Source organism: Bacteroides intestinalis DSM 17393 (genome assembly GCF_000172175.1).
In the GTDB taxonomy this organism is placed as follows: Bacteria; Bacteroidota; Bacteroidia; order Bacteroidales; family Bacteroidaceae; genus Bacteroides; species Bacteroides intestinalis.
On record NZ_ABJL02000006.1, the window covers coordinates 519,043 to 574,965 of the forward strand.

The window sequence follows — 55,923 nt, forward strand, 5'->3', positions numbered from 1 at the left end:
ATATACATGGACTTCAAGGCAGGAGGAGAAACCAAGGACACGATGTTGGTGAACCACATGAATGAAATATGTGAAGGGTTACATAAGATATTTCCTGATAAGAGTGCAGCTGAGTTCAAGTCACACTTACAGAAAGGGCGTAAAAAAGGTAGCCGGAACTATCTGATTTATCCGAGACGTATTTCATACATCCAGTACAAAGAAGCCAAGCGTCTGCCTGTTTTCAATCTGAACAAATACAAAGGCGGTTTCCACGAACAGGTATATAATCAGCGTAAAAAGCCGTTTGGCTCCTTGGCAGCCCGTACACTGGGTGACCTCTATGCAGATACTGCACAGGGGGCAAAGAATGGTATCGAACTGGCTTTTGACACTCTGCTGAAAGGACGTGACGGTATCACGCACCGCCAGAAAGTGATGAATAAATACCTGAACATCGTAGATATAGCTCCCGTAGATGGCTGCGACATTATCTCCACTCTCGATGTAGGTATGCAGGATATCTGCGAGAAAGCATTGGTGGATAAGTTGAAAGAAATCAATGCTACTGTAGGTGTAGCCATACTGATGGAAGTGGAAACAGGTGAAGTCAAAGCTATCGTCAACATGATGAAAGCTGGTGACTGCAACTATTATGAAATGCGTAATAATGCCATTAGCGATATGATGGAACCGGGGTCTACATTCAAGACGGCTTCTATCATGGTAGCCCTTGAAGACGGGAAAATTACTCCGGAGACGGAAGTAGATACCGGAAACGGTGTAATGATGATGTACGGTAGTAAGATGAGGGATCATAACTGGCATCGCGGTGGCTACGGGAAGATCAATGTAACCCGTATCCTGGAAGTTTCTTCCAATGTCGGTGTTTCGTACCTAATCGACAAGCACTACAAGGATAATCCTCAAAAGTATGTAGACGGGCTGAAGCGAATGAGCATTGACCAACCACTAAATCTACAAATCTCAGGTGAGGGAAAACCGAATATAAAAGGTCCGAAAGAAAGATATTTCGCCAAGACGACCTTACCATGGATGAGTATCGGTTACGAAACTCAGGTTCCGCCGCTCAACATCCTTACTTTCTATAATGCTATTGCCAATAATGGCACGATGGTGCGTCCTAAGTTTGTAAGAGCCGCTGTAAAAGATGGTGAGGTGATAAAAGAATATCCGACGGAGGTAATCAATCCGAAGATTTGCTCCGACCGCACCTTGACACAAATCCGCGATATTCTGGAAAAAGTGGTATCACAAGGATTGGCGAAACCGGCCGGAAGCAAACAATTCTCCGTAGCTGGGAAAACGGGTACGGCACAGGTATCCCAGGGTTTGGCAGGCTATAAGTCAGGACGGGTGAATTATTTGGTAAGTTTCTGCGGTTACTTTCCGGCAGAAGCACCGAAGTACAGTTGTATTGTTTCTATCCAGAAACCGGGACTTCCTGCCTCAGGTGGTTTGATGGCCGGTAGTGTATTCGGAAAGATTGCCGAAAGAGTGTATGCTAAAAATCTGCGGTTTGATATCCGCAGTGCAATAGATAGCACAAGCAATGTCATTCCTCCGGTAAAAGCAGGAGAAATGAATGAAGCATTGCAGGTGTTGGATGGGCTGAATGTTCCGGTACAAAAGCAGTTCTCTCCCAAGAAAGGGAAAGAAGCATGGGGACATACGCAGGAGTCCCCTAATGCAGTTATTCTGCAGGCCAAGGAGGGAACAAGCTCAAATACAGTTCCCAACGTCATAGGAATGGGAGCGAAAGATGCTGTTTACTTATTGGAAAGCAAAGGACTGAAAGTCAGAATAAGCGGTATAGGAAAGGTAAAGAATCAATCGATACCGGGTGGTAACCGCGTTGTGAAAGGTCAAACCATAGTTTTGACACTTCGTTAAACTATTAAGAATATACATTATATATAATAAGGTATGATATTAAGTGAATTACTGAAAGCAATACAACCGATACAAATTATCGGAAGTACGGAGACGGAAATAACGGGGGTAAATATCGACTCCCGTCTGGTGCAAGCCGGACATCTGTTCATGGCTATGCGCGGTACCCAGACTGACGGGCATGCTTACATTCCCGCTGCCATTGAGAAAGGTGCCGTCGCAGTGCTTTGCGAAGATGTGCCTGAAGAAAAGAAAGAAGGCATCACCTATATCCAGGTGAAAGACAGCGAAGAAGCTGTTGGTAAAATAGCCACTACTTTTTACGACGACCCAACCTCCAAAATGGAATTGGTAGGCGTAACCGGAACAAACGGAAAAACCACCATCGCTACCTTATTATATAATACATTCCGTTATTTCGGTTACAAGGTAGGACTGATCTCTACAGTCTGCAACTATATAGATGATCAGGCAATCCCAACTGAACATACCACCCCCGACCCCATCACCCTAAATCAGTTGCTGGGACAGATGGCAGACTCCGGGTGCAAATATGTCTTTATGGAAGTAAGTTCACATTCCATTGCCCAGAAACGCATCAGTGGTCTACGCTTTGCAGGGGGAATCTTTACCAACCTGACACGTGACCACCTGGACTACCACAAGACTGTGGAAAACTATCTCAAAGCCAAGAAGAAATTTTTCGATGATATGCCGAAAGGTGCTTTCAGTCTGACTAATCTGGATGACAAGAACGGACTCGTCATGACCCAGAACACACGTTCCAAAGTATATACTTATTCCTTGCGTAGCCTCAGCGACTTCAAGGGCAAAATATTGGAATCTCATTTTGAAGGGATGTTGCTCGACTTCAACAACCATGAACTGGCCGTACATTTCATTGGTCGTTTCAATGCTTCAAACTTGCTGGCAGTATTCGGTGCAGCCGTATTGCTTGGAAAGAAGGAAGAAGACGTACTCGTTGCACTCAGTACCCTGCAACCTGTGGCCGGACGCTTCGATGCTGTACGTTCACCCAAAGGTATCACTGCCATTGTGGACTATGCACACACACCGGACGCTCTCATCAATGTTCTGAATGCCATTCACGGCGTACTCGAAGGAAAAGGGAAAATAATTACTGTAGTAGGTGCAGGCGGCAACCGAGACAAAGGTAAACGCCCCATCATGGCAAAAGAGGCGGCCAAAGCAAGCGATCGTGTTATCATCACTTCGGACAACCCCCGCTTTGAAGAGCCGCAAGATATCATCAATGATATGCTTGCCGGATTGGATAAAGACGACATGCAGAAGACCATCAGCATTGCCGACCGGCGCGAAGCTATCAAAACAGCATGTATGCTGGCGCAGCCCGGTGATGTTATTCTTGTAGCCGGAAAGGGCCATGAGAACTATCAGGAAGTCAAAGGAGTTAAACATCATTTTGATGACAAAGAAGAGTTAAAGGCGATAATGTTTTAAAGTGATAAAGTGGTAGAGTGATATTACTTTAACACATTATCACTTTACCACACTATCACACTAAATAGTTGATTTATGTTATACTACTTATTTCAATGGCTGGACAAATATAACATTCCCGGTGCGGGCATGTTTGGCTATACATCATTCCGGGCTCTGATGGCAATCATTCTCGCATTGCTCATCTCAAGTATCTGGGGTGACCGTTTTATAGACTTGCTGAAACGGAAACAAATTACAGAGACCCAACGTGATGCCAGCATCGACCCGTTCGGAGTGAACAAAGTGGGTGTACCAAGTATGGGAGGTGTCATTATTATTGTGGCCATTCTCATTCCATGCCTATTGCTGGGTAAACTGAGCAATGTCTATATGATATTGATGCTGATTACCACAGTATGGTTAGGATCGCTGGGCTTTGCCGATGATTACATCAAAATCTTTAAGAAAGACAAAGAAGGTTTGCACGGGAAATTCAAAATTATCGGCCAGGTAGGTTTGGGACTGATTGTAGGCCTGACACTTTACCTGAGTCCACAGGCAGTTATCCGCGAGAATATTGAAGTAAAGAAACCAGGACAGGAAATGGAGGTCATCCATGCAGGGCAAGACATTAAGTCCACGCAGACTACGATTCCGTTCTTTAAGAGCAATAACCTGGATTACGCAGACTTTGTGGGTTTCTTAGGTGAGCATGCACAAACTGCCGGTTGGGTTTTATTCGTAATCATTACTATATTCGTAGTAACAGCAGTCAGCAATGGCGCCAATCTGAATGACGGAATGGACGGCATGGCAGCGGGAAACTCAGCAATCATAGGCTTGGCATTAGGTATCTTAGCCTATGTATCGAGCCACATTACGTATGCCAGTTACCTTAACATCATGTATATCCCCGGATCGGAGGAACTGGTAATTTTCATTTGTGCCTTTATCGGTGCATTGATCGGTTTCCTGTGGTACAATGCATATCCTGCACAGGTATTCATGGGCGATACGGGCAGTTTGACGATTGGTGGCATCATTGCCGTGTTTGCCATTATCATACACAAAGAGTTACTTATACCTATTCTTTGTGGAGTGTTCCTGGTAGAGAACTTGTCCGTCATCCTGCAACGATTCTATTACAAAGCCGGAAAGAGAAAGGGCGTTAAGCAAAGATTGTTCAAGCGAACTCCCATTCACGACCATTTCCGTACTTCCATGAGTCTGATAGAACCGGGGTGTACAGTGAAGTTCACAACGCCGACCAAGCTGTTCCATGAATCAAAGATAACAGTCCGCTTCTGGATTGTGACGATTGTATTGGCAGCGATAACAATTATAACATTAAAGATAAGATAATAGAGCTGCCAGCCGCGAGCTACAAGCTACAAGTGCTCGCTACTGGTTGCCGATAAATAACAAACTTGTAGCAACTGCCAACTCCAGCCACTTACTGGTAGCTAGTAGCTGGTAGCCTGTAACTTTAAAGAATATATGAGTAGAATTGTAGTATTAGGAGCCGGAGAGAGCGGTGCAGGTGCTGCCGTACTCGCCAAAGTGAAGGGTTTCGACACATTCGTATCCGACATGTCCGCCATCAAAGATAAATATAAGGAAGTGCTGGATAAGTACGGCATTGCCTGGGAAGAAGGACAGCATACGGAAGAATTGATTTTGAGTGCGGATGAAGTGGTGAAGAGCCCCGGTATTCCCAACGACGCTCCGATGATACTGAAACTGAAAGAGCAAGGTACACCCATTATCTCTGAGATAGAGTTTGCGGGACGCTATACCAATGCAAAAATGATATGTATTACCGGTTCAAATGGCAAGACCACTACCACCTCACTTATTTACCACATTTTCAAAAGTGCAGGTCTGAATGTGGGATTGGCCGGTAACATAGGTAAGAGTCTTGCCTTGCAGGTAGCCACAGACCAACATGATTATTATGTGATTGAGCTCAGCTCTTTCCAACTGGATAATATGTATAAGTTCCGTGCCAATATTGCCGTGCTGATGAACATCACACCCGATCATCTGGACCGTTACGACCATTGCATGCAGAATTATGTGGATGCCAAATTCCGCATCACACAGAACCAGACACCAGAAGATGCTTTCATCTTCTGGAACGATGACCCCATCATCAAGCGGGAACTGGACAAGCATGGACTGCGAGCCCATCTTTATCCGTTCTCTGCAGTAAAAGAAGATGGAGCCATAGCTTATGTGGAAGACGGCGAAGTTGAAATCAACGAACCCATCGCCTTCAATATGGAGCAGGAGAAACTGGCCCTGCAGGGTACGCACAATTTATACAATTCTCTCGCCGCAGGTATCTCAGCCAATCTTGCCGGAATAGAGAAAGAATATATTCGTCGGGCATTGTCTGATTTTAAAGGTGTGGAACATCGCCTGGAAAAAGTTGCAACTGTACGTGGCGTGGAGTTTATCAATGACTCTAAAGCCACAAACGTAAATTCCTGTTGGTACGCCCTGCAGAGTATGAAGACGAAGACCGTGCTTATTCTGGGAGGAAAGGATAAAGGTAATGACTATACGGAAATAGAGGATTTAGTACGCGAAAAGTGTTCAGCCTTAGTCTATCTGGGATTGCACAATGAGAAGCTACATGACTTCTTTGATCGCATGGGATTGCCCGTCGCCGATGTACAAACCGGCATGAAGGACGCTGTAGACGCAGCATTCCGTCTGGCCAAAAAGGGTGAAACCGTATTACTCAGTCCTTGCTGTGCCAGTTTCGACCTTTTCAGCAGCTATGAAGACCGGGGCGACCAGTTCAAAAAGTGTGTAAGAGAATTATAGGACACATTACCACATTAAATTTATGGATTTATTAAAAAGCATATTCAAAGGTGATAAGGTAATCTGGATTATATTCCTTTTCCTTTGCCTCATTTCTATCGTAGAAGTGTTCAGCGCTGCGTCTACCCTGACGTATAAAAGCGGTGACCACTGGGGGCCGATTACACAGCACAGCATCATCTTGATGGTGGGTGCCGTAGTAGTGGTGTTTATGCACAATATCCCCTACAAATGGTTTCAGGTATTTCCTGTATTCCTGCTTCCACTATCTGTGGTACTGCTGGCCCTCGTTATGATGATGGAACGCATTAACGGTGCTGCACGCTGGATGACCTTCATGGGGGTTCAGTTTCAGCCTTCGGAAGTAGCCAAAATGGCTGTCATCATCGTTACCGCCTTTATTCTTTCGAAAGGACAGGACGAAGATGGGGCCAGCCCGAAAGCTTTTAAACGTATCATGATTATCACAGGTATTATTTGTCTGCTGATTGCCCCGGAAAACCTCTCGACGGCAGCACTGCTCTTCGGAGTGGTTTATCTGATGATGTTCATCGGGCGAGTGGCAATGAAAAAATTATTAATACTGGCAGGCGGCCTGGCTGGAGTAGCAATTATAGGTGTGACATTCCTTGTACTGACCAAGAATAGCGATTTACCATTCCTGCACCGTTTCGACACATGGCGTGCCCGTATTGAGAAGTTTACAAATGACAATGAGGTACCTGCTGCCAAATTCGATATAGACAAAGATGCTCAGATAGCCCATGCACGTATTGCCGTAGCTACGAGTCACGTTGTAGGCAAAGGACCGGGTAACTCGGTACAGCGCGACTTCCTGAGTCAGGCTTTCTCTGACTTTATCTTTGCTATCATTATCGAAGAATTGGGATTGATAGGTGGAGCTTTCGTCGTATTCCTTTACGTCTGTCTGCTGATACGAGTCGGGCGTATTGCGAAAAAGTGCGAACGAACATTCCCTGCTTTCCTTATAATAGGAATTGCACTACTACTTGTATCGCAAGCTATATTCAACATGATGGTAGCAGTAGGATTGGCCCCGGTAACCGGACAGCCGCTTCCGCTTATCAGTAAAGGTGGTACTTCTACACTTATCAACTGTGCTTATATCGGTATGATACTGAGTGTGAGCCGCTATACCGCCAGACTGGAAGAGCAGAAAGAACACGATGCTTTGATACCCATGCAAGTAGAAGTACCTGCCGAAGAGACAAATAGCGATGCACAAACAGCTGCTGAACCGACGGCAAAGGTATTGAACAGTGATGCTGAATTTGAATAAAAATAAGATATATGGAAACAAAAAATAACGGACCACGCATCATAATCAGTGGTGGAGGTACAGGAGGGCATATATTTCCCGCAGTATCTATCGCCAACGCCATCAAGGAACTGCGCCCAGATGCAGAAATCCTCTTTGTAGGTGCAGAAGGACGAATGGAGATGCAACGCGTGCCCGATGCAGGATATAAAATTATCGGTCTGCCTGTAGCAGGTTTCGACCGTAAGCGCTTATGGAAGAACTTTGCAGTAATTATCAAGTTATTGCGTAGCCAATGGAAAGCACGTCGTATCCTGAAAGAATTTAGCCCGCAGGTAGCAGTAGGTGTAGGCGGATATGCCAGTGGTCCTACATTAAAAGTAGCGGGCATGATGGGAGTCCCTACTTTGATACAAGAGCAGAATTCTTATGCAGGAGTGACAAACAAGTTGCTTGCACAGAAAGCATGTAAAATCTGCGTAGCATATGATGGAATGGAGAAATTCTTCCCCGCAGATAAGATTATCATGACAGGGAATCCTGTACGCCAGAACCTGTTAGCAAATAAACAGAGCCGCGAAGAAGCTGTAAGCTCTTTCGGTTTCAATCCGGAGAAGAAAACAATATTGATACTGGGTGGTAGCTTGGGGGCACGTACCATCAATCAGACCCTCATTGCTGTACTGGATACGATAAAAGTAAACGGCGACATTCAGTTCATCTGGCAAACAGGAAAAATATATATCCAGCAAGTCAAAGATGCTATTACTACCGCAACGGGCGAAGCTATACGTAATCCACGGATTTCTGCCATCCCGAATCTGTATGTAACGGATTTCATCAAAGACATGGCAAGTGCATATGCAGCTGCCGACCTCGTCATTTCCCGTGCAGGTGCCGGTTCTATCTCTGAATTCTGCCTGCTGAACAAGCCGGTCATCCTAGTGCCTTCACCAAATGTGGCAGAAGACCATCAGACTAAAAATGCACTGGCACTGGTAGATAAGAAAGCTGCTATTTATGTGAAAGATGTAGATGCTATGAAGCATCTGATTCCTGTGGCTCTTGAAACTGTCACAGATGCCGAGAAGCTGAAAACATTGAGCGAGAACATCGCTAAATTGGCTTTGCCGGATTCGGCAACCATTATTGCAAAAGAAGTATTAAAACTGATAAATAACGATAAGTGATAAGTGTATTATGAATATAGAAAATATAAAATCCGTATATTTCGTTGGTGCCGGTGGCATCGGTATGAGCGCCCTGATACGCTACTTCTTATCAAAGGGAAAGCTCGTTGCCGGTTACGACCGTACCCCAAGCGAACTAACCGAACACCTGATTGCAGAAGGAGCACAGATACATTACGAAGAGAATGTGGATCTGATTCCTGAAGCCTGCAAGAATATGGAAAGCACTTTGGTAGTGTATACTCCAGCTGTTCCGCAAAAGCATGCCGAGTTAGTATATTTCCGTAACAATGGTTTCGAAATTCAAAAACGGGCACAGGTTTTAGGAACGATCACACATAATAGCAAAGGCTTGTGCGTAGCCGGTACACATGGTAAAACAACTACCAGTACAATGACAGCGCATCTGCTTTACCAATCACACGTAGGTTGCACTGCATTCCTCGGAGGCATCTCCAAGAATTATGATACTAACCTGTTATTATCACAGTCCAGCCCATACACTGTGATTGAGGCAGATGAATTTGACCGCTCATTCCACTGGTTATCACCTTACATGAGCGTAATAACTGCTACAGACCCCGACCATCTGGATATTTATGGCACAGAAGAAGCCTACCTGGAAAGTTTTCGTCATTATACGACGCTTATCCAGTCGGGTGGTGCACTCATTATACACAAGGACATCGCTTTGAAACCTGATGTGCAGGCCGGTGTAAAAGTCTATAGTTACGCCCGTACCGAAGGAGATTTCCACGCAGAGAATATCCGTATCGGAAATGGTGAGATCTTTATCGATTTTATTGCACCCGACACGCGTATTAATGATATCCAACTGGGTGTTCCCGTCAGCATCAATATAGAGAATGGCGTAGCAGCCATGGCACTCGCCCACCTCAACGGTGTGACAGACGAAGAGATCAAGCAAGGTATGGCAAGTTTCCGTGGAGTAGACCGTCGTTTCGATTTCAAGGTCAAGAATGACAAAGTCGTATTCCTGAGCGACTATGCCCATCATCCTGCCGAAATAGCACAGAGTGTGAAATCCATTCGTGATCTGTATCAGGACAAGAAGATTACAGCTATCTTCCAACCACATCTCTATACCCGCACGCGCGATTTCTATAAGGAATTTGCCAACAGTTTGTCGTTACTTGACGAAGTCATTCTCGTAGATATCTACCCGGCACGTGAGCAACCAATTCCCGGTGTCACCAGCCAATTGATATACGATAACCTGCGACCGGGCATTGAGAAATGCATGTGTAAGAAAGAGGATATACTGGAACTCTTATCTCAAAAGCAGATTGAAGTTCTGATAACTTTAGGTGCCGGAAATATAGACAACTACGTCCCTGAAATCACAAAGCAATTGACAATTGATAATTAACAATTGACAGTTAATAGTTGAATAATGATAATTAGATAGTTGATACATGTTTAAAAGAATTCTATTGTCTATCGTCCTACTGCTCGTCATCGCCTATCTGGTGGTAGCTCTCTCGGCTTTCAACCGGAAGCCTGCCGGACAGGTGTGCAATGACATGGAATTGGTTATCAAAGATACCGTCTATGCAGGTTTCATCACCAAAAAGGAAGTGGCTGACATATTGGAGAAGAAAGGGATTTATCCTGTTGGTAAACCAATGGATCGCATCCGTAGTAAAACGCTGGAACGGGAACTTGCCAAACATCCGCTTATCGATGAAGTGGAATGCTACAAGACTCCCAGTGGCAAACTTTGCGTAGAAGTCAGTCAACGTATCCCTATCCTGCGAGTGATGAGTGCGAACGGGGAGAACTACTATCTGGACAATAAAGGTACTGTGATGCCACCCGATGCAAAGTGCGTTGCACACCTTGCCATAGTGACCGGAAGAGTAGAAAAGTCGTTTGCCATGAGGGATTTATATAAGTTTGGTGTATTTTTGCAGAATAATAAGTTCTGGGAAGCACAGATTGAACAGATACATGTGCTGTCGGACAAAGACGTGGAACTGGTGCCTCGCGTAGGCGACCATATTATCTATCTTGGGAAGTTGGATGGTTTTGAGCGTAAACTCGAACGGATGAAAGCTTTTTATGAAAAAGGTTTAAATCAGGTAGGATGGAACAAATATTCCCGCATTAGCGTTGAATTTAGTAACCAGATTATCTGTACAAAGCGAGAGAACTAATGTACGATTTGACGATGTCGGACGTACGATTAATATCAGACGTCCCCATACATTGATTTACAGAGTAATCTTAATCGTAAATAGAAAATTGTAAAATAGGAATATATTTATGGCAACAACAGAATTTATCGCCGCTATCGAGTTGAGTTCTTCCAAGATTTCCGGTATCGCAGGAAAGAAGAACAGTGACGGAAGCATACAAGTGCTGGCTTATGCGCGTGAAGATGCCGCTTCTTTTATCCATAAAGGAGTCATCTACAACATTGATAAGACCGCACAGGCTCTGACTTCCATCATCAACAAGCTGGAAAGCCAGTTGAACAACTCCATTGCCAAAGTATACGTAGGCATTGGCGGACAGTCTTTGCGCACGGTAAAGAATGCGGTAAGCCGTGTGCTGGAAGAGGAAGGGATTATCTCACAAGAGTTGGTAGACGCTATCAGCGACGAAAACCTCGAAGTCCCCCTGATGGACATGAGTGTGCTGGATGTCGCCCCGCAGGAATATAAAATAGATAATAACCTTCAAGCCGACCCGGTAGGTGTGGCAGGCAAGCGTATCACGGGAAACTTCCTGAATATTGTGGCCCGTGCTTCACTTAAGAAGAATCTGGAACACAGCTTTGAACAGGCTAAAATAGAAATAGCCGACCTGCTCATCGCTCCGATAGCATTGGCGAATGCCGTGCTGACGGAAAGTGAGATGCGTTCAGGTTGTGCATTGGTGGATTTCGGTGCAGATACAACGACTGTATCGGTTTATAAAAATAACATGCTCCGCTTCCTCAGTGTATTGCCACTGGGTGGAAACAATATTACCCGTGACATCACTGCCCTGCAAATGGAAGAGGCCGAAGCTGAACAACTGAAAAAGAAGTACGGCGATATGCTCTATGAAGAAGAGGAAACAGAGACACCCGCAGTCTGCACTTTGGAAGACGGTCGCAACATCGAACTTAACGTATTGAATGATATCATCGATGCACGCGCCGAAGAAATCCTTGCCAATGTATGGAACCAGCTTCAATTGTCAGGATACGAGGATAAACTATTATCCGGTATCATTTTCACCGGTGGAGGTGCCAACCTGAAAAACCTGGAAGAAGCATTCCGTAAACGTAGCAAGGTTGAGAAAGTGAAGACCACCAAATTTGTTCATAGCAGCATCCACGGCTTCAATGATGTGCTGAAGAAAGACTGTATGCAGAATACTTTGCTCGGACTGCTTGCTGCCGGAAATGAAAACTGCTGCCTGCAAGAGATGAAACCCGCCGTTACGACTACTGCTACTCCTACACAACCCGTTGATATGTTCGGCGATGACGAAGCCCTGAAAGAACAGGAAGCTGCCGCCCGCGCTGCCAAGGCCCAACGTGAAAAAGAAGAGAAAGAACGCCGTGAACGGGAACGTAAGGAGAAAGAGCGTAAAGAGAAAGAAGAGAAAAAGAAAAAGAAGAAAGAAGGTCCCAGCTGGTTTGAAAAGACCTTCAACAAGCTTTCCAATGAAATTTTCTCGGATGACGATTTGAAATAAACTCAATAAAATAAGGAACTATGGACGATATAGTACAATTCGATTTCCCGACAGACTCACCGAAGATCATCAAAGTGATTGGTGTAGGTGGTGGTGGTGGTAACGCCGTGAACCACATGTACCGGGAAGGCATACACGACGTGACGTTCGTTCTGTGCAACACAGACAACCAAGCGTTGAAAGAGTCTCCCGTCCCCGTAAAATTGCAACTGGGGCGTTCTATCACCGAGGGACTAGGTGCCGGAAACCGTCCCGAACGTGCCCGCGAAGCCGCCGAAGAAAGTAGTGAAGAAATCAAAGCGCTACTGAACGACGGTACAAAAATGGTATTCATCACTGCCGGAATGGGTGGCGGAACAGGTACGGGCGCTGCTCCCGTCATAGCCCGCATAGCCAAAGAAATGGACATCCTTACGGTCGGTATCGTCACCATACCTTTCATCTTCGAAGGTGAAAAGAAGATTATCCAGGCACTGGACGGTGTGGAGCGTATCGCCCAACATGTAGATGCTCTACTGGTTATCAATAACGAACGCTTGCGTGAGATATATTCCGACCTTACGTTCATGAATGCTTTCGGCAAGGCAGATGATACATTGTCTATCGCTGCCAAAAGTATTGCCGAGATTATCACCATGCGCGGAACAGTGAACCTTGACTTTGCAGATGTGAAAACCATCCTCAAAGATGGTGGTGTGGCTATCATGAGTACCGGTTTCGGCGAAGGTGAAAGTCGTGTGACCAAAGCTATCGACGATGCCCTGCACTCTCCGTTACTGAACAACAACGATATCTTCAATGCCAAGAAGGTGATGCTGAACGTATCCTTCTGCGAAAGTTCCGAGCTGATGATGGAAGAAATGAACGAGATTCACGAGTTCATGAGCAAATTCCGCGAAGGCGTAGAGGTGATCTGGGGTGTGGCTATGGACAACACATTGGAAGGCAGAGTTAAGATTACCGTACTTGCCACCGGTTTCGGTGTGGAAGATGTTCCCGGTATGGACAGCGTACTCGAAAAGCGCAGCCAGGAAGAGGAAGAACGCCAGCTTCAACTTGAAGAAGAAAAAGAGAAGAATAAAGAGCGTATCCGCAAAGCCTATGGTGAAAGTGCCAGTGGCATCGGTAGCAAAAATATCCGCAAACGTCGCCATATCTATATCTTCAACCCGGAAGACTTGGACAACGCCGACATTATCAGTATGGTAGAAAGTTCACCGACGTATCTGCGCGATAAGAGTACTTTGAGTTCTATCAAAACCAAAGCCGCCACCGAAGGGCAGATAGCTACGGAAGAAGCACAGGGAAGTGAAGGCCTGGGAGGTGTGATAACCTTCTAAGTTACAAAGCGACTTCAATTATTAAATGTAAATGGTAAAATAACAAATAGCATTATGGATTTATTTGAAAGAGTCAGCGAAGACATTAAAACCGCAATGAAAGCCAAAGACAAAGTGGCTCTCGAAACACTGAGAAATATCAAGAAAGTATTCCTGGAAGCAAAAACGGCTCCGGGAGCTAACGATACTCTGACTGACGACGCTGCATTGAAAATTATGCAGAAGCTCATGAAACAAGGCAAAGATGCAGCTGAAATATACATCCAGCAAGGTCGCCAGGACTTGGCAGACGAAGAGCTGGCACAGGTAAAGGTGATTGAGATCTATCTGCCCAAACAAATGTCAGCTGAAGAACTGGAAGCTGCCTTGAAAGAAATTATTGCTGAAACAGGTGCTACCAGTGGTAAAGATATGGGTAAGGTAATGGGGGTTGCTTCCAAGAAACTTGCCGGACTTGCCGAAGGACGTGCCATTTCTGCCAAAGTAAAAGAATTGCTGGGATAATCTCCTGTTTTGTCCCCGTCATTGCCCGTGTTTTCGGGAGACAGAAGAAGACAAATCAACTTCTATCTCCCAAAAACACGGCTTCTTTTTGCATTTTATTGAGTATCATAATTTTTAATTCAAATACTATCGTTATATTTGCCACGCATTTTAAGGGAATATCCCCGCATAATAATAAAACTAGAATTCTGGCACAATATCATGAAAAGCAATATAAAGATATGGAAATTAATAGTCCTTGTGGGGACAATGTTTTTCTTGTCTGACGTTGCTCATGCAAAGAACCGGGCACAAGATAGTATACCGGGATACAAGCCGGATACAGGTTACTTCGCCAAACGCTTTATTCACAGACTGGGAGTAGAATACCGCCCGGGATACATTTTCCAGACCAGTTCTTTTCTGGCAGGAGATAACTCACAATGGAAGCCTTACGAATGGGGTTATTCAGCCCACTTGAAATATTCATTCCAATTTAAGCCCAATACTTGCGCCGACCGGATTTATGGTAGCGCCTATCAAGGTATAGGCTTAGGCTATTACGATTTCGGAAACAAAGAAGAATTAGGAAATCCGATTGCCATTTACCTCTATCAGGGAGCACGTATTGCCCGTATTACTTCGCGACTATCACTCAATTACGAATGGAACTTCGGCTTATCTTTAGGATGGAAACCGTACGACGAATACACCAATCCTCACAATAGTGTCATCGGTTCGAAGGCAAATGCCTATATCAATGCGGGCATACAATTCAACTGGATGGTTTCACGGGAAATCGACCTGGTTGCCGGAATTACGGGTACCCATTTCTCCAATGGCAATACTAAATTTCCCAATGCCGGCCTCAATACAATGGGCTTAAAAGTAGGGGTTATCTACAACTTCAACAGACCTAAAGATGCGCTCACCAAGCCTCTATACCAAGCTCCCATTCCAAAGTTCTCACGATACCTCAGCTACGACTTAACCCTGTTCGGCTCATGGAGACGGAAAGGCGTATGGGTAGGAGAAGGGCAAATTGCTTCACCGGATGCTTATACCGTACTTGGTTTCAATTTCGCCCCCATGTATAACATCGGATATAAATTCCGCACAGGTGTATCATTGGATGGTGTATATGATGCCAGTTCCAATGTCTACACCATCCCCGGGAACGGCAATGAATGCTACAAACCTTCATTGGAAAAACAGTTAGCTTTAGGTATTTCCGGACGCGCAGAATATGTAATGCCCTACTTCACAGTAGGTGTGGGCATAGGAGCCAATGTACTGCACGGTGGCGGTGACCATAAAGGTATCTACCAGGTATTGACACTCAAAGTGGAGATGACCCGCAGTTCTTATCTGCACATCGGGTATAACCTGAAGAACTTCAGTGACCCGAATTATCTGATGATGGGTATCGGCTTCCGCTTCAATAACAAGTATCCTACCTTTCACAGAAGATAAAACGCACCATGTCCAAAGGGCTTCCCCACATCCCCAACACATCTCTTGCACATTCCTGCTTAATCTCACGCAAAAGATAGCATCTTTTACATCAAAAGGTGGCATGTTATGCTACAAAAGATGGCATCTTTTACAGCGAAAGATGGTATCTTTTGCATCACAGGTCAGTAAAATATGCAGGAAAGGGTTTATTGTTCCGCGTCAAAGAGCTCCTTCAACACCTCAAGAGACTTTAATACGGGAAAGTCAGGCAAGTGGAGGCGATAATATTCATTCATTATTGTAAGGCAGCGAGTACGTTCGGCGCGGTTCATGGCAAAGAGATGCATTGTTTCATAATTCATGCGCATCAGCATTATCAACCGTGAGGCTTCCTCCGGAAGTATATAAGAAGAATGGAGTTGCGGTCGCAAAGGAGTAAAACAAGCATTCAGCATATCAAAATAATCGCCTTTTTGATAATCTTCCAGATTAGGATATAATCCCAGGAAGCGGGATAAGCGCATCAGAAATACCAAATGGAAGTTGGCAAAATTATCACGGCACTCATCCAGCCAAATAATAGAATGCTGCAAATAAGCAAACAACGGACGGTTTTCAGCCTCCTCACGCACTGCCCGATAAAGAAATTCCGCCAGGAAAAGTGCAATGGAAGACTTATACGGATCATAAGGAATAGAAGAAAACGGATAGAAAGACTTCGCTTCCGTTATCTTATATATACTGGCATTCGGACGGAAATCAGCTTCCAGTTCCACTAAAGCCAATGGTTGGAACAATACCGGTTTCACCGCCGCCTTTCGCGAACGGGGAATCTTTACGATGAACGAAGCACGCCCGACCACCTCTGTATAAATGTCTGCAATAAGGGAAGTATCGTTATATTTCAGGGTATGCAGCACAATCCCCAGCGTTTTCTGTAACATCCGCACTTACTATTTTGGTTTCAATCCGGTAACAAAACTACGAAAAAAGACGGAAACAGCAGGGATAAAACACGGATAAATAAAAAAATGCAGGCAGACAAGTAAAAAAATGAAAGTTTTTATCCTACTGATATTCAGGTAATAAGCCGCAAATATTAGAATAACCCCGACATATTCCTTTGTTTTTTTCTCATGATTATTTTGCCAATTCAAAAATAGTCCCTACATTTGCAACCGCAAACGAGAGATAATCTCTCTGCAAGAGCAGAAATGCTCACCAAAGGATGGCCCGTTCGTCTATCGGTTAGGACGCAAGATTTTCATTCTTGAAAGGGGGGTTCGATTCCCCCACGGGCTACAACTAAAAAAATAAACGAATTAAAAAAGATTAGTCGAGATGGCAAATCACAAATCATCACTGAAAAGAATCAGACAAGAAGAAACTAGAAGACTTCACAACAGATATTATGGTAAGACCATGAGAAATGCTGTTAGAAAGCTTCGTTCTACAACCGACAAGGCAGAAGCTACTGCAATGTATCCGGGTATAACTAAGATGTTGGACAAATTGGCTAAAACCAATGTGATCCACAAGAACAAAGCAAGCAACTTGAAGTCTAAGTTGGCTCTTTACATTAATAAGCTAGGATAAGCTAATTAATATTACACAAAAGAAATATTGGAAGGTTGGACTTTTAAGTCCGACCTTTTCTGCGTATGGCATATTTATATCCCCTATTCCAAACACCTTCCGGAAGAAGCTAAAAAGCTGTAAACGAATGAAATTTATCACGCAGTTTAGTTTCGCATCTTACGAATTTTCACTATATTTGCTCTGTTATTTGAATAAGGAAATTAGATTATGACTGAAGAACAGATTAACTCCAATAGCGGGAACTATTCAGCCGAAAACATCCAGGTTCTGGAAGGTTTGGAAGCCGTTAGAAAGCGCCCCGCAATGTATATTGGTGACATTAGTACGAAAGGACTTCACCACCTGGTTTATGAAGTTGTGGACAACTCTATCGACGAAGCTCTCGCCGGCTATTGCGACCACATTGAAGTAACCATCAACGAAGACAACTCTATCACCGTACAAGACAACGGACGTGGTATTCCGGTTGACTTCCACGAAAAGGAACAGAAGTCAGCCCTGGAAGTAGTTATGACCGTACTGCATGCCGGTGGTAAATTCGATAAGGGTTCTTACAAAGTATCAGGCGGTTTGCACGGTGTAGGTGTATCCTGTGTAAACGCTCTGTCTACCCACATGACTACACAGGTTTTCCGCAATGGAAAGATCTACCAACAGGAATATGAATGCGGCCATCCGTTGTATCCGGTGAAAGAAATTGGCACAAGTGATATTACAGGTACGCGTCAGCAATTCTGGCCGGATAACACAATCTTTACTGATACCGTTTATAATTACGAAATCCTTGCCACCCGTATGCGTGAACTGGCTTACTTGAATGCAGGCATCAAGATCACGCTGACCGACCTTCGCGTAAAAGATGAAGAAAACAATGCCAAAATGGAAATTTTCTATTCGGAAGAAGGTTTGAAGGAATTCGTTCGCTACATCGACTCTTCCCGCGAACACTTGGTGAATGATGTTATCTACATCAACACTGAGAAACAAGGCACACCGGTGGAAGTGGCTATCATGTACAATACTTCTTATAACGAAAACATCCACTCATACGTAAACAATATCAATACCATTGAAGGTGGTACGCACCTTGCAGGTTTCCGTCGTGCACTAACCCGTACGCTGAAGAAATATGCCGACGATAACAAGATGTTGGAGAAAGCTAAAGTGGAAATTGCAGGTGATGACTTCCGTGAAGGTCTGACGGCTGTAATCTCCATCAAAGTGGCAGAACCTCAGTTTGAAGGGCAGACCAAAACAAAGCTCGGAAACAGCGAAGTGATGGGAGCCGTAGACCAAGCTGTAGGTGAAGCTCTGAACTACTACCTGGAAGAGCATCCGAAAGAAGCGAAAATGGTGGTAGACAAAGTGATTCTAGCTGCCCAGGCACGTGTTGCCGCACGTAAGGCGCGTGAGTCCGTGCAACGTAAATCACCGATGTCCGGTGGCGGTATGCCGGGTAAGCTGGCCGACTGTTCAAGCAAGGATCCCGAGGAATGTGAATTGTTCCTTGTCGAGGGTGACTCGGCAGGCGGTTCGGCAAAGCAAGGTCGTGATCGCAGATTCCAAGCTATTCTGCCGCTTCGCGGTAAGATTCTGAATGTGGAAAAGGCCATGTGGCATAAAGCGTTCGAGAGTGATGAAGTCAACAATATTATTCAGGCTCTCGGCATCCGTTTTGGCGTAAATACTGAGGACAGCAAGGAAGCAAATATCGATAAATTGAGATATAAGAAAGTGATTATCATGACCGATGCCGACGTCGATGGTTCTCATATCGACACACTGATCATGACGCTCTTCTTCCGCTACTTCCCGCAGGTAATCCGCAACGGGTACTTGTATATTGCCACTCCGCCACTCTATCTCTGCAAAAAAGGCAAAGTGGAGGAATATTGCTGGACAGACCAACAACGTCAAAAATTTATCGACACTTATGGTGGTGGTTCAGAAAGTGCCGTACACACACAACGATACAAAGGTTTGGGTGAAATGAACCCGGAACAGTTGTGGAGCACGACCATGAACCCCGAAAACCGTATGTTGAAACAGATAAGCATTGAGAATGCTGCTGAAGTAGACTACATCTTCTCCATGCTGATGGGCGAAGATGTTGGTCCACGCCGTGAATTCATTGAAAAGAACGCAACGTATGCAAATATAGATGCGTAAGAAAAAAACAGTGACTAATGATTAACAATTAGTGATTAGTCACTGAATAACACGTTTTATTAACCAACCTCACATCTTACAACGAAGAAACGCCGGACGGACAGGAAAATCCTGTTGCCCGGCGTTTTTCTTTTCACCCCACGAGATAGAAAAATCCGCCTCATTCCACACTATCTTAAAGCATATTCTGCTTCTTCATTTCTTCTGCCACCAATTCCAGTTCTGCATACCAGTCTTCACCGAATTTGCGTATCAACGGCTCTTTCAGGAACTTATATACCGGCAGATTCTTCTTCCGTCCTAACAATACAGCGGCTTTGCATACATCCCAACGGTTATAGTTCACCGCCTTATACCCCCCATAGTTCCCTACCCTAATTGGATACAGATGGCAGGATACAGGTTTATAAAAATCTGTCTTGCCTTCCCTATAAGCCTTCTCAATAGCACAATAACAACATCCTTTCTCATCATAGCAAGTAAAGACACAATCTTTATTATTAACAATAGAGGTTACCAGATCACCTTCGCAATCGGTATAAACAACCCCTTGCTTCTCTAATATGACATGCGCTTCGGGCGAGAGTTCATCCCAAATTACCGGAAGTACTTCTTCCAGTTTTTCAATCTCATCCAATTCGACGGGAGCACCGGCATCGCCTTCAACGCAACAGGCACCCTTACAAGCATTCAGATCACAAAGGAACTTCTCACGCAGCACATCAAAACTCACCACTACATCACCTATCTGTATCATCTTCAATCTAAGATTAGAAAAGATAAAGGCGGAGTACACCCCCGCCTTTACTTATATAATTATAACTATTTACTTAATCAAGTCTTTTCCTGTCATTTCAGCCGGCTGTGCCATACCCAGAATGTGAAGGATAGAAGGAGCAACATCTGCCAAAACACCATTCTCTACTTTAGCATTCTTATTCTCCGTTACATATACAAAAGGAACCGGATTCAAAGAGTGAGCCGTATTCGGAGTACCATCTTCGTTCAGTGCATGATCTGCATTGCCGTGGTCAGCAATGATGATAACTTCATAATCGTTAGCTTTAGCTGCTTCTACTGTATCTTTCACACATTCATCGATAGCTTTCACTGCTTTTTCAATGGCGTCATAGATACCAGTATGTCCTACCATATCACCATTCGCATAGTTCACAACGATGAAATCAAACTTCTGAGTGTTGATAGCTTCCACTAATTTATCCTTTACTTCATACGCACTCATTTCCGGCTTCAAGTCGTAAGTGGCTACTTTCGGAGACGGAACCAGGATGCGTTCTTCAGCATCGTACGGAGTTTCACGACCACCGTTAAAGAAGAAAGTTACGTGAGCGTACTTCTCTGTTTCAGCAATGTGCAATTGAGTTTTGCCTTGAGCTGCCAAATATTCGCCCAATGTATTCTGAACATTTTCTTTATCGAAAAGGATATGTACACCCTTGAATGATGCATCATACGGAGTCATGCAATAATATTGCAAGCCCGGAATAGCATGCATACCCTGTTCAGGCATATCCTGTTGAGTCAGCACTACTGTCAACTCTTTTGCACGGTCGTTACGATAGTTGAAGAAGATAACTACATCACCTTCTTTAATAGTTCCATCGAAGTTACCATTTACAATCGGCTTGATGAATTCATCCGTTACACCTTCGTCATAAGACTCCTGCATAGCCTGAACCATATCAGTGGCAACTTTACCTTCACCGTTTACCAGCAAATCATAAGCTACCTTCACACGTTCCCAACGTTTATCACGGTCCATTGCATAGAAACGGCCTACAATAGAAGCAATCTTACCTGCCGACTTTTCACAATGTGCAGTCAGTTGCTCAATAAAGCCCTTGCCGCTCTTCGGGTCAGTATCACGACCATCCATGAAACAATGAACGAATGTATTGTCAACACCATATTCTTTAGCAATATCGCAAAGTTTGAATAAGTGGTCGAATGAGCTGTGAACACCACCATTGGAAGTCAATCCCATAAAGTGAATATTCTTACCGTTTTCTTTAGCATAAGAGAAAGCAGAAACGATTCCCGGATTCTTCATAATGCTATTGTCGGCACATGCGCGGTTAATCTTCACCAGGTCCTGATATACGATACGTCCTGCACCGATATTGAGGTGTCCGACTTCCGAGTTACCCATCTGACCATCAGGCAAACCAACATTCTCACCGCTTGCCTGAAGCTGTGAATGAGGATACGTAGCCAGCAGACTGTCCCAGTACGGAGTAGGTGTATTGAAAATCACATCGTCTTTACCCTGATCGCCGACACCCCAGCCATCAAGAATCATTAAAAGGGCTTTCTTACTCATAATATTAATTGATTTTAAATGTACAATCTTTAACCTCTGCAAAAACGTTCTTTGAAGAAAGAGCGATTTTTCCGGCTGCAAAGGTACAAAAAAGCATGGTTAAAGCGTACTGTTTCAAATGATTTATGTACTTTTGCCACGCTTTAAAAAAATAAAAAACAAGAAATATGGACGATTCAAACCCACGAACGTGCAACAGTATTTATAATTAAAGCGAACGGAGACGTTGCTCGCAATGCCTCGGTTCGTCCCTAAAGAAAGGAGGCTATTACGATGAGAACGTATCTTTACTCTGAAGCCGGCTTTATAGAAAAGCCACAATGGATGCCCAATAGCTGGGTAAATGTTGAATGCCCTGATGACAATGACTTTGACTTTCTCACACAGGAACTGAAAGTTCCCGAATCATTTTTAGAAGATATCGCTGATGCGGACGAACGTCCGCGTACAGAAACAGAAGGTAATTGGTTACTGACTATTCTGCGCATCCCGATGCAGAGCAGCCAGCATGGTATTCCTTTTATCACTGTGCCCATAGGCATCATTACCAATAATGAAATTATCGTATCGGTATGTTATCATAAGACCGAACTTATCTCTGATTTCATCCAGCATACACGTCGCAAAGGTATCGTAGTCAACAATAAACTGGATTTAATCCTACGGATGATTTACTCTTCCGCAGTTTGGTTTTTGAAGTACCTGAAGCAAATTAATAATGACGTTGCCAATGCGGAAAAAGAACTGGAAAAGAGTATCCGCAATGAAGACTTGCTTCGCCTGATGAAGTTACAGAAGACTCTTGTCTACTTCAATACCTCCATCCGTGGTAATGAAGTGATGATCGGTCGCCTGAAGAATATCTTTCAGGACACCGATTATCTGGATATGGAACTATTGGAAGATGTAATCATCGAATTAAAACAGGCATACAATACTGTAAATATCTATAGTGATATCCTTACAGGAACAATGGATGCTTTTGCTTCTATTATTTCCAATAATGTCAACGCCATCATGAAACGTATGACGAGTCTCTCCATCACGCTTATGATACCCACACTGATAGCCAGTTTCTATGGTATGAATGTGGATATTCATCTGGATGGTTTCCCGTATGCTTTCATATTCATTATCTTAATCTCTGTAATCCTATCGGCAGGTACATTTATCTGGTTCAGAAAGATCAAGTGGTTCTAACAATCCATCCAAGTATTTTCATCTCTTTCGGTCATTTTTCGCAAATAATACGTATGTTTGCGAAAAATAAACCAATGAACATGAAAACACACAGGATTTTAACGCTTGCATGCCTGATTCTCATGGCATCAATATCTTATGCGCAATCCGAAACCGTCATTGTAGGAAAGAAGACAGGCGGAACAGACCTGAAAGCACAGTGCTACACATTTCCTCAACGAGTGGAAACTTTTTCAATAAGCGATAAAGGAGATTACCTCTGTATCAGCTTCCGGGAAACGACTAAAAGCGGTAAGTACCTGAAGAATAAAGGAGAAATAGGCTTTTATGACACCAAGAGTAGCCAACTTCTATGGAAACAACCCATTGATTTCAGTAAATCAAGAGTAACCTGCCTTTCGGAAGGGGTCTTAATATCTGAAATTGGCAGCAAAATATCATTGCTAAGTAAGGAAACAGGAGCAAAGAAATGGGAAGCTGATTTATTTCCGGTATATGTGGATGATTCACTTGGGTTAGTCTTAGGATATAATTCTCCTACATCCAACAAACTCCGCGCTGTTAGCCTAAAATTCGGTAACTATTTGTGGGAAAACAAAATACCTCACCAATACGGTTGGAACGAAGTTCTCGATCTGGAACAAAATAAACGTCTGATTGTAGCGGATGCATTGCATAAGCTGGATTTCATGACCGGAGAATTACTGACCTATCCGGGAAAACCGGGAGCTCATGATACAAAGGCGGCATTGTTACAGGGATTAGCCGCTGTAGCAGTCGGAGTAGCTGGTGGCGTGGCAACCGGTGGCGCCTATTATTACAGTTATGTTCCCATTGCCAATAATACAATCACCGGATTAACCTCCAATATACTGTCTCAGGATTCACTTTATTACTGGGCAGACCGTCAACATATCTCCTGTATGGACACAGCTTTCAATGTAGTGTGGCAAACAGAGTTTCCTGATGTGAAGGCTTCCCGCTCCCAACTTTTCGTGCAAGATGGCAAGTTATTCATGCTAAATTACGGTTACGGATTACGCGAAGGAGCAAGTCGCAAGAAATATGGACGCCCATTTATAGCCTGTTACAACCTGCTAAACGGAGAAGAAATCTTCTTCAATCAACTAAGCGTAAAGAAAGATATGATTGAAGACGCCCTGCGGACCGAGGACGCACTCTATATGCTGTTCGATGATGGAATGGCTTATCAGGAGCTGATGGACTCCGTCGTAAATATTGTACCTTGGGATACCAAACAACGCGGAAAGCTGGAAGCAATACTGCCCGGTACATTTTATGCAGCCAACAAAGATACAACAGCTTTCCAGTCGCTCGCCTACAATGGGGAACATTGCCTGGTATATAATGATCAGGGAGTTATCTACGAGGTAGACAAGAACTTGAATATTAGTAAGACCTACGAACGGGAACGTATCTACAGCCCCAGTATCCAACTAAAAGATTATTTATGTATCGGCAATCGTGGAGACTATTGGTTCATTCATGAAATGGGAATGCCTGTAGCCCATCTTCAAACAGATTTCAAGAAAGGACAAGTGATTGGTAATAAGTTGCTGCTACTTAATTATGAAAACCAATTCCTGTTTATCGATCTGGATGAAGCGATAGAATAATTACTTGAAATCAAGTGCTAACTGCCCGTCGCCCAGCAGATTGAATGTCATGCGGTGATAGGGAGTAGTTCCACGTTCGGCAATGGTAGCACGGTGCTTCTTGGTGGGATAGCCTTTGTTATGGTTCCAGTCATAATAAGGGTATTCTTCGTGCAGGCGGTTCATATAGTCGTCACGGTAGGTTTTGGCAAGAATGGAGGCGGCAGCGATAGACAGATATTTGCCGTCACCCTTGACTACCGTTGTATGCGGCAGGTCCTGATATTTCTTGAAGCGGTTGCCGTCAATCAGAAGATGCTGCGGACGCATCTTCAACTGGTCCACCGCACGATGCATGGCAAGGAACGAGGCGTTCAGGATATTTATCTTGTCAATCTCTTCGGGAGATACGATGCCGACAGCCCAAGCAAGCGCTTCTTTCTCAATCACTTCACGCAAAGCATAACGCTGGTGCTCCGTCAGTTGCTTGGAGTCATTCAGTAATTCGTTCTTGAAATCTTTGGGAAGAATCACGGCAGCGGCATACACAGCTCCTGCCAGACAACCACGGCCAGCCTCATCACAACCGGCTTCTATCAAATCTTTATTCAAATAAGGCAATAGCATACAGCATTAATTTAGAGGCACAAAGATAAATCTTTTTGAAAGCAAACCGGACTTTTTAAAGGAAAATAATTACATTTGCAAAAATAAGACTATACCATGAAGAAAGCTCTGTATCTAATACTTGCAGTTCTCCCGCTAACTGTAACTCCTTTACAAGCCCAAGATATAAACCAAGCCAAGACTTTAGTTGAACAAGCTCAAAATGCTCTGTTCAGTAATCCTAAACAGGCTTCTTACTATGCGGCACAAGCTGCCGCTCTATTTCCCGAAGACCAGCCTAATGAGATTTGTACACAAGCCATGATTCTTCACAGTCAGGCAGAACAGCTACTGGGTAACTTCGACTTAAGTATCAAAAATTTATATGATGCACAGAGATATATCAACCCTGCAAACAAAAGGCAAACAGCTCAACTCTATTCCCTCATGGGACGCGTATACAGCAAGTTGGGCGATTATAACAAAGGCATCGAACTAAATGACAAAGCCACTTCCATTTTCAAATCCTTAGGGGATTCGGCTTCGGTGGCCGGATGCTATAATGAGCGCGGAGTCATGCATTATCTACTTGATGAATTTGTGGTAGCTGAAAAATTTCTTCAACGGGCACTGACAATCAACCGTGCCCAACGAAACTTAAAGGAAATAGCTACCAATCTGAATAATCTATGCCTATATCAGGGAGATACGGAAAAGAAACTCTCCCTTATTCAAGAAGCAATTGCCATCAACAAGAATCTGGATGCCCAATGGTCACTGGGTGAAAACTATAACAATATGGGCAAACAGTATTATTTCGGCGAACAATACTCCAAAGCCCTGGAAGCTTTGCAGAAAGCCTATGAATACGCCCATAACATCGGTGCCAAAGAGCTGATTTGTGATAATTATGAATATTCATCGTGGGTATATGCCGCCATAGGTGACTATAAACAGGCTTACACCCGCCTCAGCCAGATGTATGCTTTGAGTAAAGAGCTGCAAAGCAGCAACAAGCTGCGCAACATTGAGCAGGAAATCTCTTATAAAAGATATCAAGACCAGAAATATGCTACTGAGATGCAGGAGCAAACCTATAAGATTGAACTACTGAAACGTAATTTATGGTTTTTGGGTAGCGTGCTCGTACTTGGATTAGCTTTCAGCATCTTCTTATATAAATGGTATAAGCGCAGAAAAGGCCTTCAACTGATAGAGGCCCGCTACCAACTGGAGTTGTCGCAACGCGAGTTATCCGAACTGAAACTGCACCAACAAGAGTTGGAACTACAGAATATACAGAATGCACTGGACAGTAGCCAGCAAGAAGTAACCAGCTTTGCCGTCTTCCTGAGAAGCCGCAATGAATTGCTGGACAAAATACGCGAAATGATTAAGGAAGGGTACAAAATGGATAATCAAGCACTTATCCCCCACCTGAAAAAAGTGAATGCCTATATCAGTCAATACCAAAGCGGAGACAAGACCAATAATGCGTTACTGTTGAATATCGAAGACAAGAGTAAAGAATTCATTGAAAGGCTCACAAAAGAACATCCCAACTTGACACAAGGAGAAAAATATCTGGCAACCATGCTGCGCGTCAATCTTTCAACGAAAGAAATTTCCATGATTAGCGGGAATAGTCCTAAAACAATTAATATGAATCGCTACAGATTGCGTAAGGCTTTGAACTTACCAACAGAAAAAGACCTGGTGGAATACTTGCAAAACTACTAAAGTTACCATTACAGCAGATGCTATGTTTGTAGATATAGCAGCACTAGATTCACAACTGTATTTCAACCACTTACAATAATCATTGTAGATTAAAAACTCATAGTTTTCACCCTCTTTGTAGATATTTTACAGACCATTCTTCATAGGAATACTCCAAATTATATCTCTTTCTTTGCCATGTGAGAAACAAATGTTATTAACCTTAAAAACTATCACACATGGGTAAAATTAAAAAGTATTCCTTAATACAAAGAGCCGCTTTGTTGGCCTTGCTCTTTGTATGTTTGGTACCGCTAAGCTCTTTAGCACAAACCATCCAATTAACCGGTACAGTAACCGACACCAAAGGAGAAACTCTCATTGGCGCCAGTGTTTTGGAAAAAGGTACAACCAATGGTTGCATTACCGACATCGACGGTAACTTTACACTGACTGTTGCTCCTAATGCGACAATGGTAATCTCTTATGTGGGCTATGTGCCGCAGGAAATTCCTCTGAAAGGACAGAAAACATTAACAGTAACTCTGAAAGATGATACTGAGATGCTGGATGAAGTAGTAGTCGTAGGCTATGGTACAATGAAGAAAAGCGATATGACCGGAGCCATTTCTTCGGTGAAATCGGAAGATTTGATGAAACGTGCCACTACCAGCGCCACCGAAGCACTGCAAGGTAAAATAGCCGGTGTAAGCGTACTTAAATCCGGTGGTAATGCAGGTGCAAGCATCTCCGTAAAAATCCGTGGTATCAAAACGATGGGAGATAACGAACCACTTTATATCATCGACGGTTATCCCGGCGACATCAACACCATCAACCCGCAGGATATCGAATCCATGGAAATCTTGAAAGACGGTGCAGCCGCTGCAATCTATGGTTCGGTAGCAGCCAACGGCGTTGTGATTGTCAGTACAAAGAATGGCAAAGAAGGAGAACTGAAAATCTCATTCAATACATACATGACGGTCAACTCCGTAGCAAAAAAATTCGATATGCTTAATGCAGACGGATATTTGAAAGTACACAATATGATGTACGAAAATGCAGAAAAAGGCAAGCCGGGCTACCTGACTTACAAAAATGGACAGAATCCTACAGGTGCCGACACGGACTGGCAGGACGAGATGCTGCGCACCGGTATTGCACAAAACTACTACGTAAACCTTATCGGCGGTTCGGAAGTTGCCAAATACTCCCTGTCTTATGGCCATGCTGATGAAAAAGGTATCTTCAGAGGTAACTCTTACATTCAAGACAACGCACGCCTGAAGCTGAATGCACATAAATACATCTTTGACTTTGACGCAGGCCTGAACTTCAAAGTTACGCAAAGCAAGCAACCGCAGTATACCCTGAAAGAAATGTACTCCATCTCTCCGCTGATACCTGTTTATGATGAAAACCAAACTTATGGATACGGTCTGACAGACATGTCCGTAGATGGTGTAAAAATGGAATTCCCCACCAACCGTAATGTGATGGCGGACGACCACTATAAAGACAGGAAATATACCGGCTACGACATCACCGGTAACATCGGCCTAACCGTGAAGTTTGCCCCATGGCTTACTTTCAAGACAAGCTATACATACAACGGTTACTACTATAACGACCGTTACCACCGTGCCAAATACGAAGCAAATGCACAGGAACCGAGTCTTTATCCGTATAATTACGAATACAACTCTTACTATCGTAACCAAACTTTCGAGAATGTGCTAACTTTCATGAAAGACTTCGGTAAACATTCTATTACCGCCATGGTGGGTAACTCCATCATTTCCGCCCATCAGGACAAAAGTTCCGTGAGCGTGGAAGGAAAGAAGACCGAATATGATGTAGTGAACGGTGGCTTGACCTCAAGCGAAGTCCCAGGCGGTTTCTTCGACCCCACCTCCCCCACTATCGATGCCGGTATAGGCGGCACATTTACGGGTTCAGGTACTTTCTACGATTACAACCGTGCCTCTTTCTTCGGACGTTTCAACTATTCATACGCCAGCCGCTACCTGCTACAAGTGACATTACGCTCGGATGGTTCTTCCAAGTTCGGTAAGAACAACCGTTGGGGTACATTCCCTTCTGTAGCTGTGGGTTGGAGACTCAGCGAAGAAGACTTCTTCCCGAAGAACACACCTATCAGCAACCTGAAGTTCCGTGCCAGCTGGGGACGCTTGGGTAGCGAAAGTGCACTTGGCAACTACTATGCCCCGACCATGACCAACAGCAATACCCAATGGATGAGTTACATTCAGGGCGGCAATGCCTGGGCAGGTATGTCCAACCTCTATTTGGTAAACGACGATTTACGTTGGGAAACCACCGATACCAAAAACATCGGCTTCGACTTCGGACTGTTCAACAACAAACTGAGCGGTAGCGTCAACTACTATTACAACACCACAGAAGACCTGCTTATCGAAAAAGTCATGGCACCTTCCGCCGGTATCTACAATCCCACAGTCAATGTAGGAAAGATGGTGAACAAAGGTTTTGAACTCGAACTGAATTACGGAAACAGCATAAGCGATTTTGACTATAACATCGGGCTCAACCTCTCCACTATCCACAATGAAATGCTCGAAGCAGACCCGAACCAGGTACTCTACGGTTCGGCATGGAAAGGAAACGGCCATTTCGTAACTCAAACTCTGAAAGGCTACCCGGTAGCCAGCTTCTGGTTATACCAGACAGACGGTATCTTCCAAAGCGATGCAGAAGCTGCCGCTTATGTAAACAGCAAGGGCGAACGCCTCCAACCGGATGCAAAAGCCGGTGATATCCGCTTTAAGGATGTGGACAACAACGGCAGCATCGACTCAGGCGATAAGGTATATTCCGGTTCCGGTATTCCTAAAGTAGAGGCTAACTTGTCATTCAGCGGTTCTTACAAGAACTTCGACCTCTCCTTCCAGTTCGGCAGCGCATGGGGGCACAAGCTTTACAACGTAAACCGCCTGTACTACGAAGGAATGGATGCCGGCAGAAACTACTTCACAAGCACGCTGGACGCATGGACTCCCGGAAATACGGGAGCAGACATCCCAAGAGCCGTGCTGGGTGACCCGAACGAGAATACCCGCGAGTCCGACCGTTTCCTCGAAAATGGAAACTTTGTCCGCCTGCGTCAATTGCAGTTAGGATATACTTTATCCAAAGCAGTGGCAAAGAAGATGTATCTTGAGAAATGCCGCCTCTACGTCAGTGGAGAAAACTTGTTCACGATTACCAAATACTCCGGCATCGACCCAGAATTCTCTTCCAGTATCCTGAATACCGGTGTCGACTCCTTTGTATATCCGTTTACCCGCTCTTTCGTAGTAGGTTTACAAGTTATATTCTAATCACTAATTAATATAAGAAAACAATGAAAAAAATAATATATATAGCATCTTTTTTATGCGCCGCCTTGCTGGCAGGATGCGATGATTTCTTAACGACAGAGTCGCCTGACTTCTCCACAGACAAGTATTGGAGAGACAAAGCTGACGTGGAAGCCGGATTATCTTCCGTTTACGGACAGTTGGATTGCCGTACCAACGCATATACCATTGCAGAGGTAAAGTATGTTCTCGAAACTTTCCGGAGTGACGAAATGACTGTGGGACAAGACGTTTACAACTATCCTGAATGGGCAGCCATGGCCAGTTACAGCTATAATAATGAGAACTCCTGCATCAAAGAGTACTGGATGAACAATTATAACGGCATCAACTATGCCAACAACGTTCTTTTCGGTATCAAGAAAGTGCAGGATACCGGTGAGAAGATGAGTACTGAAGATGAAAACCACCTTACCGGTGAAGCCCTGTTCCTGCGCGCTTATTTTCACTTCAAACTGATAATGAGCTGGGAAAAGGCCATCATCCGCGATAAATACCTGACGGGAGAGGCGCAAACCCACAAAGCCCTTTCTTCCAGAACAGATGTATGGGACTTCATCTGTTCCGAACTGAATAATGCCGGTGGCTTACTCCCGCAAGACCGCCCTTCTTCCGAAACCGGACGTGTGACCAAAGCCGCAGCTTACTCTTACTTGGGGTGGGCCTACCTGACACGTGCCTACGAAGAAACCGCCAAGAAAGACGAATATCTGGGACTGGCAGAAGAAGCCTTCAATAAGGTGACCGGCTACGAACTGGAACCGAATTACGGAAGTATGTTCGACGGAACAAACAAGAACTGCAAAGAGTCCATCTTTGAGTTGCAATTCACCAACAGTACAGTAGATGGAACCTACCATAAGCACGTGCTTCACTTCTGGGTTGCTCCAGGAAGCATGAGAGGATGGGATGAAATCCGCGTCAGCGAGAAGATGTACAATGAGTTCCTAAAAGAAGGACGCATTGCCGAAAATAACCTGTACGACGCCCGCGCCTATGGTTCCATGTTTTTTGATGACCCTTACTACCATGAAGGCGAACATATCTTGGGATACAATTACGATGATGTTTATTATGAAACTTCCGTTACGCAGTACAATTTCCGCAAATACATGCCCGCAACTTGGGATGAGCAGAAACAAAGCGCTGTGGGCACCAACATGCCTCTAATGCGCTATGCCAACGTGCTGTTGATGCAGGCAGAAGTTTACAACGAACAAAAGCATCCGGAGAAGGCTATTCCCCTGATTAACGATGTCCGCCGTATTCACGGTAAACTGCCGGCCATGACGGGAAGCGACTATGAAGCGGTTAAAGCCCAAATCGAACACGAACGTCTGGTAGAGTTTGCATTGGAGAACTCCCGCTTCTACGACCTCCGCCGCTGGGGCAAGCTGGACGAAGCTATGAAAGCGGACGGAAGAACAAACTTCAACTCTTCCACGCACTCATTCCTGCCCATCCCTTTGATGGAAATCCAGACTAACAATGAGATAAACGAGTGATTTTCTCTAACATAACCAAACAAGGATGTGTCAGAAGTGCTGCACAAAGTGATTTTGATGCATCCTTGTTTACCTTTAAAAACCCTATCTTTGCCCCCAAAAACGACATAGATATGTTTACAATCATCGGACTAATGCTCACAGGAATGCTGCTGGGCTACCTCTTACGGAAACGGAATCTGAGCGGAATCCACAAAGTCATTACAGTGCTCATCTGGTTACTCCTCTTCATACTGGGTATTGAAGTGGGAGGAAACGAACAGATTATCAAAGGACTTCATACCATCGGACTCGAAGCCGTCATACTCACCATAGGCGGAACTTTGGGAAGCGTGATTGCTGCTTGGGCATTGTGGAGAGCTTTATACAAACGGAAAGGAGGCCGGGCATGAAAGGGAGTCTCATCATAGTCGGCTTTTTTGTGCTGGGAACACTCTGCGGAGTCTTTCACCTGATACCTATCGATATCGTAATAGATAGTAAAGTCAGCTTTTATGCACTTTGCGCACTGATGTTCAGTGTAGGGCTAAGTGTAGGCAACGACCCGCAAACGTTGAAAAACTTCCGTTCACTCAATCCACGGTTGATATTCCTGCCTATCATGACCATTCTGGGTACGCTGGCAGGTTCTGCCGCAGTCAGCCTGATACTGACACACCGTTCCCTGACGGATTGCCTGGCTGTAGGCTCGGGCTTTGGCTACTACTCACTCTCCAGTATCTTCATCACCGAATATAAAGGAGCCGAATTGGGAACCATCGCACTGCTCGCCAACATCAGTCGCGAGATACTGACACTACTGGCTGCCCCCTTGCTGGTGCGCTGGTTCGGTAACCTCGCCCCCATCTCAGCCGGAGGTGCAACCACGATGGACACCACACTGCCCATCATTACACGAACGGCCGGACAACAATTTGTAGTTGTCTCCATCTTCCACGGGTTCGTGGTCGATTTCAGTGTCCCGTTTCTTGTGACCCTGTTTTGTTCGATATAAACACTTAATCTGATTGATATCATGAAACTTAAATTATATTCTTTCATCTCCGCCTTACTGATTTGCAGTAATATGCTTGCCGACAATGAACCTTGGCAGAACCCGCAAGTCAATGAGATAAACAGAGAGCCAATGCATGCGCACTTCATTCCGTTTACGAATGAGGCCAACGCCCTGAAGCAACACTCCCTGCCTGCGGATGTACGTTTCAACGTAAATCCTGCCACCGAACGCCGCATCTCGCTGGACGGTACTTGGAAGTTCCTGTTCTCAAAGAACAACGAACTTTGTCCCAAAGACTTCCACAAACCGGGATACAACACCCGGAAATGGAGCAAAATACAAGTTCCCGGAAGCTGGGAGTTGCAAGGCTTCGATGCACCTATTTATACGGATACCCGTTATCCATTCCCTGCCAATCCCCCGCATGTGCCAGCCGATTACAATCCGGTGGGAGCATACATCCGCGAATTCACGGTTCCCGGCGGTTGGGAAGGTATGGATATCTTCCTCGACTTTGAGGGAGTGGAATCCGCCTACTACGTATGGGTGAACGGCGAACTTGCCGGATATGCCGAAGACAGCCGCCTGCCGTCTCACTTCAACATCACGAAGCTCTTGAAAAAAGGCAGCAACAAACTTGCCGTCAAGGTATTCCGTTACAGTGACGGCTCTTACCTTGAAGGACAGGATTACTGGAAATACAGCGGCATCGAGCGTGATGTTTATCTCTACGCCCGTCCGCAAAGCCGCGTGCGCGACTTCCGGATGACTGCCGAACTGATAAATGATTATAAAGACGGAGAACTCAACCTGGATGTCATCCTCCATCAGCCGAAAGCGGGAGAAACCGTTGAAGTAAAAGTGCTGGATGCAGGAAAGGTGATTTATAACCAGAAGAAAACCGTCTCTTCTCCTACGGACACTTTATTTAGCCAGCAACAGATTTTCCCGGATGCACGTGCCTGGAATGCCGAAACGCCCAATACCTATACACTGGTAGTCAGCACCTTCGATGCACAAGGAAAGCCGTTGGAGTCTTTCACCCAACTTTTTGGTTTCCGCACGGTGGAGATGCGTAACGGCATGCAGATGATTAACGGAAAAGCGGTGCTCTTTAAGGGAGTGAACCGCCACGAACACGATCCGCACAAAGGACGTACCATCAGCGTAGCTTCCATGATACACGATATTCAGTTGATGAAGCAATTCAATCTGAACGGTGTGCGCAACTGCCACTATCCGAATAATTATGCGTGGTATGAGCTTTGCACGGAATTCGGCCTGTATATGGTGGATGAAGCCAACATCGAAAGCCACGGCATGCAGGATCACAAGGATGGCACGCTGGCCAATTATCCGGATTGGGAACTTCCTTTCATGCAACGCATGAGCCGTATGATTGCACGCGACCGTAACTGCACAGCTATCGTCACCTGGTCTATGGGCAATGAGTCCGGCTATGGTAAGCATTTCGAAACCTTATACGATTACACGAAGAAGGTAGACTCCACCCGCCCGGTACAATATGAGGGTGGCGGTTATGATGCCAAGAGTGACATATACTGCCCGATGTATGCACGCATCTGGTCGTTGCGCCGCCATATCAATCAGCGCGACAAGCGTCCTATGATTATGTGCGAATATGCTCATGCCATGGGCAACAGTGTAGGAAACTTCCAGGATTACTGGGATTTGATTTATAAGTACGACCAGTTGCAAGGCGGCTTCATCTGGGACTGGGTAGACCAGACATTCGCTATCAAAGATAAGGATAACCGCGACATCTGGGCTTTCGGTGGAGACATGGGATTTGTAGGCATCGTCAACGACTCCAACTTCTGCGCCAACGGTCTGGTAGCTGCCGACCGCACTCCGCACCCGCATATCTATGAGGTGAAAAAGGTGCTTCAATATATCCACTTTGAACCGGTTGCTTTCACACCCAATAAAATAAAGGTTACCAACCGGCACGACTTCATCGGTCTGGAAGGATATACCTTGCGTTGGGCAGTGGAATGTGACGGCAAAGCGGTACAAAGCGGTGAAATGGATTTCCCAGCAATCGCACCGGGAAGCTCTGTCAACATCGAACTGCCTCTGAAAGCACTGCCTGCCGATGGCAAAGAGTACTTCCTTACCCTGCGCGCATTCACCAAAAACGAAGCGCCGTTAATCCCGAAAGGACACGAGGCCGCCATCGAACAATGGGCGTTGCCTTCCGTCCCTGCCAGCAAAGCCATTCAGCCGGCTAACGGTAAACTGACCGTAGACCGCAACAATGACGCCATCACTCTGACAGGAAACAACTTCCGGATAGCTTTCTCGGCTCAAAGCGGTGGAATGACAGAGTTGAGTTACAATGGAAAGAATCTGATAAAAGAAGGTCTGCAACCCAACTTCTGGCGTCCGCTGACGGACAATGATATTCCGAACGGACATCTATACCGTTGTCTCACTTGGAAGACTGCCGGACAGGATGCCAGACTGGAGAACCTGGATATAACGGAAAATCAACAGACAGTTACCCTTACCGCTACCTATAAGATGGAAGCGCAAGACTCGAAGCTGCAAACAATATACGATATTCATCCTGACGGAGCAGTCCGCGTGAGCATGCACTTCACTCCCGGCAAACAGGCGTTGAACGAAATGCCTCGTCTGGGTATGCGCATGATACTTCCGGCTGAATATGAAAGGATGTCCTGGCTGGGACGCGGACCACAGGAAAACTATGCAGACCGGAAGACGGGAGCATTGGTAGGACTGTACAGCGCGACGGTTTGGGAACAGTTTCATCCGTATGTGCGTGCTCAGGAAACAGCTAATCATTGCGATGTACGTTGGGTTGCACTGCGCAATGCCGATGGTGACGGTTTGCTCGTTACGGGAGAAGAACCGCTAAGTATCAGTGCCTGGAACTTCCCGATGGAAGATATCGAGTACCGCCCTTCGCAGGTGGAACGCCGCCACGGGGGAAGCATAGTGAAGAAAGATATGGTGTGGCTGAACATCGACCACAAGCAGATGGGCGTAGGTGGTGACAATACGTGGGGGGCACAAGTGCACCCGGAATACACCATCACACCGCACGAATGGAAGTACAGCTTCACGCTGCTGCCACTCGGAGCTAAGGATGATGCAGCGGAACAGGCGCATAAGTGCTGGTTCTAACATTAAATTCATAATAATCAAGGAATATGAAACACAAGTTTATACACATCATTTGCTTTACGCTACTGGTTGCAGGCCTCACCGCCTGCACCTCCGGTAATAAAAAAACTGCGGAGCAAAGGTACACCTTCAATAACATACTGGATATTGCCTACACTCCCGACACCCTGCACCGTTGCTACGGCTGGTTCACAGACGCCGGTTCATGGATGGGCTTCACCCTGCCCGAAAAGGCACAATGGGTGAACGGCTTCTGCGGTCCGTTCAGTCTGGATATGTTCCGCCGCCAATGGATGGCACAGTCCGCCGTCACAGTAGATTTCGCCGGAAACGCTTCTGCCAGCTTCGTTCCCGACTCTACCTGCTATTTTCCCGGCGAGCTCTATATGTCCGCCCACTCCGATGCAGGGAGCATCACGCAACGACTTAACTTTGCAGACGCCTCAACCGCCCTCCTGCGCATAGAGTCCGATAAAGCGGAAGACCTGCTTCTGACAGGCAGTCAATGGGGAAAAGACGTCACCATTGCTGTAGAGCAAAACTCCGTCATTGCCCGCCACCCCAGCGGAGAAAGCGTGACCGTAACATTTACCCCCGACGTGACACTTTCCCGGACGGAAAACAACTACACAGCCCTTGTTCACAATCCCCAATATCCCGTCCATGTAGCCATTTCCTTCTTCACCTCGGAAAAAGAGATGACCGCCGGATTGCAGAATATCCCTACCCTGCTCAACAATCCCGGAAAAGCATTGCAAGCCAATGCCGAACGCTGGGAGGGTTATCTGACCAAGATACTGCGCAAGGACATGAAGCCCGAATACGACCGTATCGCCGTGAAAGCCGTCACCACCCTTATTTCCAACTGGCGCACGCATCGCGGCGGACTGCTTCACGAAGGTATTGTCCCGAGCCACGCCGTAGGCTACTTTGTAGGTTTCTGGGCATGGGATAGTTGGCGTTTCAGTGCCGGAACCGCTAAATTCGACCCTGAACTGGCAAAGAACAACATCCGCGCCATGTTCGATTATCAGCAACCGGACGGCATGGTTATCGACTGCATCTACACCGACCCGTCGGAAAACAATGCCCGCGACAGCAAACCGCCTTTGGTGTGCTGGGCGGTAGACGAAATCTTCACGCATACAGGCGACACCGCTTTCGTTGCCGAAATATACCCGCAACTGCTCTCTTACTACAAATGGTGGTATCAGAAACGCGATCACAACCGTAACGGCATGTGTGAATACGGTGCAACAGACGGCACACTGGAAGCTGCCGCATGGGAAAGCGGCATGGACAATGCCATTCGTTTTGACGATGCCGTGATGTTGAAGAACGACGGAGCCGATGATGCCTGGAGCATGGACCAGGAAAGCGTAGACCTGAATGCTTATCTGGCACTGGAATGTAAACTGCTAAAGAAGTTTGCCGGATTGCTGAACGCGACTTTCGACGGTCCCGATTATAGCGATAAAGTAGCAGATTACTTCTTCGACAAGCAACTCAATTTCTTCTTCGACCGCCGCCTGAAAGATGGCTCTTTCATCGAAGAACCGGGCTGCGAAGCTTATACTCCGCTGTGGACACAGATTGCCACACAATCGCAGGTGGACAGCATGTTGCCCATGCTGCAAGACACCGCGAAGTTCTCCACGTATATCCCCTTCCCCACCATCGCCGCAGACAATCCCAAGTATAACCCGCGCGGCTACTGGCGTGGCCCCATCTGGCTGGACCAGACTTACTTTGCCATTCGCGGACTCCGCAACTATGGTTATCATAAACTGGCCGATGAATATACCTTGCAGGTATTCGACCGCCTAAACGGATTGAAAGAAGGAGCGCCCATCCACGAGAACTACGGTACGCATACCGGAGAACGATTGAAAGCACCGCACTTCAGTTGGAGTTCATCACACTTGTTGATGATGTACGATGACTACGGGAAGTAATTCTTGCGTGAGGGATAGCTTTTCTTGGAAATCTATCCCTCTATGATTTCACAGCTACGCTAATATTGTTTCGGAGAATGTCACTTATGTCTCAGAATGCTGCACCGGCAGTATTTTGTTGTTTTATAATGATGTAGGTAATGGTTGAATGTTCTACATTTGTAAACAGAGTATATGGTTTTCACACCGTATATCATGCATAAACAAGTACTTTATTAATCTATAGAACAGCAACCATGAAGAAAAATTTTCTTTTAGCAGCGAGTTTTCTCTTCATCTTTTGTCTGGAAGCCGGTGCTCAGAAAAGAGATGAAGTAACCTGGGAGAAATTCGAGGACATCACCATCCCCATTCCTCCCTCAACTCACCCCCGACTCTATGTACGTCCCGCCAATTTACCGGATTTAAAGAAACGGATGGATCACCCGCAAGTAAAAGCAAACCTGGCAACCTTGCGCAAACTTGGCATAGACCGCACCGCAGAGGAAGAGGCAAAAGTAACCGACAGAGGCTTCCGCTACTACTTCGAGATGCGGGGAGTAACCAGCCGTGTACAAGTACAAGCTCTCGACTATCTGGTATATGGTGACAAGAAGCAAGCCAGACGCGCCATCACTTCCATGCTCGATTCATTGCAGCATACCAATTTCGGAACCAAACAAGACTTATCGCGCGCCAGCGGAGTCATGCTGATGTGCGGCGCGATGGTATATGACTGGTGCTACGACCAGATGAAAGAATCGGAAAAGAAAGCCTATATAGAATCGTTCATCCGAATCTCCAAGACCATGGAATGCGGTTATCCGCCCAAAAATAACGAACCCATAGCCGGACACTCGTCCGAATGGATGATCTTGCGGGACATGCTTTCAGCCGGTATTGCTATCTACGACGAATATCCGGATATGTACCTCCATGTCATCCGAATGCTGTACAAGGATTACTTGCCGGTAAGAAATTACATCTATTCTGGTCATAATTATCATCAGGGAACAAGCTATGTCAATGTGCGTTTCAGCAATGACCTGTTCTCCTTATGGATTCTGGATCGTATGGGAGCCGGCGCAATCTACAATCCCGCACAACAATTCGTACCGTACGACTTCCTGTACCGCCGTCGTCCGGACGGACAAGTAATGCCCGCAGGCGATACGAATCCTAACAAAAGAAACATTCCTTCTTACTCCCTGCCCGCCATGCTCGCTTCCAGCTTCTATAAAGACAATTATCTGGCTTACGAATACGAACTCAAACCCAAATTAGAAAGCCACTGCCTTATCTTCGAGATACTGTGGAGAGATTTTGATTTGAAAGCCAAGGCTCCTGATGACTTGCCGCTGACCCGATACTCAGGCTCACCTTTCGGGTGGATGATAGCGCGTACGGCATGGGACAAAAACAGCGTGATTGCCGAAATGAAAATCAATGAACAATTCTTTGGTAACCATCAACACATGGACGGTGGTTCGTTCCAACTTTATTATAAGGGCCCGTTAGCAATAGATGCCGGAGCTTACCAAGGAAGTTCCGGCGGATATAACAGCCCGCACAACAAAAATTTCTTCAAACGTACCATTGCCCATAACTCATTGTTAGTATACAACCCGAACGAGAAATTCGCCAGCTGGAATTATGGCGGACAAGATAAAACAGAATTTGCCGATAATGACGGTGGACAACGCATGCCGGGTGACCGCTGGGAGACTTGCCGCTCTTTTAAAGATTTATTAAGCAAGGAATATACTACAGGCAAAGTCCTAGGACATGGTTTTGGCCCCGATGCCAATAAACCTGACTATTCTTATCTGAAAGGTGACATCACGCAAGCCTATACAGACAAAGTAAAAGAAGCGAAACGATCTTTTGTTTTCCTCAACCTGCACGCTACCGAAGTGCCTGCCGCCTTAATCGTGTTTGATAAAGTTGTCTCTTCCGACCCTCAGTTCAAGAAGTTCTGGCTACTGCACAGTATAGAAGAGCCGATAATAGAAAGTAACCGTTTCACCGTCAAACGCACCCAAAACGAAGACACCGGCATGTTACAGAATCAAGTGTTGCTCCCCGAAATTCAAGATGCACGGATAGAGAAAATCGGTGGAAAAGGAAAAGAGTTTTGGGTATTCGGCACCAATTATGCCAACGATGCCATGCCGAGACGTCCCGACGACGCCAACGAAAGAGGCGCATGGCGTGTAGAAATATCACCTGTAACCGCTGCTGCCGAAAATTACTTTCTGAATGTAATGCAAGTAGCCGACAACACCTGTCTGCAAATGAATGAAGTAAAACGCATCGATGCAGATAAAATAGTAGGCGTGCAGATAGCCGACCGCGTCGTCACCTTCAGCAAAGACAGCCAACCACTGCCCGGTAAATTTGATTTCGCGGTAAGTGGCAGCCAAACTATGAAGTTTGTCATTACCGACCTTATTCCGGGAACCTGGCAAATCAAGAAAGACGGTAAGGTATATATTCCCGCGCTGGAAGTTCGTACAGACGATGGTATCCTTTCTTTTGAAGGTACTGCCGGACGGTATGAATTTCTTCGATAAAAAGAAAGCCATCTGTCAATGATTTTTTCCACATTGACAGATGGCTTATTTATTAAGTTTCCTCACCCCTTGTTTTTTCAGGCAACTTTCCTTAGAAGAGGCTCCACGCAACCGTCAGTCCGGCCATCACGATAGCTACCATACTCATCAGCTTGATAAGTATATTCAAACTCGGACCGGAAGTATCTTTGAATGGGTCACCTACCGTATCGCCTACCACAGTAGCTTTATGTACTTCGCTACCCTTACCGCCGAAGTTTCCTTCTTCCACATATTTCTTTGCATTATCCCATGCACCGCCCGCATTCGCCATAAAGATGGCAAGAACGAAACCGCTACTCAACCCACCGATCAGCAATCCCAGCACACCGGGAACACCAAAGATAAGTCCCGTAGCAATCGGAGCTAAAATGGCTATCAGCGAAGGAACTACCATTTCACGTTGCGCCCCCTTTGTGGAGATAGCTACACAACGTTCGTAATCCGGTTCTGTCTCACCGGTAAGTATACCCTTGATTTCACGGAACTGGCGGCGTACCTCATCCACCATGTGACCGGCAGCACGGCCAACAGCGTTCATTGTCAATCCGCAGAAGAGGAATGCCATCATACTACCCAAGAACATACCCGAAAGTACTTTCGGATTCATCAGCGTCACATCATAATGATGCATGAAGTCGAAGAAGGTGGCATCCTGAAGAGCCACGGCATCCCCATGGGGAAGCGCTAATTCCGTGGTTCCCAAACGGGTCAGTCCAATACGGATTTCTTCAATATAAGAGGCTAACAGGGCAAGTCCCGTAAGTGCAGCCGAACCAATAGCAAAGCCCTTTCCGGTAGCGGCAGTAGTATTACCCAAAGAGTCGAGGGCATCCGTACGTTTACGCACTTCCACACCCAGACCGGACATTTCAGCGTTTCCGCCCGCATTATCAGCAATAGGACCGTAAGCATCCGTAGCAAGCGTGATGCCCAGGGTAGAAAGCATACCTACGGCGGCAATACCGATACCGTAAAGTCCCATGCCTACATTATTGAAATCGAACCCCGATGCAAACAGGTAGGAAGCAATGATACCGACTACCACAGCAATCACAGGAATTGCAGTAGACAACATACCCAAACCGATACCGGAAATAATTACCGTAGCCGGGCCAGTCTTTCCGCTTTCGCTCAACTTCTGGGTAGGACGGTAAGATTGTGAGGTATAGTATTCCGTAGAACGTCCGATGATGATGCCGACTACCAGACCGACTATAACGGCACAAGATATCCACATCCAGTTATCAAGTTTCAATAGCCAAAGAATAAAGAACGTAGCCACTACAATCAGTACGGAACTTAGGTTCGTACCGAGAGCCAACGAAGCGAGCAGGTCTTTCATCTTCGCATTCTCCTTGGTACGTACTGCGAAGATACCGATAATAGAAAGAAGAATACCTACGGCTGCAATCAGCATCGGAGCTATAACAGCTTTGAATTGCATGGCCGTATCTCCCGTATGAATAAAGGCAGCGGCACCCAGAGCGGCAGTTGCCAGGATAGAGCCACAATAGCTTTCATAGAGGTCTGCACCCATACCGGCTACATCGCCTACGTTGTCACCTACGTTATCGGCAATCGTTGCAGGGTTACGCGGGTCATCTTCGGGAATACCGGCCTCAACCTTACCTACCAGGTCGGCACCTACATCGGCAGCTTTCGTATAAATACCTCCACCTACACGGGCAAAGAGCGCTTGTGTGGAAGCACCCATTCCGAAAGTCAGCATGGTGGTAGTGATGATGCAGAGTTTATGAGTCGGAGTCAAAACATCTTCCGGTATAACCGCATTCAATAACAGATACCAGAAAGAAATATCGAGCAAGCCCAAGCCCACTACAACCAGTCCCATTACCGCACCGCTACGGAAAGCGACGCGCAATCCCGCATTCAGTGAACTACGGGCAGCATTTGCTGTGCGTGCCGAAGCATACGTTGCCGTCTTCATACCGAGGAATCCGGAGAGTCCGGAGAAGAAACCGCCCGTCAGGAAAGCAATCGGTACCCAACGATTCTGTACATCGAAACCATAAGCCATAATAGCGAAAAGGATCACAAGTCCCAGAAATACCCAGCCAACTATCTTATACTGTTGTTTCAGATAAGACATCGCGCCTTTACGCACAGCGGCGGCAATCTTTATCATTTGCGGAGTACCCTCACTCTCTTTCATCATTTGCTTATGGAAATAGTAAGCAAAGCAGAGAGCTAAAACGGAAGCGGCCGGAATCAGCCAGAAAAGCAAACTGTCCATGGTGTTATTCGTATTAAAAGGTTGATTGAAAGTCTAAAAGTATTGATTTGAAACGAAATAAACAAAAAATAAATAGAATTATTTGCTTTTAAACTATATGATCTACTTTCATCACAGCTCATACAACTCACATAAACTATGCCCCAACCCTATATTTTCATACAAAAGAAGAGTTAGTTACATAAATAACAAAATAATTACTACATTTGCTTGCTATATAAAAAAAGAACCTTATGAACAAAAAATCTATTATACTATGTATCTTCTATGCATGGATGTCTATATTGTGCTACGGACAAACAGGTCGCCTATTTACAGCAGATCAGGAGTTATCGAGCAGCATGATAAATTCTATCTATCAAGACCATAACGGAATTATCTGGATTGCCACAGAAGATGGACTAAACAAATATGACGGTGCCAAATTCTCTATCTACAAAAGCGACAAAAACGATGAACACTCCTTAGCAAACAATTATGTACGTTGTGTCTTTGAAAGCAGCAAGAAGGAGTGTTTTGTAGGAACATTAAGTGGATTACAACACTACAGTGCTGATGCCGACCGCTTTACCGATATCCCACTGATTCTGCAAGATGGTATAATAGTAGAACCTAACGTAGCCGCCATAGAAGAACTGAGTAACGGAGATTTATTAGTGGGTACCGCCGGTCAAGGATTGTTCAAGATTACAAACACCCATAAAGGACTGGTCGGAATTAGCATGGAGAAAAGAATCCCTATCCCCATCGTAAATGCGCTTCACGAAGACCGTAATGGTAACCTATGGATAAGTGCCGGTGAAAATGGAATTTTCAGAATAGACCGGAACCAACAACTACACTGCTATCAGAAAGGGGCAAACGAATCAGAATATACCATTAGTAGTATTTGTGAGACCCCCGACAAACAGATTTACATTGGTTCCTTAGGTAAAGGACTACTTAAATATAATCCAACTCTCGACTTATTTGAACCCATCATCTATGCCAATCACCCTGAATTACCTGTCAAAAGTCTTCTTCTTGCCACGCCGGACGAAATATACATTGGAACTGACGGATACGGTTTGAAAGTATATAACATTCAAAGTCGCACTATCACAGAAAATCAGTTAAACATCACCACTTTCAACCTTGACAAGTCAAAAATTCATTCCATTATGAAAGACCGTTTCGGCAATCTGTGGTTAGGATTCTTCCAAAAAGGGGTATTGCTGATTCCTGCCATTGCCAATGGTTTTCAATATATAGGATACAAATCCGTACGAAACAATATCATCGGTTCCAATTGTATTATGTCTGTCTGTAACGATCATGACGGCACATTATGGATAGGTACAGACAACGATGGTTTATACAAAGTGGAAAAGAATGGTAAACATACCGTCCACTTCCCTCCTACACAGGAAACCGGCTCAGTACCTTCAACCATCATGAGTATCTACGAAGACTCGCGTCAGAATCTTTGGATAGGTTCATACATGCAAAGTATGGCTAAGATTGACAAAGAAACCGGCCATTGCCAATATTTCAAAAGAAAAACCGATGCAGACAGCAAAGAAGGGAAACTGCGTGTATACAGCTTTGCAGAAGACAAACACGACCGACTCTGGATAGACACCATGGGTAACGGACTTTACTACATAGATCTAAACACCGAAACCTTGCATCGCTATGAACAAGAAGACAGTACATACTATGCAACCGGCAACTTCTTGCCCGGTTACTGGATAACCAGCCTGTTACACAGTCATGACGAAAGACTCTATATCGGCACTTATGACGGGCTGGGTTGCCTTGACCTGAAAACCATGCACCTTGCCACCGCTTTCAACACCAATACACTCCTTCCAAATTCCGTCATCCATTCCCTTTATGAAGACAAAGAAGGCACTATATGGATAGGCACATCGGAGGGGCTGAAAGCCATGCATCCCCAAGAATATAAAATACGTGAATACACACAAAAAGACGGACTGCCTGGTGACATCATATGCGCCATCACCCAAGATATCAATGGCGCTTTATGGTTCAGTACCAACCACGGGATAGCACGCTACAACCCACAAAAAGGCAACTTTACCCCTTATTATGCCAATGATGGCCTGCAAGGTAATGAGTTCAGCAAAAGAGCCGTTTGTACCGACAACAACGGACATATTCTGTTCGGTGGAATTAACGGGGTTACCTATTTTAATCCTGCAGAAATAAAAGATATAGCTACCACTCCTTCCGTGCATCTCACCGGTTTCTATATACACAATCAAAGCGTCAACAGTAATACGTTGTCCGAAGGAAGAAGAATCATAGAAACCTCCGTTATGAATGCTCAACAGTTCAATCTGTCGCACAAACATAATTCTTTCAGCATGGAGTTTTCTGTCATGGAATTCTTCAATCCTGAACGCATTACTTATATGTACTCAGTCAACAACGGACAGTGGGTGACTATGCAATCAGGTATTAACCGGATATCTTTTAATGACATGACACCCGGCACTTACAAGTTCAGTATCAAGGCCAAAGATTATACTTTCTATTCCGAACCTAAAAATTTCATTGTCAATATCTCTCCCGCATGGTATGCATCAAATTGGGCCAAAGGAGTGTACCTGCTGATAGCACTGACCATAATTTACATCATTGGCGCACAGATACGCCATCGCTATCAAGTTCACCAAAAATTATTAGAACACATACATGCTGAAGAAATCAACGAGGCCAAGTTACAATTCTTCATCAACATCTCTCACGAAATCCGTACCCCGGTCACCCTTATCCTCAGCCCCCTGCAAAAACTAATGAGCAAGGACAGAAACGAAGAACGCCAAAAAAACTACCAAACCATCTCGCGTAACGCTGGACGTCTCCTCCAATTGGTGAATCAGCTACTGGACATCCGCAAGCTTGACAAAGGCCAGATGCAACTGAAATTTAGAGAAGTAGAAATAGTAGAGTTTATACGTAATCTATCCAGTAGCTTCGAATATCAGGCAAATGCCAAAAAGATTAGCTTGAACTTCCATCCCGATACAGAAGAACTACGTGCCTGGATAGATCCTGAAAATCTTGATAAGGCCATATTCAATGTACTCTCAAATGCATTTAAGTTCACCGAATCAGGAGGAGAAATCAATATCTACCTGCAAACACATGAAGCGTACGAAACAAAACCAGCTTATTTTAAGATTGTAATAGAAGATAGCGGTACGGGTATTGACGAAAAAGAAATAGAACGTATTTTCGACCGTTTTTATCAAGTTGCCAACAGATTAAATAATTCAGGTACCGGAATCGGTCTACATTTGACCAAATCGCTAGTTGAATTACATAAAGGAACAATCCATGCCGAAAATAATAAAGAAAAAGCCGGTTGCCGATTCATCATTCGCCTGCCATTAGGAAAAGAACACTTGAAACCGGAGGAAATAGAAGAAACTAACACTGAAGGACAGATCGCATCTGACAATAATCCGGTGTTACCCATATTCTTACCTGAAAATGAGGAAAAAGAAAGAATACGCACCAAAACCAAATATCGCATACTGATAGCAGATGATAATGAAGAGATACGCAGATACATACGTCAGGAACTAACCCCCGACTACCACATAACTGAATGTAACAATGGACAAGAAGCTTTTGAGCAAATCATAAAGGATGCACCCGACGCCCTTATCAGTGATGTCATGATGCCGGAAATGGATGGAATGACCCTCTGCCGGAAAATAAGACAAAACATTCTTGTCAGCCACATTCCGGTCATCCTGCTGACTGCCAAAATTAATGAAGAAAGTAATCTGGAGGCTTTAGAAGGAGGAGTGGATGCCTATATCACAAAACCGTTCAATATAGACGTTCTGAAAAAAACAATCCGAAATGTCATCTACAGGCACGAACTGATAAAAAACACCTTTAACGGAAGTATGGAACAAACAGATAAGGTACAACCGATTGAGGTTCAATCACCGGATGAAAAGCTAATAGCACGTGTAATGGCCATCATTAACAAGGAAATAGCAAACCCAAATCTCAGCGTGGAAATGATTGCAGCAGAAGCAGGAATCAGTCGTGTACACTTATATCGCAAAATAAAAGAATTCACCAACCAATCACCACGCAACTTTATACGCAATGTCCGGTTGAAACAAGCTGCCCTCCTACTTGCACAGAAACACCATAACATCACGGAAGTGGCAGAGGCGGTAGGTTTTGCCAACACCACTCATTTTTCGACAGCGTTCAAAGAATTATTCGGTGTCTCGCCCACTATCTATATGGAACAGAGTGCCAACAACGCAAAGTCCAATATCGTGGATACCATGGAGAAAAATAAAGTGGAATGAAATAAAGCAGGCTGTCGGGTTTATCAGTATAAGCACAATAGTTTAACAGCAATAGCCTGAAAGTTTACCGGTAATAATAGGTCGCTCAGTTCTATATTCTCTTTTTGAATTTTAGAAAATCCACAATTACCTTTTGATCAAAAAGTAAGAATATCAAACTAAGCGACCTAATTGTTAACCCCTTATAGGTCAATCTTGCATACGTACATTAATAAATTGTCGTAAAAGTCTATACATTCCGGTTCAATCTCTGTATCCCGGATTCTGATAGGCCATCTTTTCTTCTTTGGTCATTTCCATACCGTCCAATTGTCCTTGCGGAATGGGACGAAGATAATGGAACGCTTCGATAGTACGACGGTAAGTTTTCGGGGTATGATCTCCCTTATCGTTTCCACAAATCACATACTCATCAGCATATTCATTCCACTTTTGTGTACGAACAAGGTCGAACCAGCGATAACCCTCACCAAAGAACTCGCGTGAACGTTCATCAAGAATATAGTCGATATCAATGGTAACCGGAGTGGCGGCAACCATTTCCGCACTATGGTCTTCCAATACTTCTGCATTAAGAGCATTACTGAATGTCCATTTACCGGCACGTGCACGAAGAACATTCACCAGTTCGCGCGCATTCTTTCCGCTCTTAGTAGTCGCACCCTCTACTGCAGCCTCAGCAGCCACCAAATAAAGTTCAGAAAACTTAGCTATATTGTAAGGACGAGTACTACCTGCATTCGGCTGGCCTGTACCTGTACCGTTATCCGTACGATACGGACCTAATTTCCACAGTCCAGGAAATATACGACGGCTGATTCCACTGGGATTCATTACCCAATCGGCGCGTCCGGGCAGAGTACCTGCGCCTAAATTACCCAAATTGGAACCATAGGCAACGTTAGGATCCTCTTCAAGCAAGAAAGAGAAAATTGGTTCCCCTTCTTTTACCATCATTCCGTTGGCGTTTTCCACTGCATCCCAATTGGCACCATTGGTTGACCAATTTCCACGATATACTGTCGTGAAAGTTCCATCATAACGAGAGTCATTCACTTTATCAGCGAAAGTGTGAGTAAACACCCCATGAGGAGGAGCCATACGAGTCCAAGGGCGACCATAAGCCTGCTCTGCCACACGAATGACAGGAGCCACAGTGACACCGTTCACTTTAGATTGCGCATCCGTATAATTCCAGTTCATCATCCATCCGGCAAAGTTATCGGGAGCGCCACCACCACCGTATGACAAGCTACCACCATTATAATATTCATCTTCTTGAGTATGGTCAGCATAAAGCAAGATTTCCTTATTGCGATCATTAACTCCTGCATTCACTTTCCAGAAACTTTCTTCCAAACCGAACGGACCAGGATTCTCTATGGCTTCTACAGCGATATTATAAGCTTGCTGGAAATACCAAGCCGCATCATGTCCATCAGGATCGGTCCTCTGACATTCCGGATAAGTAGGAATATTGTTCGGATTCTTCAACCACCATGCATAAGTCAGATAAGCTTTTGACAAATAAAGACGAGCCACTGTTTTAGTCAAACCACCCGTCATACGAGGATTGTCCGGCAAATTCTGAACAGCTGTAACCAAATCAGGGAAAACGACTTTAGTATAAACTTCCGGTACCGTATTACGCACGGACGTGCGTGACGGAGTAATGTTGAAAGCCAACTCACCAGAGCCCAAGTCCAAGGGTACACCACCGAAAGTCTGAGCCAGCAGGAAATAGTACATGGCACGGAAGAAACGCGCTTCGGATATCAAAGATTCTGATATACCCACTTCTCCGCCATTAGCAATCACACCGTTGCAAGTATTGATATTAGTAAATGCCATACCCCATAATGCATCCGCACGGCAAGTAGAAGAGGTCAGGTTTCCTACTCCCGAAAGATCGGCATCCTTAAAGTTGCCGTCGGCGCTTTGTCCGTAAGTAGCCTCGTCCGTACCCGTAAGACAGGAATTGTAGTAATAAGCCTGTCCGTAGATGTCGCGCAAATAAGAATACATGGAAGTAATACCGCCTTCCACACCTTTTTCCGTTTTAAAGAAAGTTGGATCATAGCTGCTACGGGGTTGTTCGTCTAGGATATCGGAACAAGAAGTTGCCAAAAGCAGACCCAAAGCAGCGGTTCCAAGAACTCTTATAGGAGAATATATCGATTTCATCTTCATAATACTTTAGAATGTCAAGTTAATACCAAATAAATAGTTACGCGTAGAGGGTGAGTTCGTACCTACTGTCAGGAAACGTCTCTGAAAACCTACCACTGCTACATTCTCATCACCATAGGAGTTTGTCTCCGGATCAAGCCCGGTTTCCTTATGGAACGGAGAACAGATTACAAACGGGTTCTGGATCGTTACGTATGCACGCAATCCTTGTACTCCCAGTTGTTTCAGCCAACGTTGGTTGTCCATGTTGTAGCCCAATGTAATGGTGCGTACTTTCCAATATGAAGCGTCAAAATATCCCAACGTAGAACCATACTTCGGATTATCACCACTTTGAATGCCACCCGGTTTCGGATATTTAGCATTGGTATTCTCTTCTGTCCAGTAGTCTACATCTACCTGTCCACGACGGCCGCTCAACATATTCAGATAACCGCTGGAATGGTGAAGCGTACTCAACAACTTACCGCCACACTTGAACGCAGTAATCACATTCAGGTCAAAATTCTTATAAGCCACACGCGTACTAAAACCTCCCTGGAATTTAGACTCCAAACTCATGATCTGACGATCTTCCGGTCCGATAGCACGTACAGGAGTACCGTCCGCATTGTAATCGCCGGTATATTTCACCTTGATCATACCTACATTACCACCCGGTTCAAGAATATCGAGATAAGGATCTCCTTCTTGCCACAAGCCGACATATTCATAATCAAAAATAGCGTCAATAGGATAGCCTACAAACCAGCCATTGCCTTCATCACGGTCTTTCTTTGATGCCAACTCAACCAGTTTATTGCGGTTGGCAGAAAGATTCAGACTGGCATCCCATGTCCATCCGTTATGATTGTCAAGAATCGTACCGTTCAATGTCAACTCAAAGCCCTTATTCTCGGTTTTACCCACATTGGCCATGTAGCTACCTACACCTGATGTAGAAGGTAAGTTCACGTTCTGCAACAAATCATGTGTCTTCTGGATGTAGTATTCGAAAGTACCGGACAAGCGACCATTGAACAAAGTGAAATCCAAACCTACGTTCCATGTGGAAGAATATTCCCAGCCCAACATCGCATTGGGCATTTCTGATACGTAGTATCCCGTAGCAAAATTAGTAGGTCCGAAGTTATAAGGACGCGTATTCAGTCTACCCAATGTCTTATAAGGATCTACAGCCTGATTGGAAGTCTCACCATAACCTACACGCAATTTCAATATATCCAGCCACTCTATACCATCCATAAAGGCTTCGTTACGGATATTCCAACCGGCAGATACAGCCGGATAAGTATGCCATTGATGACCTTTTGCCAAACGTGAAGAAGCATCCGAACGAACCGTTGCCATCAACATATAACGATTATCATAAGTGTACATCGCACGCCCCATCCATGACATCAAACCTGTCTTTTGATAATTCCAGTTACTCGGATTTACAGTAATAGTACCTTCAGCACGACCAATATTGTAGTACTGGAAATACTCTGCCGGAATATCCCGACCTGCCACATGAGAACGCGTATAAACAGTTTGTTCGGCTGAATACATTCCAATGATGTTGAATTGGTGTTTTCCGATAGTGCGGTCGTAAGTCAGCAAGTTTTCAACCGCCCAGTTCGTTGTTTCCGAATGTGCCAATGCTGCAGTAGAGGGAGCATCGGGCGCCGTATTGTTAATGCCGTAACCGGTAAACTCACCCTGCTTAGTGGAACGATAGTTTAAACCAAGGTTCATACGATACTTCAATCCTTTTATCCATGGACATTGAACTTCCGCAAAAAGGTTGTTATAAGTACCGAATCCTTTACTTTCGTTCAACCATTTCTCTTCCAAATTCTCTACAACATCGCGAGTCATCACGAATGCCTCATCCTGACTGTTATATTTTACAGTACGCTTCAAAGTACCGTCTTCGTTATACGGATTGGCTATAGGAGAAACAGACAATACGCCATACAGACCGATGTTGTTGCCTTTAGTCACATTGTAATTGCTGTTTGTGGTAAGGCCAAAACGGAAGTATTTACCTACACCTTGATCAAACGAACCACGCAATGAATAACGGGTATAATTCTGTGTAGGAATCACACCTTGATCTTTGTAGTATGCACCACCAAAACTGTAGTTTCCACCTTGCGTACCACCTGAAATATTAACATCATGGCTGGTAACAAAACCATTACGGTACATCAGATCCTGCCAATCGGTATTGACATCATCCGATTCATCCATAGAATTCTCAAATTTACCTGCATATTTACGCATTTCAGCAAACTTTTCACCGTTCATCATAGGATATTTGGAGAATACCTTTTTCAAACCTACATAACCATTATATGATACTTTGGCAGGAGCACCAGTCACACCTTTATGAGTTGTAATAAGGATAACACCATTGGCACCGCGCGAACCATAAATAGCCGTTGAAGAAGCATCTTTTAAAATATCCATACTCTTGATGTCGCTGGGATTGATATCGGTAAGGCTACCCATAAACGGTATTCCATCCAACACAATCAACGGGTCGTTAGTAGCACTCAAAGAACGTGTACCACGAATACGTATCTGCATAGTGGCACCCGGACGAGAAGATGTCTGTGACATATCCACGCCGGCAATACGGTTTTGCAGAGCATAAGATACATCAGCGGCAGGTACTTCACGCAATTTGTCGCCGCCTACAGATGCAATAGATCCCGTTACATCCGACTTGCGTGCCGTACCATAACCGATTACAACAACTTCTTCCAATGCTTTGGAGTCTTCTTTCAGTATAACCTTAAGTTCGGTTTCATTTTCTACCGGAATTTCCTGCGTCACATATCCTATATAAGAAATTACGAGCGTAGCTCCTTTCTGCACTGAAAGCGAGAATTTACCATCCAAATCAGTAATCACTCCGTTTGTAGTACCTTTTTCAGTCACATTAGCTCCGATAATCGATTCACTCGCATTATCATTTACCACACCTTGCACCCGGATACTTTGTGCAAAACCCCACGAGGGTATTACACTAAGTAAGAACAATAGTACCAAAGGTTTAAAATAAGAATTAGTGTTTTTCATAAAAACATTTTTTTGATTTAAATTACCATTAATTAAAAATACAAGTTCACGCATTAAGATTCGTCTTTTATGTCTTCATATACATCAATTTATAGGTTAAACATATTTTACTACTCACAACATAGTTTTTTGCATTAAAAAACTTCTCGAAGGCAAAACTATATAATAAAAAACAAATGCAAGAAAACAAATAATACACATATTTTCCTCCACGTAACATAGTACCAGTAATATGTTACATAATCGTTAATATAGGTTACTCGCAACATGGAAAGTCAGTATTAGCCAGTCATTTAATAGCTATTTTCCCAATTTATCCATCAAAATCCGCCATAATCTTCCGTTTGCTCAATGACGGCTCAATAATTACACTAAATTTACAGTCGAAAACCGTACCCGATTGAGCACCCATGTTGTAGTATAAGTAAAATCAATAAAAACAAAGGAATAATGAAACGCACAGATTTTACTTTTAGAAAGGCATGGATGATATACACAGTATATTTTTTTACTCTTTACCCCAACCGCAAATGCACAGCAAACAGCCAGCCTGGTCAGCCTGGAACTAAAAAACGAAAAGCTGTCTGCCGCACTGAAACAGATAGAGAAGATGGCCGGCAAGAATATCCTTTTTGCCTATGAAGAGACGGAGAATTATCACGTAACAGCAAGTATCCGTAAACAGACGCAAGGCGAAGCCATCCGCACAGTACTGAAAGGAATACCCCAAAGGATGATTCTGTTTACCTCAAATGATAACTCCGTTTACACGCCGAAGTAAAGGTCGTTACATACCGAGGTAAAGAGCGTTACAATAAGGGGTAAAGGTCGTTACATACGGCGGTAATATCTTGTTTCATAAAAAAGACACAAAAAGAGAAGTTTTCGGACAGATGTTCACGGAGCTATATCCCCGTCTGGTGCGCTACGCCACCCAACTATTGGGCGACGGAGAAGAAGCCCGTGATATTGTGGGTAGTGTGATGGAGCAGGCGTGGAAACAATTCGAAAAGCTGGAACCGGAAAACCGGGGAGCCTGGCTTTACACTGCCGCACGTAATGCCTGCCTTAACCGTCTGAAGCATCTGCAAGTAGAAGCCACCAACCTGGAAGCGCTACGCGAAGCCACCCGCATGGATGTAGCGACCGACTACCGGGAACATGAGCGACTACTGCAACAGGCGGAAAGCATCGCCCGCAACCTACCGGAACCAACCTGCACGGTATTGCGGCTCTGTTATTATGAACATAAAACCTATCGGGAAGTAGCCGAACAGCTTGGCATCAGTCCCGACACCGTAAAGAAACATATATCCAAAGCTTTGCGTACCTTGCGCGAAGCAATGACCCTGAAAGGAGGAAACCGATGATGGAAGAGAGAAAAGAAAATAATTTCAAGATGGATACTGAAGACCTCAGATTACTGAATGCCTTCGGAGAATCGCTCGGAGACTTGCCTTCGGAAGAAGAAACCCGCGCGGCATGGAATGCTTTTGCCTCCCGGCAAGACGCCCGAAAGCGCAGACGCATCATACAGATGTGGACTTCCGGCATTGCAGCTTCCATCGTAGTGCTGGCAGTGCTTATCGTGCCCCGCATCACCGGCGAAGATACGATTCAAAATATTGAAATCTTTGCGGCCCTGGATGTCCCCGAAGCAATCATCACCTCGGAGAGCAATGGTAGGATTACTCTTTCAACTCCCCCAGCCACTACCACGCAAATCACTCTGGACGATGGCACACAGGTTACACTCAGTGCCAATTCCCGCCTGGAATATCCTAAACTGTTCCCCACAGAGGGCACCCGTGAAGTCCATCTGACAGGAGAAGCACGCTTCGAAGTGGCAAAGGATGCCGAACGCCCTTTCATCGTCTCATCCGGCAAGATGCAGACACAAGTATTGGGCACGGTATTCGACGTAAATGCCTATCCGGGAAAAGTAGCGGCAGTTACTTTATTTCAGGGGCGCGTCCGCATCAGCGACAAAAAACAAACACGGCAGAAAGACATATTGCCCGGACAGCAAGCTATATTGTCTGAAGATAATGGTTTCACCATAGCCGAAGCACAACTCACCGCAACGGAAGGATGGACCAAAGGAGAGTTCAGCTTCGATGATGCCGAACTGGCGGAGATTATGAAGTCTGTCGGCACATGGTATAATGCCAGTATCATCTTTCATTCGCCCGACTTGCTGAAACAACGCATTCATTTCCGCTTCCCGCGAACAACTTCCTTGGAAGAAGTAGTGCAAGCACTTAATGATCTGGGAATAGCCAAACTGGAACAAAAAAGGGAAAAGTAATCATCAGCGATTATTCTCCCAAACATTGATATACAGGGAGATGTGTCAAAACTAAGGCACATCTCCTTTTTTTATATTTAAATGTTTTTTTTCTCTATGCGACTCTTTTTTCACTAATTTGGTAATACGCGGCTATATTCCTCGTATATTGCGTCATAATTGTTCTGATAAGAATACATATAATGCGTGCAGTCCCTCCCTTTCCTGCTTTTAGTAGTTTAGCACACATTTTTTTGATATTAAAAGCTATAGCAAAGAAAGCAAAGTCCATCGTAACCTTGTCTTCTCCTTTATGTCTGAACCGGCGGTATGCCATGTTGTATTTCATTTGTCCAAACACAGCTTCCGGTTCTATACACCTCCTGCCTCTATGCTTGATACCTTCCTCTGAGAGCAATTTTTCCCGTGCCTGCCGTTTGTATTGGTTTAACCGGTGATTGACTTCTATAATACGATTTCCCTGGGCTTTAAAGCAACTGCCACGCAAAGGACAACCCTCGCAATTTTGTGCTTTATAACGTGCACTTTCGGTGATGTATCCGCTTGCAGTTTTGTCACGTCTGGTCCCTATACGGTTCATGCGCTGCCCCATAGGGCAAACGTAATAATCCTCTTCTGTATTGTAATGGAGACTTTCCGCATGGAACGGATTGGGAGTATAACGGGGACGCTGTTCTTTATGGAAGAAGTTATACTTGACAAAGGCTTCTATCCCGTTCTCCTGCATGAACCGGTAATTTTCTTCTGAGCCGTAACCGGAGTCTGCCACCCCGACAGCGGGTAAGCGGTTATAGCGATGTTGGAAGGAGTGGAAGAAAGGAATGAGCGTCAGTGTATCGGTAGGGTTGGGAAACAGTCGGAAGTCTATGAGAAATTGGTTTTCAGTACCTATTTGCAAATTATATCCGGGCTTGGTCTGCCCGTTCTTCATGGCGTCTTCTTTCATACGCATGAATGTGGCATCAGGATCAGTCTTGGAATAGGAATTACGTTCTCCAAGAGTGTCAAGATGATTGTCGTATTCCATCAGCTTGTCACGATACCCTTTCAGTTCCTTGAGCTGTTTCTTCTTTTCGCGCAGGCTTTCTTTGTTCCTATCCTTTGTCGCAGGCTGTGTCTAGGACTTCTTTAGTCATCACTATGTCAGAGAGCATGGCGGAGTGATGGGCGGGTGTGTCTTTTACGGAGTCTCTTGTGCAATGGCTCGTCCCCCTGTTCCAGAAGGATTCGACC

At 44.9% G+C, this 55,923-nt stretch carries 35 protein-coding genes, 1 tRNA gene and 1 pseudogene (1 of these 37 only partly in view); 29 read left to right on the top strand and 8 right to left on the bottom strand.

The genetic code is table 11. The annotated features are described in order from the left end of the window. The 12 genes from BACINT_RS03980 to BACINT_RS04035 form a co-directional block, all read left to right on the top strand. On the top strand, positions 1-1,893 hold the 3' portion of the coding sequence (locus BACINT_RS03980) for a penicillin-binding protein (RefSeq protein WP_007660747.1). It extends 210 nt beyond the left edge of the window; 1,893 of the gene's 2,103 nt are visible here — the last part of the coding sequence; its start codon lies beyond the left edge, outside the window; the stop codon is at positions 1,891-1,893. Between the two features lie 33 nt (positions 1,894-1,926). Continuing rightward, positions 1,927-3,375: a UDP-N-acetylmuramoyl-L-alanyl-D-glutamate--2,6-diaminopimelate ligase gene (locus tag BACINT_RS03985; protein ID WP_007660748.1), complete on the top strand. Its 1,449-nt coding sequence runs from the start codon at positions 1,927-1,929 to the stop codon at positions 3,373-3,375. A gap of 75 nt (positions 3,376-3,450) precedes the next feature. Further along, the gene (gene mraY, locus BACINT_RS03990; RefSeq protein ID WP_007660749.1) at positions 3,451-4,719 is read left to right on the top strand and encodes a phospho-N-acetylmuramoyl-pentapeptide-transferase; all 1,269 of its coding nucleotides are present in this window, start codon (positions 3,451-3,453) and stop codon (positions 4,717-4,719) included. A gap of 135 nt (positions 4,720-4,854) precedes the next feature. Then, a complete protein-coding gene (gene murD / locus BACINT_RS03995) occupies positions 4,855-6,189 on the top strand; it encodes a UDP-N-acetylmuramoyl-L-alanine--D-glutamate ligase (RefSeq protein ID WP_007660750.1) in 1,335 nt (444 codons plus the stop codon). A 22-nt stretch (positions 6,190-6,211) separates the two neighbouring features. Next, the gene (locus BACINT_RS04000; protein ID WP_007660755.1) at positions 6,212-7,489 is read left to right on the top strand and encodes an FtsW/RodA/SpoVE family cell cycle protein; all 1,278 of its coding nucleotides are present in this window, start codon (positions 6,212-6,214) and stop codon (positions 7,487-7,489) included. Between the two features lie 11 nt (positions 7,490-7,500). Then, positions 7,501-8,658, top strand: coding sequence for an undecaprenyldiphospho-muramoylpentapeptide beta-N-acetylglucosaminyltransferase (murG, locus tag BACINT_RS04005; RefSeq protein WP_007660756.1), 1,158 nt, complete (start codon positions 7,501-7,503; stop codon positions 8,656-8,658). A gap of 10 nt (positions 8,659-8,668) precedes the next feature. Further along, positions 8,669-10,048, top strand: a complete 1,380-nt coding sequence (murC, locus tag BACINT_RS04010; RefSeq protein WP_007660757.1) for a UDP-N-acetylmuramate--L-alanine ligase — start codon at positions 8,669-8,671, stop codon at positions 10,046-10,048. A 46-nt stretch (positions 10,049-10,094) separates the two neighbouring features. Continuing rightward, positions 10,095-10,835, top strand: a complete 741-nt coding sequence (locus tag BACINT_RS04015) for a cell division protein FtsQ/DivIB (RefSeq protein WP_007660758.1) — start codon at positions 10,095-10,097, stop codon at positions 10,833-10,835. 109 nt (positions 10,836-10,944) lie between these two features. Next, complete coding sequence (ftsA, locus tag BACINT_RS04020) at positions 10,945-12,369, top strand: cell division protein FtsA (protein WP_007660759.1); 1,425 nt, start codon at positions 10,945-10,947, stop codon at positions 12,367-12,369. Between the two features lie 20 nt (positions 12,370-12,389). Then, complete coding sequence (ftsZ, locus tag BACINT_RS04025) at positions 12,390-13,709, top strand: cell division protein FtsZ (RefSeq protein ID WP_007660760.1); 1,320 nt, start codon at positions 12,390-12,392, stop codon at positions 13,707-13,709. Positions 13,710-13,763: 54 nt separating this feature from the next. Beyond that, complete coding sequence (locus BACINT_RS04030) at positions 13,764-14,213, top strand: GatB/YqeY domain-containing protein (protein WP_007660761.1); 450 nt, start codon at positions 13,764-13,766, stop codon at positions 14,211-14,213. A 201-nt stretch (positions 14,214-14,414) separates the two neighbouring features. Next, on the top strand, positions 14,415-15,665 hold the full coding sequence (locus BACINT_RS04035) for an acyloxyacyl hydrolase (protein ID WP_007660762.1): 1,251 nt from the start codon (positions 14,415-14,417) through the stop codon (positions 15,663-15,665). 188 nt (positions 15,666-15,853) lie between these two features. Here BACINT_RS04035 and recO read toward each other — a convergent pair whose 3' ends face one another. Next, positions 15,854-16,591: a DNA repair protein RecO gene (gene recO, locus BACINT_RS04040; RefSeq protein ID WP_007660763.1), complete on the bottom strand. Its 738-nt coding sequence runs from the start codon at positions 16,589-16,591 to the stop codon at positions 15,854-15,856. A gap of 286 nt (positions 16,592-16,877) precedes the next feature. Here recO and BACINT_RS04045 point away from each other — a divergent pair. The 3 genes from BACINT_RS04045 (at position 16,878) to gyrB (ending at position 19,415) form a co-directional block, all read left to right on the top strand. Next, positions 16,878-16,949, top strand: a tRNA-Glu gene (locus BACINT_RS04045). Positions 16,950-16,988: 39 nt separating this feature from the next. Next, positions 16,989-17,243 carry a 30S ribosomal protein S20 gene (rpsT, locus tag BACINT_RS04050; RefSeq protein WP_007660764.1) on the top strand — a complete coding sequence of 85 codons (255 nt, stop codon included), beginning with the start codon at positions 16,989-16,991 and terminating at the stop codon, positions 17,241-17,243. A 210-nt stretch (positions 17,244-17,453) separates the two neighbouring features. Further along, positions 17,454-19,415 carry a DNA topoisomerase (ATP-hydrolyzing) subunit B gene (gene gyrB / locus BACINT_RS04055; protein ID WP_007660765.1) on the top strand — a complete coding sequence of 654 codons (1,962 nt, stop codon included), beginning with the start codon at positions 17,454-17,456 and terminating at the stop codon, positions 19,413-19,415. Between the two features lie 175 nt (positions 19,416-19,590). Here the strand turns inward: gyrB and BACINT_RS04060 are convergent, their stop codons facing one another. Together BACINT_RS04060 and gpmI are read right to left on the bottom strand one after the other, a co-directional pair. Then, complete coding sequence (locus BACINT_RS04060; protein ID WP_007660767.1) at positions 19,591-20,172, bottom strand: DUF3109 family protein; 582 nt, start codon at positions 20,170-20,172, stop codon at positions 19,591-19,593. 69 nt (positions 20,173-20,241) lie between these two features. After that, a complete protein-coding gene (gpmI, locus tag BACINT_RS04065) occupies positions 20,242-21,756 on the bottom strand; it encodes a 2,3-bisphosphoglycerate-independent phosphoglycerate mutase (protein WP_007660774.1) in 1,515 nt (504 codons plus the stop codon). 273 nt (positions 21,757-22,029) lie between these two features. On the opposite strand from gpmI, the gene BACINT_RS04070 reads away from it, so the two are divergent. Then, on the top strand, positions 22,030-22,956 hold the full coding sequence (locus BACINT_RS04070; RefSeq protein WP_007660776.1) for a magnesium transporter CorA family protein: 927 nt from the start codon (positions 22,030-22,032) through the stop codon (positions 22,954-22,956). An 80-nt stretch (positions 22,957-23,036) separates the two neighbouring features. Next, on the top strand, positions 23,037-24,593 hold the full coding sequence (locus tag BACINT_RS04075; protein ID WP_225663112.1) for a PQQ-like beta-propeller repeat protein: 1,557 nt from the start codon (positions 23,037-23,039) through the stop codon (positions 24,591-24,593). On the opposite strand, the gene BACINT_RS04080 is transcribed toward BACINT_RS04075, so the two are convergent. Beyond that, positions 24,594-25,199 carry a ribonuclease HII gene (locus tag BACINT_RS04080; protein ID WP_007660781.1) on the bottom strand — a complete coding sequence of 202 codons (606 nt, stop codon included), beginning with the start codon at positions 25,197-25,199 and terminating at the stop codon, positions 24,594-24,596. Positions 25,200-25,295: 96 nt separating this feature from the next. Between BACINT_RS04080 and BACINT_RS04085 the strand changes: the two genes are divergently transcribed. The 8 genes from BACINT_RS04085 to hepB all read left to right on the top strand — a co-directional run bounded on the left by BACINT_RS04085 (position 25,296) and on the right by hepB (position 40,481). After that, positions 25,296-26,918, top strand: a complete 1,623-nt coding sequence (locus BACINT_RS04085; protein ID WP_007660783.1) for a tetratricopeptide repeat protein — start codon at positions 25,296-25,298, stop codon at positions 26,916-26,918. Positions 26,919-27,136: 218 nt separating this feature from the next. Next, positions 27,137-30,262: a SusC/RagA family TonB-linked outer membrane protein gene (locus BACINT_RS04090; RefSeq protein ID WP_007660785.1), complete on the top strand. Its 3,126-nt coding sequence runs from the start codon at positions 27,137-27,139 to the stop codon at positions 30,260-30,262. Positions 30,263-30,285: 23 nt separating this feature from the next. Then, on the top strand, positions 30,286-31,806 hold the full coding sequence (locus tag BACINT_RS04095) for a RagB/SusD family nutrient uptake outer membrane protein (RefSeq protein ID WP_007660787.1): 1,521 nt from the start codon (positions 30,286-30,288) through the stop codon (positions 31,804-31,806). Between the two features lie 113 nt (positions 31,807-31,919). Continuing rightward, positions 31,920-32,198 carry a LysO family transporter gene (locus BACINT_RS04100; protein WP_009129666.1) on the top strand — a complete coding sequence of 93 codons (279 nt, stop codon included), beginning with the start codon at positions 31,920-31,922 and terminating at the stop codon, positions 32,196-32,198. Beyond that, positions 32,195-32,800, top strand: coding sequence for a LysO family transporter (locus BACINT_RS04105; protein WP_007660790.1), 606 nt, complete (start codon positions 32,195-32,197; stop codon positions 32,798-32,800). The genes BACINT_RS04100 and BACINT_RS04105 overlap by 4 nt, the downstream gene beginning before the upstream one ends. Before the next feature lie 21 nt (positions 32,801-32,821). Beyond that, the gene (locus BACINT_RS04110; protein ID WP_044154700.1) at positions 32,822-35,974 is read left to right on the top strand and encodes a glycoside hydrolase family 2 TIM barrel-domain containing protein; all 3,153 of its coding nucleotides are present in this window, start codon (positions 32,822-32,824) and stop codon (positions 35,972-35,974) included. A gap of 26 nt (positions 35,975-36,000) precedes the next feature. Next, entirely contained in the window at positions 36,001-37,929 is a 1,929-nt protein-coding gene (locus tag BACINT_RS04115) for an MGH1-like glycoside hydrolase domain-containing protein (RefSeq protein WP_007660792.1), read from the top strand. Between the two features lie 236 nt (positions 37,930-38,165). After that, positions 38,166-40,481 carry a heparin/heparin-sulfate lyase HepB gene (hepB, locus tag BACINT_RS04120; RefSeq protein ID WP_007660793.1) on the top strand — a complete coding sequence of 772 codons (2,316 nt, stop codon included), beginning with the start codon at positions 38,166-38,168 and terminating at the stop codon, positions 40,479-40,481. Between the two features lie 91 nt (positions 40,482-40,572). Here the strand turns inward: hepB and BACINT_RS04125 are convergent, their stop codons facing one another. Then, a complete protein-coding gene (locus BACINT_RS04125; protein WP_007660794.1) occupies positions 40,573-42,777 on the bottom strand; it encodes a sodium-translocating pyrophosphatase in 2,205 nt (734 codons plus the stop codon). A gap of 233 nt (positions 42,778-43,010) precedes the next feature. Between BACINT_RS04125 and BACINT_RS04130 the strand changes: the two genes are divergently transcribed. Further along, complete coding sequence (locus BACINT_RS04130) at positions 43,011-47,123, top strand: hybrid sensor histidine kinase/response regulator transcription factor (protein WP_007660795.1); 4,113 nt, start codon at positions 43,011-43,013, stop codon at positions 47,121-47,123. A gap of 243 nt (positions 47,124-47,366) precedes the next feature. Here the strand turns inward: BACINT_RS04130 and BACINT_RS04135 are convergent, their stop codons facing one another. Both BACINT_RS04135 and BACINT_RS04140 read right to left on the bottom strand, forming a co-directional pair. Continuing rightward, positions 47,367-49,307, bottom strand: a complete 1,941-nt coding sequence (locus BACINT_RS04135; RefSeq protein WP_021967980.1) for a RagB/SusD family nutrient uptake outer membrane protein — start codon at positions 49,305-49,307, stop codon at positions 47,367-47,369. 12 nt (positions 49,308-49,319) lie between these two features. Continuing rightward, the gene (locus tag BACINT_RS04140) at positions 49,320-52,382 is read right to left on the bottom strand and encodes a SusC/RagA family TonB-linked outer membrane protein (protein WP_044154731.1); all 3,063 of its coding nucleotides are present in this window, start codon (positions 52,380-52,382) and stop codon (positions 49,320-49,322) included. Between the two features lie 610 nt (positions 52,383-52,992). Between BACINT_RS04140 and BACINT_RS24815 the strand changes: the two genes are divergently transcribed. The 3 genes from BACINT_RS24815 to BACINT_RS04150 all read left to right on the top strand — a co-directional run bounded on the left by BACINT_RS24815 (position 52,993) and on the right by BACINT_RS04150 (position 54,690). Beyond that, entirely contained in the window at positions 52,993-53,163 is a 171-nt protein-coding gene (locus BACINT_RS24815; RefSeq protein WP_007660803.1) for a hypothetical protein, read from the top strand. Between the two features lie 112 nt (positions 53,164-53,275). Next, complete coding sequence (locus BACINT_RS04145; protein WP_021967983.1) at positions 53,276-53,752, top strand: RNA polymerase sigma-70 factor; 477 nt, start codon at positions 53,276-53,278, stop codon at positions 53,750-53,752. Further along, positions 53,749-54,690 carry a FecR family protein gene (locus BACINT_RS04150; RefSeq protein WP_007660806.1) on the top strand — a complete coding sequence of 314 codons (942 nt, stop codon included), beginning with the start codon at positions 53,749-53,751 and terminating at the stop codon, positions 54,688-54,690. The genes BACINT_RS04145 and BACINT_RS04150 overlap by 4 nt, the downstream gene beginning before the upstream one ends. Before the next feature lie 94 nt (positions 54,691-54,784). Here BACINT_RS04150 and BACINT_RS04155 read toward each other — a convergent pair. Next, positions 54,785-55,923: pseudogene (locus tag BACINT_RS04155) on the bottom strand (transposase); the annotation flags it as partial.

Bases quoted from the DNA above. Each gene is read 5' to 3' on its own strand.
- BACINT_RS03985 (WP_007660748.1), top strand. From the start codon at position 1,927: ATGATATTAAGTGAATTACTGAAAGCAATACAACCGATACAAATTATC.
- mraY (WP_007660749.1), top strand. From the start codon at position 3,451: ATGTTATACTACTTATTTCAATGGCTGGACAAATATAACATTCCCGGT.
- murD (WP_007660750.1), top strand. From the start codon at position 4,855: ATGAGTAGAATTGTAGTATTAGGAGCCGGAGAGAGCGGTGCAGGTGCT.
- BACINT_RS04000 (WP_007660755.1), top strand. From the start codon at position 6,212: ATGGATTTATTAAAAAGCATATTCAAAGGTGATAAGGTAATCTGGATT.
- murG (WP_007660756.1), top strand. From the start codon at position 7,501: ATGGAAACAAAAAATAACGGACCACGCATCATAATCAGTGGTGGAGGT.
- murC (WP_007660757.1), top strand. From the start codon at position 8,669: ATGAATATAGAAAATATAAAATCCGTATATTTCGTTGGTGCCGGTGGC.
- BACINT_RS04015 (WP_007660758.1), top strand. From the start codon at position 10,095: ATGTTTAAAAGAATTCTATTGTCTATCGTCCTACTGCTCGTCATCGCC.
- ftsA (WP_007660759.1), top strand. From the start codon at position 10,945: ATGGCAACAACAGAATTTATCGCCGCTATCGAGTTGAGTTCTTCCAAG.
- ftsZ (WP_007660760.1), top strand. From the start codon at position 12,390: ATGGACGATATAGTACAATTCGATTTCCCGACAGACTCACCGAAGATC.
- BACINT_RS04030 (WP_007660761.1), top strand. From the start codon at position 13,764: ATGGATTTATTTGAAAGAGTCAGCGAAGACATTAAAACCGCAATGAAA.
- BACINT_RS04035 (WP_007660762.1), top strand. From the start codon at position 14,415: ATGAAAAGCAATATAAAGATATGGAAATTAATAGTCCTTGTGGGGACA.
- recO (WP_007660763.1), bottom strand. From the start codon at position 16,591: ATGTTACAGAAAACGCTGGGGATTGTGCTGCATACCCTGAAATATAAC.
- rpsT (WP_007660764.1), top strand. From the start codon at position 16,989: ATGGCAAATCACAAATCATCACTGAAAAGAATCAGACAAGAAGAAACT.
- gyrB (WP_007660765.1), top strand. From the start codon at position 17,454: ATGACTGAAGAACAGATTAACTCCAATAGCGGGAACTATTCAGCCGAA.
- BACINT_RS04060 (WP_007660767.1), bottom strand. From the start codon at position 20,172: ATGATACAGATAGGTGATGTAGTGGTGAGTTTTGATGTGCTGCGTGAG.
- gpmI (WP_007660774.1), bottom strand. From the start codon at position 21,756: ATGAGTAAGAAAGCCCTTTTAATGATTCTTGATGGCTGGGGTGTCGGC.
- BACINT_RS04070 (WP_007660776.1), top strand. From the start codon at position 22,030: ATGAGAACGTATCTTTACTCTGAAGCCGGCTTTATAGAAAAGCCACAA.
- BACINT_RS04075 (WP_225663112.1), top strand. From the start codon at position 23,037: ATGAAAACACACAGGATTTTAACGCTTGCATGCCTGATTCTCATGGCA.
- BACINT_RS04080 (WP_007660781.1), bottom strand. From the start codon at position 25,199: ATGCTATTGCCTTATTTGAATAAAGATTTGATAGAAGCCGGTTGTGAT.
- BACINT_RS04085 (WP_007660783.1), top strand. From the start codon at position 25,296: ATGAAGAAAGCTCTGTATCTAATACTTGCAGTTCTCCCGCTAACTGTA.
- BACINT_RS04090 (WP_007660785.1), top strand. From the start codon at position 27,137: ATGGGTAAAATTAAAAAGTATTCCTTAATACAAAGAGCCGCTTTGTTG.
- BACINT_RS04095 (WP_007660787.1), top strand. From the start codon at position 30,286: ATGAAAAAAATAATATATATAGCATCTTTTTTATGCGCCGCCTTGCTG.
- BACINT_RS04100 (WP_009129666.1), top strand. From the start codon at position 31,920: ATGTTTACAATCATCGGACTAATGCTCACAGGAATGCTGCTGGGCTAC.
- BACINT_RS04105 (WP_007660790.1), top strand. From the start codon at position 32,195: ATGAAAGGGAGTCTCATCATAGTCGGCTTTTTTGTGCTGGGAACACTC.
- BACINT_RS04110 (WP_044154700.1), top strand. From the start codon at position 32,822: ATGAAACTTAAATTATATTCTTTCATCTCCGCCTTACTGATTTGCAGT.
- BACINT_RS04115 (WP_007660792.1), top strand. From the start codon at position 36,001: ATGAAACACAAGTTTATACACATCATTTGCTTTACGCTACTGGTTGCA.
- hepB (WP_007660793.1), top strand. From the start codon at position 38,166: ATGAAGAAAAATTTTCTTTTAGCAGCGAGTTTTCTCTTCATCTTTTGT.
- BACINT_RS04125 (WP_007660794.1), bottom strand. From the start codon at position 42,777: ATGGACAGTTTGCTTTTCTGGCTGATTCCGGCCGCTTCCGTTTTAGCT.
- BACINT_RS04130 (WP_007660795.1), top strand. From the start codon at position 43,011: ATGAACAAAAAATCTATTATACTATGTATCTTCTATGCATGGATGTCT.
- BACINT_RS04135 (WP_021967980.1), bottom strand. From the start codon at position 49,307: ATGAAATCGATATATTCTCCTATAAGAGTTCTTGGAACCGCTGCTTTG.
- BACINT_RS04140 (WP_044154731.1), bottom strand. From the start codon at position 52,382: ATGAAAAACACTAATTCTTATTTTAAACCTTTGGTACTATTGTTCTTA.
- BACINT_RS24815 (WP_007660803.1), top strand. From the start codon at position 52,993: ATGGCCGGCAAGAATATCCTTTTTGCCTATGAAGAGACGGAGAATTAT.
- BACINT_RS04145 (WP_021967983.1), top strand. From the start codon at position 53,276: ATGTTCACGGAGCTATATCCCCGTCTGGTGCGCTACGCCACCCAACTA.
- BACINT_RS04150 (WP_007660806.1), top strand. From the start codon at position 53,749: ATGATGGAAGAGAGAAAAGAAAATAATTTCAAGATGGATACTGAAGAC.